At 72.7% G+C, this 56,900-nt stretch carries 55 protein-coding genes (2 of these 55 only partly in view); 30 read left to right on the plus strand and 25 right to left on the minus strand.

The genetic code is table 11. The features are described 5' to 3' along the window. A protein-coding gene (locus F4692_RS04410) for an acyltransferase family protein (RefSeq protein ID WP_179618385.1) crosses the window boundary here: on the minus strand, positions 1-601 show its 5' portion. 446 nt of this gene lie to the left of the window's left edge; 601 of the gene's 1,047 nt are visible here — the first part of the coding sequence; the start codon lies at positions 599-601; its stop codon lies beyond the left edge, outside the window. Positions 602-641: 40 nt separating this feature from the next. Here F4692_RS04410 and F4692_RS04415 point away from each other — a divergent pair, with 40 nt between their 5' ends. The 3 genes from F4692_RS04415 to F4692_RS04425 are packed head-to-tail and all read left to right on the plus strand — an operon-like array spanning position 642 to position 4,571. After that, positions 642-1,625, plus strand: a complete 984-nt coding sequence (locus F4692_RS04415; RefSeq protein ID WP_179618386.1) for a TlpA family protein disulfide reductase — start codon at positions 642-644, stop codon at positions 1,623-1,625. A gap of 37 nt (positions 1,626-1,662) precedes the next feature. Beyond that, positions 1,663-3,507, plus strand: coding sequence for a glycosyltransferase family 2 protein (locus tag F4692_RS21720; RefSeq protein ID WP_218858147.1), 1,845 nt, complete (start codon positions 1,663-1,665; stop codon positions 3,505-3,507). Further along, positions 3,504-4,571 (plus strand): glycosyltransferase, encoded by a 1,068-nt coding sequence (locus tag F4692_RS04425; RefSeq protein ID WP_179618387.1) that lies wholly within the window; start codon positions 3,504-3,506, stop codon positions 4,569-4,571. Before F4692_RS21720 ends, F4692_RS04425 begins: the two co-directional genes overlap by 4 nt. Positions 4,572-4,585: 14 nt before the next feature. Here the strand turns inward: F4692_RS04425 and F4692_RS04430 are convergent, their stop codons facing one another. Together F4692_RS04430 and F4692_RS21530 are read right to left on the minus strand one after the other, a co-directional pair. Next, the gene (locus F4692_RS04430) at positions 4,586-6,505 is read right to left on the minus strand and encodes a DUF6541 family protein (protein WP_179618388.1); all 1,920 of its coding nucleotides are present in this window, start codon (positions 6,503-6,505) and stop codon (positions 4,586-4,588) included. Between the two features lie 75 nt (positions 6,506-6,580). Continuing rightward, the gene (locus F4692_RS21530; RefSeq protein WP_179618389.1) at positions 6,581-7,789 is read right to left on the minus strand and encodes a glycosyltransferase; all 1,209 of its coding nucleotides are present in this window, start codon (positions 7,787-7,789) and stop codon (positions 6,581-6,583) included. Positions 7,790-7,852: 63 nt separating this feature from the next. Between F4692_RS21530 and F4692_RS04440 the strand changes: the two genes are divergently transcribed. The 3 genes from F4692_RS04440 to F4692_RS04450 are packed head-to-tail and all read left to right on the plus strand — an operon-like array spanning position 7,853 to position 10,025. Then, complete coding sequence (locus tag F4692_RS04440) at positions 7,853-8,473, plus strand: PIG-L deacetylase family protein (protein ID WP_179618390.1); 621 nt, start codon at positions 7,853-7,855, stop codon at positions 8,471-8,473. Then, entirely contained in the window at positions 8,470-9,120 is a 651-nt protein-coding gene (locus F4692_RS04445) for a WbqC family protein (protein WP_179618391.1), read from the plus strand. Before F4692_RS04440 ends, F4692_RS04445 begins: the two co-directional genes overlap by 4 nt. Beyond that, positions 9,117-10,025, plus strand: a complete 909-nt coding sequence (locus F4692_RS04450; RefSeq protein WP_179618392.1) for a rhamnan synthesis F family protein — start codon at positions 9,117-9,119, stop codon at positions 10,023-10,025. The genes F4692_RS04445 and F4692_RS04450 overlap by 4 nt, the downstream gene beginning before the upstream one ends. 4 nt (positions 10,026-10,029) lie before the next feature. Here the strand turns inward: F4692_RS04450 and F4692_RS04455 are convergent, their stop codons facing one another. Genes F4692_RS04455 through F4692_RS04465 form a run of 3 tightly spaced genes read right to left on the minus strand, consistent with a single transcriptional unit; the run spans position 10,030 to position 12,955 of the window. Beyond that, positions 10,030-10,962, minus strand: a complete 933-nt coding sequence (locus F4692_RS04455; protein WP_179618393.1) for a glycosyltransferase family 2 protein — start codon at positions 10,960-10,962, stop codon at positions 10,030-10,032. Further along, entirely contained in the window at positions 10,962-11,873 is a 912-nt protein-coding gene (locus F4692_RS04460; RefSeq protein WP_179618394.1) for an alpha-1,2-fucosyltransferase, read from the minus strand. The genes F4692_RS04455 and F4692_RS04460 overlap by 1 nt, the downstream gene beginning before the upstream one ends. Further along, entirely contained in the window at positions 11,870-12,955 is a 1,086-nt protein-coding gene (locus F4692_RS04465) for a glycosyltransferase (protein WP_179618395.1), read from the minus strand. The genes F4692_RS04460 and F4692_RS04465 overlap by 4 nt, the downstream gene beginning before the upstream one ends. 66 nt (positions 12,956-13,021) lie before the next feature. Between F4692_RS04465 and F4692_RS04470 the strand changes: the two genes are divergently transcribed. Continuing rightward, complete coding sequence (locus F4692_RS04470; protein WP_257029648.1) at positions 13,022-14,857, plus strand: ABC transporter ATP-binding protein; 1,836 nt, start codon at positions 13,022-13,024, stop codon at positions 14,855-14,857. Positions 14,858-14,861: 4 nt separating this feature from the next. On the opposite strand, the gene F4692_RS04475 is transcribed toward F4692_RS04470, so the two are convergent. Next, positions 14,862-15,725, minus strand: coding sequence for a glycosyltransferase family 32 protein (locus F4692_RS04475; protein WP_179618397.1), 864 nt, complete (start codon positions 15,723-15,725; stop codon positions 14,862-14,864). 36 nt (positions 15,726-15,761) lie between these two features. Between F4692_RS04475 and F4692_RS04480 the strand changes: the two genes are divergently transcribed. From F4692_RS04480 to F4692_RS04530, 11 genes are all read left to right on the plus strand, one after another. Beyond that, positions 15,762-16,637, plus strand: a complete 876-nt coding sequence (locus F4692_RS04480) for a glycosyltransferase family 2 protein (protein ID WP_179618398.1) — start codon at positions 15,762-15,764, stop codon at positions 16,635-16,637. 180 nt (positions 16,638-16,817) lie between these two features. Further along, positions 16,818-17,207 (plus strand): acyltransferase, encoded by a 390-nt coding sequence (locus tag F4692_RS21535; RefSeq protein ID WP_306457332.1) that lies wholly within the window; start codon positions 16,818-16,820, stop codon positions 17,205-17,207. A 4-nt stretch (positions 17,208-17,211) separates the two neighbouring features. Beyond that, positions 17,212-18,216: a CgeB family protein gene (locus F4692_RS04490; protein ID WP_218858148.1), complete on the plus strand. Its 1,005-nt coding sequence runs from the start codon at positions 17,212-17,214 to the stop codon at positions 18,214-18,216. Beyond that, on the plus strand, positions 18,201-19,304 hold the full coding sequence (locus F4692_RS04495) for an RNA-binding protein (protein ID WP_179618400.1): 1,104 nt from the start codon (positions 18,201-18,203) through the stop codon (positions 19,302-19,304). The genes F4692_RS04490 and F4692_RS04495 overlap by 16 nt, the downstream gene beginning before the upstream one ends. Next, complete coding sequence (locus tag F4692_RS04500) at positions 19,301-19,972, plus strand: acylneuraminate cytidylyltransferase family protein (protein WP_179618401.1); 672 nt, start codon at positions 19,301-19,303, stop codon at positions 19,970-19,972. Before F4692_RS04495 ends, F4692_RS04500 begins: the two co-directional genes overlap by 4 nt. Before the next feature lie 72 nt (positions 19,973-20,044). Continuing rightward, positions 20,045-22,318, plus strand: coding sequence for an N-acetylneuraminate synthase family protein (locus F4692_RS04505; protein WP_179618402.1), 2,274 nt, complete (start codon positions 20,045-20,047; stop codon positions 22,316-22,318). Positions 22,319-22,347: 29 nt separating this feature from the next. Beyond that, positions 22,348-23,364 (plus strand): glycosyltransferase family 4 protein, encoded by a 1,017-nt coding sequence (locus F4692_RS04510; RefSeq protein WP_308645154.1) that lies wholly within the window; start codon positions 22,348-22,350, stop codon positions 23,362-23,364. After that, on the plus strand, positions 23,364-24,515 hold the full coding sequence (locus tag F4692_RS04515) for an O-antigen ligase family protein (protein WP_179618404.1): 1,152 nt from the start codon (positions 23,364-23,366) through the stop codon (positions 24,513-24,515). Before F4692_RS04510 ends, F4692_RS04515 begins: the two co-directional genes overlap by 1 nt. Further along, a complete protein-coding gene (locus F4692_RS04520) occupies positions 24,508-25,524 on the plus strand; it encodes a glycosyltransferase family 4 protein (protein WP_179618405.1) in 1,017 nt (338 codons plus the stop codon). Before F4692_RS04515 ends, F4692_RS04520 begins: the two co-directional genes overlap by 8 nt. Beyond that, entirely contained in the window at positions 25,521-26,636 is a 1,116-nt protein-coding gene (locus F4692_RS04525; protein WP_179618406.1) for a glycosyltransferase, read from the plus strand. The genes F4692_RS04520 and F4692_RS04525 overlap by 4 nt, the downstream gene beginning before the upstream one ends. 1 nt (position 26,637) lies before the next feature. Next, a complete protein-coding gene (locus F4692_RS04530; protein ID WP_179618407.1) occupies positions 26,638-28,050 on the plus strand; it encodes a sugar transferase in 1,413 nt (470 codons plus the stop codon). A gap of 15 nt (positions 28,051-28,065) precedes the next feature. Here the strand turns inward: F4692_RS04530 and F4692_RS04535 are convergent, their stop codons facing one another. Next, a complete protein-coding gene (locus tag F4692_RS04535) occupies positions 28,066-29,514 on the minus strand; it encodes a tyrosine-protein kinase domain-containing protein (RefSeq protein ID WP_179618408.1) in 1,449 nt (482 codons plus the stop codon). Between the two features lie 72 nt (positions 29,515-29,586). On the opposite strand from F4692_RS04535, the gene F4692_RS04540 reads away from it, so the two are divergent. Together F4692_RS04540 and F4692_RS04545 are read left to right on the plus strand one after the other, a co-directional pair. Beyond that, positions 29,587-30,444, plus strand: a complete 858-nt coding sequence (locus F4692_RS04540) for a nucleotidyltransferase family protein (RefSeq protein WP_179618409.1) — start codon at positions 29,587-29,589, stop codon at positions 30,442-30,444. Next, positions 30,444-30,725, plus strand: a complete 282-nt coding sequence (locus F4692_RS04545; RefSeq protein WP_179618410.1) for a PqqD family peptide modification chaperone — start codon at positions 30,444-30,446, stop codon at positions 30,723-30,725. Before F4692_RS04540 ends, F4692_RS04545 begins: the two co-directional genes overlap by 1 nt. On the opposite strand, the gene F4692_RS04550 is transcribed toward F4692_RS04545, so the two are convergent. Further along, positions 30,661-31,110: a VanZ family protein gene (locus F4692_RS04550; RefSeq protein ID WP_179618411.1), complete on the minus strand. Its 450-nt coding sequence runs from the start codon at positions 31,108-31,110 to the stop codon at positions 30,661-30,663. The two genes, F4692_RS04545 and F4692_RS04550, sit on opposite strands and share 65 nt — an antisense overlap. Positions 31,111-31,240: 130 nt before the next feature. On the opposite strand from F4692_RS04550, the gene F4692_RS04555 reads away from it, so the two are divergent. Genes F4692_RS04555 through F4692_RS04565 form a run of 3 tightly spaced genes read left to right on the plus strand, consistent with a single transcriptional unit; the run spans position 31,241 to position 34,095 of the window. After that, entirely contained in the window at positions 31,241-32,311 is a 1,071-nt protein-coding gene (locus F4692_RS04555; RefSeq protein ID WP_179618412.1) for a hypothetical protein, read from the plus strand. A 10-nt stretch (positions 32,312-32,321) separates the two neighbouring features. Next, positions 32,322-33,497 (plus strand): acyl-CoA dehydrogenase family protein, encoded by a 1,176-nt coding sequence (locus tag F4692_RS04560; protein WP_179618413.1) that lies wholly within the window; start codon positions 32,322-32,324, stop codon positions 33,495-33,497. A gap of 19 nt (positions 33,498-33,516) precedes the next feature. After that, positions 33,517-34,095 carry a gamma carbonic anhydrase family protein gene (locus F4692_RS04565; protein ID WP_308645155.1) on the plus strand — a complete coding sequence of 193 codons (579 nt, stop codon included), beginning with the start codon at positions 33,517-33,519 and terminating at the stop codon, positions 34,093-34,095. Here F4692_RS04565 and F4692_RS04570 read toward each other — a convergent pair. The 5 genes from F4692_RS04570 to F4692_RS04590 are packed head-to-tail and all read right to left on the minus strand — an operon-like array spanning position 33,982 to position 41,181. After that, a complete protein-coding gene (locus F4692_RS04570) occupies positions 33,982-35,448 on the minus strand; it encodes an MFS transporter (RefSeq protein ID WP_179618414.1) in 1,467 nt (488 codons plus the stop codon). The genes F4692_RS04565 and F4692_RS04570 overlap by 114 nt on opposite strands. Then, positions 35,426-36,889 carry a Na+/H+ antiporter NhaA gene (gene nhaA, locus F4692_RS04575; protein WP_179618415.1) on the minus strand — a complete coding sequence of 488 codons (1,464 nt, stop codon included), beginning with the start codon at positions 36,887-36,889 and terminating at the stop codon, positions 35,426-35,428. The genes F4692_RS04570 and nhaA overlap by 23 nt, the downstream gene beginning before the upstream one ends. Beyond that, positions 36,882-38,252, minus strand: a complete 1,371-nt coding sequence (locus F4692_RS04580) for an MFS transporter (protein ID WP_179618416.1) — start codon at positions 38,250-38,252, stop codon at positions 36,882-36,884. The genes nhaA and F4692_RS04580 overlap by 8 nt, the downstream gene beginning before the upstream one ends. After that, positions 38,249-39,031, minus strand: a complete 783-nt coding sequence (locus tag F4692_RS04585; protein WP_179618417.1) for an SDR family NAD(P)-dependent oxidoreductase — start codon at positions 39,029-39,031, stop codon at positions 38,249-38,251. The genes F4692_RS04580 and F4692_RS04585 overlap by 4 nt, the downstream gene beginning before the upstream one ends. Further along, positions 39,028-41,181, minus strand: coding sequence for an AMP-binding protein (locus tag F4692_RS04590; RefSeq protein WP_179618418.1), 2,154 nt, complete (start codon positions 41,179-41,181; stop codon positions 39,028-39,030). The genes F4692_RS04585 and F4692_RS04590 overlap by 4 nt, the downstream gene beginning before the upstream one ends. Before the next feature lie 88 nt (positions 41,182-41,269). Between F4692_RS04590 and dctP the strand changes: the two genes are divergently transcribed. Genes dctP through F4692_RS04610 form a run of 4 tightly spaced genes read left to right on the plus strand, consistent with a single transcriptional unit; the run spans position 41,270 to position 44,499 of the window. Further along, a complete protein-coding gene (gene dctP, locus F4692_RS04595; protein ID WP_179618419.1) occupies positions 41,270-42,364 on the plus strand; it encodes a TRAP transporter substrate-binding protein DctP in 1,095 nt (364 codons plus the stop codon). After that, on the plus strand, positions 42,349-43,086 hold the full coding sequence (locus F4692_RS04600; protein WP_179618420.1) for an SDR family NAD(P)-dependent oxidoreductase: 738 nt from the start codon (positions 42,349-42,351) through the stop codon (positions 43,084-43,086). Before dctP ends, F4692_RS04600 begins: the two co-directional genes overlap by 16 nt. Positions 43,087-43,130: 44 nt before the next feature. Beyond that, positions 43,131-43,721, plus strand: coding sequence for a carboxymuconolactone decarboxylase family protein (locus F4692_RS04605; RefSeq protein WP_218858149.1), 591 nt, complete (start codon positions 43,131-43,133; stop codon positions 43,719-43,721). A gap of 1 nt (position 43,722) precedes the next feature. Next, entirely contained in the window at positions 43,723-44,499 is a 777-nt protein-coding gene (locus F4692_RS04610) for an SDR family NAD(P)-dependent oxidoreductase (protein ID WP_179618421.1), read from the plus strand. Here the strand turns inward: F4692_RS04610 and F4692_RS04615 are convergent. Genes F4692_RS04615 through F4692_RS04650 form a run of 8 tightly spaced genes read right to left on the minus strand, consistent with a single transcriptional unit; the run spans position 44,489 to position 51,957 of the window. Next, the gene (locus F4692_RS04615) at positions 44,489-45,361 is read right to left on the minus strand and encodes a sugar phosphate isomerase/epimerase family protein (RefSeq protein WP_179618422.1); all 873 of its coding nucleotides are present in this window, start codon (positions 45,359-45,361) and stop codon (positions 44,489-44,491) included. The genes F4692_RS04610 and F4692_RS04615 overlap by 11 nt on opposite strands. Positions 45,362-45,369: 8 nt before the next feature. Beyond that, positions 45,370-46,782 (minus strand): FAD-dependent oxidoreductase, encoded by a 1,413-nt coding sequence (locus F4692_RS04620; protein WP_179618423.1) that lies wholly within the window; start codon positions 46,780-46,782, stop codon positions 45,370-45,372. Then, positions 46,782-47,300, minus strand: a complete 519-nt coding sequence (locus F4692_RS04625; protein WP_179618424.1) for a VOC family protein — start codon at positions 47,298-47,300, stop codon at positions 46,782-46,784. Before F4692_RS04625 ends, F4692_RS04620 begins: the two co-directional genes overlap by 1 nt. Before the next feature lie 26 nt (positions 47,301-47,326). Then, positions 47,327-48,253 carry an aldo/keto reductase gene (locus tag F4692_RS04630; RefSeq protein WP_179618425.1) on the minus strand — a complete coding sequence of 309 codons (927 nt, stop codon included), beginning with the start codon at positions 48,251-48,253 and terminating at the stop codon, positions 47,327-47,329. Beyond that, positions 48,246-48,575: an EthD family reductase gene (locus tag F4692_RS04635; protein ID WP_179618426.1), complete on the minus strand. Its 330-nt coding sequence runs from the start codon at positions 48,573-48,575 to the stop codon at positions 48,246-48,248. The genes F4692_RS04630 and F4692_RS04635 overlap by 8 nt, the downstream gene beginning before the upstream one ends. Continuing rightward, positions 48,575-49,114 (minus strand): VOC family protein, encoded by a 540-nt coding sequence (locus F4692_RS04640; protein WP_179618427.1) that lies wholly within the window; start codon positions 49,112-49,114, stop codon positions 48,575-48,577. Before F4692_RS04640 ends, F4692_RS04635 begins: the two co-directional genes overlap by 1 nt. Further along, positions 49,111-50,748: a class I adenylate-forming enzyme family protein gene (locus F4692_RS04645; RefSeq protein ID WP_179618428.1), complete on the minus strand. Its 1,638-nt coding sequence runs from the start codon at positions 50,746-50,748 to the stop codon at positions 49,111-49,113. Before F4692_RS04645 ends, F4692_RS04640 begins: the two co-directional genes overlap by 4 nt. Positions 50,749-50,793: 45 nt before the next feature. After that, the gene (locus F4692_RS04650; RefSeq protein ID WP_179618429.1) at positions 50,794-51,957 is read right to left on the minus strand and encodes an acyl-CoA dehydrogenase family protein; all 1,164 of its coding nucleotides are present in this window, start codon (positions 51,955-51,957) and stop codon (positions 50,794-50,796) included. 138 nt (positions 51,958-52,095) lie between these two features. Here F4692_RS04650 and F4692_RS04655 point away from each other — a divergent pair, with 138 nt between their 5' ends. Genes F4692_RS04655 through F4692_RS04665 form a run of 3 tightly spaced genes read left to right on the plus strand, consistent with a single transcriptional unit; the run spans position 52,096 to position 54,085 of the window. Continuing rightward, a complete protein-coding gene (locus F4692_RS04655) occupies positions 52,096-52,641 on the plus strand; it encodes a VOC family protein (protein ID WP_179618430.1) in 546 nt (181 codons plus the stop codon). Then, positions 52,638-52,826 (plus strand): ferredoxin, encoded by a 189-nt coding sequence (locus tag F4692_RS04660; RefSeq protein ID WP_179618431.1) that lies wholly within the window; start codon positions 52,638-52,640, stop codon positions 52,824-52,826. Before F4692_RS04655 ends, F4692_RS04660 begins: the two co-directional genes overlap by 4 nt. Before the next feature lie 29 nt (positions 52,827-52,855). Continuing rightward, the gene (locus F4692_RS04665; protein ID WP_179618432.1) at positions 52,856-54,085 is read left to right on the plus strand and encodes an NAD(P)/FAD-dependent oxidoreductase; all 1,230 of its coding nucleotides are present in this window, start codon (positions 52,856-52,858) and stop codon (positions 54,083-54,085) included. Between the two features lie 11 nt (positions 54,086-54,096). Here F4692_RS04665 and F4692_RS04670 read toward each other — a convergent pair whose 3' ends face one another. From F4692_RS04670 to F4692_RS21725, 3 genes are all read right to left on the minus strand, one after another. Next, positions 54,097-54,873, minus strand: a complete 777-nt coding sequence (locus F4692_RS04670; RefSeq protein ID WP_179618433.1) for an SDR family NAD(P)-dependent oxidoreductase — start codon at positions 54,871-54,873, stop codon at positions 54,097-54,099. Beyond that, positions 54,870-56,105 (minus strand): cytochrome P450, encoded by a 1,236-nt coding sequence (locus F4692_RS04675; protein ID WP_179618434.1) that lies wholly within the window; start codon positions 56,103-56,105, stop codon positions 54,870-54,872. The genes F4692_RS04670 and F4692_RS04675 overlap by 4 nt, the downstream gene beginning before the upstream one ends. Before the next feature lie 72 nt (positions 56,106-56,177). After that, positions 56,178-56,900, minus strand: the 3' portion of a protein-coding gene (locus F4692_RS21725; protein ID WP_179618435.1) for a thiolase family protein. It continues 399 nt past the right edge of the window; 723 of the gene's 1,122 nt are visible here — the last part of the coding sequence; its start codon lies beyond the right edge, outside the window; its stop codon occupies positions 56,178-56,180.

Raw genomic sequence — 56,900 nt, forward strand, 5'->3', positions numbered from 1 at the left:
CTACCGCGTGCCCGGATTGCGTGACGACGCAGCCGATGAGGAACGGCAGGAGCAGGGCCCAGCCCCGGGTGAAGGCGTACAGCGGGTCGTAGCCCCAGACGGCGAGTGCGAGCACCGCCGCCAGGGCGAGGAGGACCGCTCCGCGGGCGCGGCTGCGCCACGGCTGCGTCAGGGCCGCGACGACCGAGACGCCGATCAGCCAGGGCAGGAACCACAGCTGGCCCTCCGGGACCCAGATCCTCGCGACGTCGGCCACGGTCACCGGGGTGTTCGCGACGGACGAGGCCGCGACCCGAACGGTGCCCTGGACGACGGTCCAGAGCAGGTAGAGCCAGACGAACAGGGTGATGCGCCGCGACAGCATCGCGCGAGGACCGTCACGCTCGACGGCTCGTCGCACGAACAGGCCGGACAGGTAGGCGAAGGTCGCGAGGTGGAACAGGTAGAGCAGCCGGTCGAGCGTCAGCGCGGTGTCGTAGGGCAGCAAGGAGGAAGACGCCAGGCCACGCTCGACATGACCGAGCACGATCGCGACGATCGCGATCCCGCGGGCGACGTCGACCGACCGGTCGCGCGCGCTCGTCCCGGGACTGGCCTCCACGGGGCACCACTATGCGGCACGGACGCCTACGATGCGGGCCATGTCGTCGGCACCGGTCGCACTGCTCGTCGTCGTGCTGACCCTCGCCGTGGTGCTGCTGACCAGCGGCCTCGCCAAGCTGCGTGACCGGCAGGCGACCCGGGACGCCTTCGACGCCCTGCGCGTGCCGGACGTCGTGCCGGCCGGCCCGGCCGCCACGGCCCTGCCGTGGGTCGAGGTCGCGCTCGCCGCCCTCCTCCTGGTGGCTCCGGCACCGTGGCTGGTGCCGGTCGCGGTCGTGGTCCTGCTGCTCATGCTGGCGTACGCCGCCCTCGTGGTCCGTGCCCTCGGGTTCGACGAGCCGGTCGCCTGCGCGTGCTTCGGCAGCCTCGGCCGCCACGAGGTGGGCCGCACCACCGTCGCCCGCAACGTGCTGCTGTCGCTCCTGTCGGCCGTGACGCTGTGGTGGGCCGCCACCGGGGGCTCCGCGCCCGGCGCGGCGGGCGGACTCGACGTCCGGGGCTGGGCGACCCTGCTCGCCTGCGCCGCCGCGGTGACGGTGGCGGTGCTGGTCGCCGGCCGCGGGGCGGACAGCGCGGACGACGCCGAGCCGCTCGACTACGAACGCCAGCCCACGCCGTACGGCGTCGTGGAGCGGGCGGACGGCCGCACCGTGACGCTCGCCGAGCTGACCGCCACCCAGGCCCGCCTGCTGGTCGTCCTCAAGCCCGGCTGCGGCCCGTGCGTCCGTACCGCCGAGAAGCTCGACGGCTGGGCCGCCCGGCTGGGGCCGGCCGTCGGGGTCGTCGCGGTCTACCCCGACCAGCCGTCGGCCGTGGGACAGACCCAGCACGACGCCGACCTGGCCGTCGTCGAGCCGGAGCTCAACATCCGGCGGGTCTTCTCGGTCGGACAGCCGGCGGCGGTGCTGCTCGGGGCGGACGGATACCTCGCCGGCGGGCCGGTCGCAGGCGAGGGCTCGGTCGCCCGCTTCGTCGACGACGTGCTCGAGGCCGTGTCGGAGCAGCCGAGTCCGTCCGATTGACGTCCGCGTGACCGGGGCCGGCTCCTAGGATCGTCGCGTGCCCGCTCCCCTCGTCTCGGTCGTCGTGCCCACGCGCGGCGGTGCCGGCCGGCTGCCCGTGCTGCTCGGCGCACTGGCGGCGCAGACCCTCGCCGAGCCGTGGGAGGTCGTGCTGGTGCTCGACGGCGACGTCGACGGGAGCCGGGCCGTCGCCGAGGCGTACGCCGACCGGGTCCCACTGCGCATCGTCGAGCGCCGCGGTGGCGACGGCGTGGGTGCGGCGCTCGCGGAAGGGTACGCCGCGGCCACCGGCGACATCGTGCTCCGGTGTGACGACGACCTGACGCCGGCCCCCGGCTTCCTCGCCGGCCACCTGGCCCGGCACCGGGATCGGCCGGTCGGCGCCCCGCCGCTGGGGGTCGTCTCGATGACCCGCGACGTCTTCGCGGACACGCCGTACGCCAGTGCGTACGGCCGGCCCGCCAACGAGCGGCTGCTCGCCGAGGCCTACGCCCGACCCGCCGGCGAGCGCTGGCGGCACTGGGCGGCGTGCAACTCCGTGCCCCGCGCCGCCTACGAGGCGGTCGGCGGGTTCGACCCCACGATGGGCTACCGCGAGGACTCCGAGCTCGGCCTGCGGCTCGCGCAGGCGGGGGTCGAGATCGTCATCGACCCCGCCCTCGAGATCGAGCACCGGGGGCCGGCACCCGACACGTCCACCCGTGCTGCACGCGCCTTCACCTCGGGGGCCTCCACGGTGGCGTTCGACGAGCGCCACCCGGGCCGGCACGGTGACGCGCCGCGGGCGACGGACCCGTGGGGGCGCGCGGTCGCGTCAGCCGCCCGGCGGATCCGTTCCCGCCCGGACGCCGCCGCGCTCGGTCGTCGGATCGACACCCTCCTCCCACACCTGCCCGCGCGGGCCCGGGCCAAGGCGGTCGCTCTGGCGGTCGAGGCCGCAGCCGTCGCCGGGCGACGTGCCGGGGACGACGCGTGGGTCCGCGACGTGCCGGACGGAGAGGTGACCACCGTCAGCGTCGTCATCCCCCACCACGGCGATCCCGCCCCGACGCTGGCCCTGCTCGAGCAGCTCGCCGCGCAGACCCACCGCGTCGAGGTGGTCGTCGCGGACGACGCCTCGCCCACGCCGTTCCCCGACGTCGACGGCGTGACGGTGGTCCGTCGCCCGCGCAACGGCGGCTTCGGCGCCAACGTGAACTCCGGCGCCGCGGCGGCGACCGGCGAGGCACTCCTCGTCCTCAACAGCGACCTGGACGTCGAGCCGACGTTCGTCGCCGACATGGTCGCGGCCGCCCGGGCGCACCCCCGCGCGGTGCTCGCCCCGCGGATGGTCGACGAGCACGGCACCGAGGCGTGGGTGGGGCGTGACTTCCCGCGCGTGCGGCACGCGGCGGCGGCCTGGCTGACGCCGCTCGCGCGCTTCCGGGGCTCCGATGCCTGGCACCGCGCGGTCGGCCACGACGTGCGCGCCCACCGGGCCGAGGCCGAGGTGGACTGGGTCGTCGGGGCTGCGATGTGGATCCCTCTCGCCGACTTCCGCGCGGTCGGCGGATTCGACGAGCGGTTCTTCATGAACTCCGAGGAGGTCGACCTCCAGCGCCGTCTCCGCGAGCGCGGGCTGTCGGTGGTCTCGCTGCGCTCCCCGACCGTCGTCCACGAGGGCGGGGGCTCCTCGCCGTCGGACTCCCGGCGTCGCTGGCTGGTCGAGGGACAGCTGCTGTACGCCGACAAGTGGGGGTCGAAGCGGGGCCTGCAGGCCGCGCTGACCACGGCGACCGGCGTGAACCTCTTCGTGAACGCGACCCGTCGCGCGGCCGGTCGCGACATCCGGCCGCTCGAGGTCGCCCGCACCGAGCTGTCGATGATCCGAGGCCCCCGATGACCCGCGCGCTGATCCTGTCCGAGCACGACCTCGACGGGTGGGGCGAGCGCTACCGCCGCGGGGAGGTGCCGGCTCCGCTGCCCTACGGCGTCGACGCGCTGGCCGACGACCTCGGCTGGGCCCTCTCCGGTTCGCGTCGTGCGGTCGACCCGCGGTGGAGCCGGCTGCGCGACGTCGTCGAGCACCGCGCGGGCTTCCCGGTCGAGCAGACGATCCGCGGGGCCGGTGAGGTCCGGCGCAGCGATGTCGTCCTCGCCCTGCTCGAGCGGCAGGGGGCGGCGGCCGCGACGCTGCGGCGGCGCCGGGTGCCGCCGTACGGCTCGACACCACTCGTCGTCTGGTCGTGCTGGCTCGCCGACGACCTCCGCTCGGCGGCCCCGGCGGAGCGGGCGCGGCTCAAGCACCGCTTCGACGGGGCCGACCTGATCACGCACCTGTCGCGGCACGAGACCGAGATCTTCACCGACCTCGGCATCAGCGAGGACCGGCTCTTCCCGGTGACCTACGGGGTGAGCCACGACTACTACGTCCCGGGTGACGGACCACGCGACATCGAGCTGCTCGCGGTCGGCCAGGACCGCGGACGTGACTACCGGACGCTGTTCGACGCCGTGCGGGGCACCGACCTCGTGCTCGACGTCGTCTGCAAGCCGGAGAACCTCGCCGACCTCGACGTGCCCGACAACGTGCGGCTCCACGGCGTCGTCCCCCTCACGGAGTACCGCCGGATGCTCCAGCGCGCCCAGGTGGTCGTCGTGCCGACCCGTGACCTCGCCTACCCCACCGGCTCGAGCGTCGCGCTGGAGTCGGCGTCGTCCGGCGCCTGCGTCGCGGTCACCGGCACGCGCGCGATGCGCGACTACTTCACCGACGGCGTGGACTCGCGGCTCGTCGACGAGGGTGATGCCGAGGGCTGGCGCGCGGTGCTCGCCGAGCTGCGCGACGACGCCGCCCAGCGCGTACGGCTCGGCGCGGCCGCGCGGGCGAGCGTGGAGGCGCGCTTCAACGCGCGCCACATGTGGACCGAGCTCGCCGGCGTGATGCGGGAGCGCGGGCTGGTCTGAGAGCAGCCCGACCGTCAGGACGTCGGCGCGCAGGCGGGCGGCACCGCCCAGAGCTCGTAGTCACCCGCCTCGGCGACCATGCTGAAGCCGGCGCTGCCCGGCACCGCCTCGATCCCCTCGTAGGTCGGCTCGAGCCAGGAGTAGTACATGACCTCGTCGCCGCCGGTCAGCACGTGCGTGATGCCGAGGTCCGCGACGGCGGCGCAGACGTCGTCGTCCGACGCCGCCTCGTCGAGCCGTGCATCCACCAGGTCCGTCTCCGGGGTGCCCTCGTAGAACGGACCGATGGGGACGGTCCGGGGTCCCATGAGGTTGAGGAAGCCACCACCACCGAACGGGTCCATGGCGACGATGCTGCCCGGCTCGAGCTCGTCGGCGAGCGTGCGCAGGTCGACCAGCTCGTCCGCGGTCGCGTAGTAGAAACGCGTGTCGCGCGGGAAGTAGCTGTCGCGGATGCTGTCCTGCACCGAGGTGGTGGCCGGGACCGCGACGACGGCCACGATCGCGAGGCCCAGGACGCCGCCCCCGACGCTCGCCCACCGAGGGACGCGCTCGAGCTGGCGGACGATCGTGGCCACCGTGACGCACCCCGCGAGCACGACGGCGACCCCAAGCATGTTGGCGATCCGGGCGTAGCCCGACCACCAGGGCCACGTCAGGTACGTGACCGGCAGCCGGTCCCCGAACTGAAGGAGCAGGGCGAAGGCGAAGGTGACGGCCCAGGCCACGGCGACCCCCCGCCACGCCCGGGAGACGAGTGCGATGCCGACGCCCGCGAGCGTGAGGAGAGCGAGGACCCCGCCCGCCCAGAGCGGGACGTCCCCGTTCTTGAGCAGCAGGAGCACCGCACGGCGCGTGGACAGGTCGGGCACCACGGGGACGTCGAACATCGCAGGCTGGCGCGGCACGATCCAGGCGGCGACGACGACCACCAGGACGCCGACGAAGCCGAGCACCCACCACCGACCCCACGTCAGCACGGTGGGCGCGGTCAGCCCGAGCGCGAGCACTGCGATCGTGTACGCCGCGTTCGGCTGTGCCAGCGCGGCTGCGAGCGCCGCGGCACCGAAGGCCAGCGCAGCGGCCACGACGACGCGAGCCGGTGGCCGTGTCGGACGCATCGTCGCGAGCGCGAGGGGGATCAGGGCACCCGGGACGAGCGAGGCCGCCACGAGGTTGGCCCACGCCCCGCCGAGGGAGAGCAGGGCGACCGGCGCGTAGAACAGCGACAGCGAGATCAGGCCAGCCGCGGCGAGCACCCAGCCGTTCGGCGAGACGACGCGGCGGACGAGCGCCACCATGCCGAGCGGCCACACCAACGCGGCGCAGACCAGGAGCACCGTCTGCGACGCGACGACGACCTCGGCCCCGGTCCACGACGCGACCGTGGCAGCCAGGCTGTGGAGTCCCCCGGGATAGCTGATCGGGTCGTAGAACCACACGTCGCCGGACTTCAGCGGGCTGGCGGAGTCCTGCTGCACGAGCTGGTCGACTGCTTGGAGGTGGAACTGGATGTCCGGCATCTGGGAGACCGCGTCGGCGCGCGTGGTGCCGTGCACCACCTTCCATCCGGTGGCGACGGTCGCCGCCGCGACGCCGCCGGCGAAGCCCCAGGCCGTCCAGTGACTGCTTCCCGCGGGAGCGGGCTCGGGATCGCGGCGCGTCAGCAGGCGCGCGAGGACGGCTCCCACGGCGGTGACGACGAGAAGGACGAGCACCCCGCCGACCATGGACCAGCCCAGGCCCACGAGGTCGGCAGCGGTACCGCCGACGAGCAGGACGGCGAGGCCCAGCGGTGCGGCCACGCCCAGGGCGTCGAACAGGTCGAGTCCGAGTGCCTTGGCGACGACCAGTCCAGGGGCGAGCAGCACGACAGCGGCGACGAGCACCGGAACGAGCGCCCCGGACCAGTCCACGGTGGTCGAGGGATCCATGCGCCACAGGGTGTCAGGTCAAAGCATCGCTTGCCGCACGAACGGTCACGGAGCGACCACTGCGACATGGTGCCTTCAGGCCCAGGTCGACCGGATCGTCTCCTCGAAGCGCGCCCGACCGTAGGTCTCCTGCGCCCAGCCCTGCACCCGGTCCGACCGCTCCTGGGCGGCCTGCGTGTCGGTCAGGACCGCCACCAGCGCGTCCGCCACGCCGGTCGGGTCGTCGGCCAGACCGGCGTAGAGGTCGTCGCCGTCGATGCCCTCGGCACCGACGGTCGTGGTCACGACGGGCACACCGTGGCAGAGCGCCTCGACGGTCTTGAACTTCACGCCCGCGCCCTGGAGCACCGGCACCAGCGCGACCGCCGCCGCCTCGTACTCCGCCCCGAGGTCGTCGACGAAGCCGGCCAGCTCCACGCCGCTGCTGGCCGGCAGGCATCCAACTCGGTCCCGCAGCTCCTCGCTCGCACCGCCGCCGACGAACCGCAGGCGCGCGCCCGGGTGCTGCGCGACCACGGCGGGCCAGACGTGCTCGATCGCCCAGAGGGCGGCCTTGTTGTTCTCGTCGCGAGCCAGGTAGGAGACCACCACGACGACCGGTTCCGTGGCCGGAGGGTGCCGTGGCTCCGTCCCGTCCGAGAGCGGAGGGTGTACGACGGTGTGGGGCGGGTTCCCGAGCAGCTCGGCGTCCTTGTCGCTGAAGACCAGCACCTCGTCGAGCCTGGCGACCATCGCCTTCTCGTGCCCTCGCGAGCGCCTCGCGACGCCCTGCCAGTAGCGCTCCTCCTCCGGGGAGTCCTGCGGCTCGCGGGAGAAGGACTGGCTCATCACGTCGTGGAAGGTGCCGGTGATCCGCGCGGTGGGGTTGAGCCGCCGCAGGAGCCGGACGAGGCGGATCGACTCGGAGTACTGCAGGTCGATCACGTCGGCCTCACGGACGGCGGCGCGGGCCTCGCGCGACCTGAGCAGGCCCACGATGAACGGGACGAACGGCATGCCGGGATCCCTGCGGTGCCGCCAGGCTCCCTCGACCGTCATCGCCAACCGGTTCTGCACCTTGCCCGCCAGGCCGAGACCCTGCTCGTGGCCCAGCAGCAGGAGGCGTCCCGGCACACCCGGCTTGTTGGCCGACTCGTGATTGAGGCGGTTCCCCACGGTGAGCATGGTCAGCTCGGTCTCGCGCTCGAGGAGGCGTTGGAGCTCCAGCAGGTAGCGGCCACCCGCGTGGGGCACGCCCTCGTGGCCGACGTACATGCTGATCAGCACCACGCGCGGTCGGGTCACGTTCGGCATCCTCCCAGACCTCGCGGCACCTAGACTCTCGATTCGTCCCGACCTAGGAGTGCGATGAAGCGGCTGATCCTGGCCCCCCACATGGACGACGAGGCCATGGGATGCGGCGGCCTCATGGCGAAGCACCCCGACGAGTGCACGGTCGTCGTGATGACCGACAGCGGCGAGGTCCGCGCGCAGGAGCACGCCGAGGCGATGAGGATCCTCGGGGTCACCGAGTCACGGGTCCTCGGCTTCCCCGACGGCCAGACGCCACAGCACATGACCGAGATGGTCGGCGCGATCGACGCGATCATGGCCGAGCTCAGGCCCGAGGAGCTCTACCTCCCCTACCCGTCGCTGCACCAGGACCACATCGCGGTCTACGAGGCGGGCATGCGCTCGTGCCGCGTGTCGATGTCGCTCGACCACTGGTACCCCCCGAGCGTCTACGTCTACGACATCGCCGTCTACGACGTGAACCTCTATCCGACCGACCTCCGCTGGAACGTCTTCGAGGCGCTGACCGAGGAGCAGATCACCGCCAAGGAGGCGGCCTGCCAGGCCTACCAGTCGGAGATCCCCACCGACGTCCACCCGATCAACAGCGTGCGCCAGATCGCGGGCGCCCTCGGACAGGTACGGCTCGTGCCGTACGCCGAGCAGTACGCCCTGGTGCGGACGGTCCGCCGGTGAAGGTCGCCATCCACCAGCCGGACCTCCTGCCCTGGCCGGGGTTCTGGTTCAAGATGCTCAACTGCGACCGCTTCGTGCTGGCGGTGCACGACCAGCTGCAGAAGCACTGGGTCCAGCGCCGGGTGATGATGCGCGAGACGTGGGTGACCCTCCCGCTGGAGACCAAGCCGCACCTGATCCCCATCAACGAGACCATCGTCAAGCCCGGGTGGCAGGACCACCTCGAGAGCTCCATCACGGGTCGCTACCGCGGCGCGCGGCACTGGAGGGAGCGGAGCGGTGACGTCCTCTCGATGATCCACGCGGTCGACTCCCACAACCTCGCGGACATCAACCACCAGCTGATCCTGGCGATGCGCGACTACCTCGGGATCACCACCGAGGTCGTCGTGACTGACCCGCCGCAGGAGAAGGCAGCCGACCGGGTGCTCGAGCAGCTGCAGATGGTCGGCGCGACGTCCTACCTCTCCGGCACCGGCGCGAAGGACTACCTCGGTGAGGAGGAGCAGGCGAAGTTCGCCGCGCTGGGCATCGGCCTCGAGTTCTCCGACCACCAGAAGACGACCGGCGACTCGATCGTCACGGTGCTCATGGACCACGACGACCCGATGGAGATCGTGGCGAAGGCTGCTGTGGGCCACGCATGACCAGGCCCCGGCGGCTCACGCCGCTCTCGCTCGCACGCTCTGCAGCAGGCCGGATCCGCGACGGCGTACGGCTCACGCGGGCGGACGTGCGCCTGCGCGGCGTCGTGAGGGCAGTGGCCGGCGCCACCCGATCGTCCGACACCGCTGCGGTCGTGCACCTGCACTACCCCGAGGTGTGGGCGGCCGTCGCGGACCGCCTGGACCTGCTCCCCGACGACGTCGATGTCTACGTCACGATGACCGACGCGGCCTGGTCGGAGCGTGGAGCCGTCCTCGCACGGTGCCCGCGCGCCCGCGTGATCCGTACGCCCAACGTCGGTCGTGACGTGCTGCCCTTCATCCGCGTGGCCGCCGGCCTCCGTCGAGCGGGCTACTCGGCGGTGCTCAAGCTGCACGGCAAGCGGAGCGTGCACGCCGATGACGGCGCCGAGTTCCTGGACGCCTGCCTGACCGAGCTGCTGCCGTCGCGCGACGGTGCGGCCGAGTGCCGCCGGCTGGTCACCTCGGGCGAGCTGGCGCTGGTCGGACCCGAGTCGCGGCTCTACCCGCTCGCGATCCACGTGTGGTGGAACATCGACGACCTGCGGTGGTTCTTCCGGAGGTGGCGCCCGGACCACGTCGGCAGGCTGGACAAGCCCACGGAGCTGAGCTTCTTCGCCGGAACCATGTTCTGGGCGCGGCTCGACGCGATCGCGGACTGCCTGGACGTCCCCACCCACCGCTTCGCTGTCGAGAACGCACAGATCGACGGCACCATGGCCCATGCCCTGGAGCGGCTCTTCGGGATCGTTCCCGAGGTCGACGGCGAGGCCATCGGCGTCTCCGGACCGGTCGGCCAGCGCCGTGTGGCCCACGACGAGTTCCAGTGGCCGGAGTGGGCGCTGCGCAAGCCCGAGTGGGAGTGAGGGGTCAGCGGAGCTCGCCCGAGGGGTCCCACGTGGGCCACCGGCCCGGCGCGTCGACCCGTACGCGCGCGCGGCGCTCGCGCTCACCGAAGTCCTCTCGACTTCCCGACACCAGCTCGGACCAGCGCTGCTGCTGCTGGTCCTCGTCCATCGCCGCCTGCTCCACCCAGTGGCTCCCCACGTCGGCCGACAGCCCGGTGGTGCGGCTCAGGCCCTCCACGCCGCGGCGGTTCTTCGCGCGGAACTGGGCGATCGACCGATACTGGTAGTGCAGGATCCGCAGGTCGGCCACCCGGTCACCGCTCCAGCCCCTGATCGTGTGGTTGCCCTCCCCGACCCAGACCCACGGCCGTGCCCGGAACGCCACCTTCGCGACCGCGCCGTGTTCGGTCTCGACCTGGACCGCGGCGTCCGGGCGGGCGGTCCCGTCCGCGGTCGCGGGGAACACCTCGTGCATGTCGGCCCACACCACGTCAGCGGTCTGGGCACCGAAGTACGTCGCCAGGTCGTCGTCCACCGCGTACCAGTGCTCGTCGGCGTCGACGGGAACCACCCAGTCAGCCCCTGCCAGGAAGGCCCTCCTCGCGAGGTAGGACGTCTTGGCACCCTGGTAGAAGCCGGGCTCCGCGTCCCTCAGGACGTGGACCCGACCGTCCCGCGTCGCGGCCTGACGCAGGACCCGCCACGTGTCGTCGGTGGAGCCGTGGTCGGCGACGATGATCCCGGCCACGCCCTGGGCCAGCAGGTGGTCGAGCGTGGAGCCGACGATGTCCTCCTCGTCCCGCACGAGCATCACCGCCCACACCGACCCGGGGACCGTCGCGGAGCGGGGCAGGTCGAGGTCGCCGAACCCCCGGCGGGCGAGGCTGACCTCCCTGGACCTGAGGGCACGGGCGAGCTGCACGCGGGCGCGCAGCGCGCCGACGAGGTCCACCATCAGGCGTCCCTCTCCGCGCCAGCCAGCACCCATTCCGGTTGCCAGCCGCCGGGCAGCTCGTCCACGAAGCTCCAGTGCTGGTCGTACTCGTAGCACCGGCCCGGGCCGTAGCGGCGCTGGAAGAACGCCGGCGCCCAGACCCGGGTGTCGCCGAGCGCGACGCGAGCCACGGCGGCGCCCCAGATCGAGAACGTCGAGTTCGAGATGACCAGTCGGCGTGCTGAGCAGATGTCGCGGAAGTTGTCGATCGGCCCGTCGTCCGGGCCTGGGTAGGTCACCTCCGGCGCCACGTCGTGGAGCCACGGCAGCTCGCGCCGGCACCAGTCGGTGTCGTCGGACACGACGTGGACCCGCCGCACGGCACCGTCGGCCGACACGGCCGACTCGACAGCGGTCCTCAGGTAGGTCGCGAGGTCGATCGCGAACTCCGGGCGGTGGACCGGGTTGCTGTAGTAGTCGCCGCGCCGGACGTTGAGGGTGAGCACGTCGTCCGCCGCGAGGTCGGAGGCGTCGAGCCCGGCCAGCGCAGGTGAGGTCAGCAGCCAGTCCCGCACGAACGCGGCCCGGGACTCGTCGGTGTAGCCGCGGGGGTCGCCGGAGTGGGCCTCGGGGTCGGCCCAGAAGTGCGCGCGCTGGTAGAGCACGCCGACGTCGGCCACCTCGACGAGCCACGGCTGCACCGCAGGGAAGTACGGGATCCAGTAGCGCATCTTGTCGATGACGAGCACGCGCGGCTCCGGCTTGTCCTCCCGGTGCGCGTGGGCCCAGGCCCAGAGGTAGAGCTGGTTGCCGAACCCCATGAACTCCGGGGTCCAGTTGACCACCCGACGCCCCAGTCCGCGGCGTACGGCGGTGAGCCCGGGCGTGAGGGCCCTGCGGGCCGCGTCCTTGACGCCGTCGACGGCGCTCATCCGCGTCGCTCCTCGATGCGGTCGAGCACACGCCGACCCGCGCTGCGCACGGCCACCCGGGCACGGTTGTAGGCGTCCGTCGCCGGCGCATGGGCCTGGTAGTGGGCCAGTGTCACGGCCTCGGGGAGCAGGGAGGGCGAGCCGGGAGCCGTGATCGCCGCGAAGGCTGCGTCGAGGCGCTCGCGCACCAGGTCCGCGCTGTGCCGCGAGCGGACCCAGTCGCGTCCGCGCGAGGCGCGCGCGTCGAAGCGGTCGCGGTCGTGGTCGAACCAGTGCATCGCCTCGAGCGTCCGGTCGCACATGTCCACCACGTCGGAGTCGGCGATGACCGAGGCGTGCTCGGGGAGCATGTACTCCTTGGCGCCGTCGCCGGTGAAGCCGACGACGTAGCAGCCCGACGCCATCGCCTCCGCCCCCGGGAGGCCCACCCCTTCGCGCTCGGCGCCGAAGAGGAAGATCGCCGCCCGGCCCAGCTCCTCGGCCACCTGCTGCTGCGTCATGCCGTCGATGAGCACGATCTCCCAGCCGTCGAGCCGTCCCGAGCGGCGTACGAGCTGAACAGCGCCGAGCAGGTCCTCGCGTCGACGCCGCGGCATCAGCGCGATACGCCTCTCCTTCGCCGCGGGCTGGAACCAGTCCTCGATCTGCACGGGCACGTCGTGCAGCGGGAAGCCGTCGTGGCAGGCACGGTCGAGGAAGGTGTGGATCGCGTCGGACACGGCGATGGCCGCGGTGGCCTGCGGCCAGCCCGGGTAGGCGCCCGGCTCGTCGGTGAAGAAGTCGGAGCTCGAGAAGACGAAGTCCATGCCCTGGCACAGCATCACGACCGGCCGACCCTGCGACAGGAAGCTCCACCTGGAGCCACCCGTCTCGGGCATCACCAGGACGTCACCGGCGTCGAAGGGCAGCTCCACGCCTGTGTCCACGGGCGCGGTGGAGCCCCAGGAGTCGTAGGCGAAACCCGGGGTCCCGTGCCACACACGAGCGTCGTGTCCGAGGGCGCACAGGTGCTCCACGTAGCGGTAGATCACCTTGATGCCACCACTCGGCGTCGGCAGGTCGGGCGCCATGAAGCGGATCACTCGTCCATCCTCGCATCGCGCCTCCGCCCCCGCGGACGATGAGGCAGACTGGACCGCGTGCCGCGCATGACTGGGTCTGTCTTCCGTCGCGCCGCGGGCCTCGTCGGCTTCCCGCCCGGCACCGGCGAGCTGCTCGACCAACCCACCCGGGCCCGTCTCGTCGCGTCGCTGGGCCTCTCCGCGCTGCTCGCCCTGATCGACATGGCCGGTGTGGTGGCGATGCTGCCGATGATGCAGTACGTCACCGGGCAGCCGGTCGACGCCGGCGCCCTCGGCATCGTCAACCGGGCACTCGGCGAGCCGCCGCTGCGGGCGCTCGTCGCGACGCTCGGCCTGCTCATCTTCGGTGCCTTCATCCTGAAGGACGTCGCAGCGCTCCTGGTGCGTCGGTGGCAGCTCAGCTTCATGGCGAAGCAGCAGGTCGAGCTGTCGACCGACCTCCTCGACGGCTACCTCACGAGCCCGTACTCCTGGCACCTGCGCCAGAACACCGCGGACAAGCTCTGGACGGTCCACGGGGCGGTGGGGATGGGCTACTCCGGGGGACTGGCCTCCGCCCTCTCTGCCTTCACCGAGGTGCTGACGATCCTGTTCATCTTCGGGTCCCTCCTCGTCCTGGCGCCGTTGGTGGCCGTCGCAGCCGCCGTCTACTTCGGTCTTGCGGCACTCGTGGTGCAACGCTTCATCCGTCCCCGCGTGCAGGCCGCCGGGCAGAAGGCACGGGCCGCCTCGGAAGAGGTGTCGAGGGCTTCGCTCCAGCCGCTCACCGCGGTCAAGGAGATCAAGCTGCGGCGCGCGCACCCTCCGTTCGTGCAGTCGTTCCGGGAGGCGAGCATGCGCGGCGCGGAGGCTGAGGTGACCACCAGCCTGCTGGCCGACGTCCCGAAGTACTTCCTGGAGATCGTCTTCGTCCTCGGGGTCGGCATCCTGGCGGTCGTCGCCACCACCGGTGCCTCGGCCGTGGAGGGGCTCGTCCTGCTCGGTCTCTTCGTTGCCGCCGGCACCCGGATCCTGCCGAGCTCGGTCCGCCTCATCAACGCGCTGTCGGGTGTGCGCTTCGCCCGTGCCCCCCTCGAGCACATCGTCATGGTCCACCGGCTGATGCGGCAGAACAGGTCGGAGGAGCTGTCCCGCGTCGTCACCGACGAGGTGCCTGCCGGTGACGTGTCGATCCGCGGGCTCCGCTTCGCCTACGGCGACCAGTCCGACATCGAGGTGCTGCGCGGCGTCGACGTCGAGATCCCGATGGGGTCGTCGCTGGCGATCGTCGGCTCGAGCGGTGCGGGCAAGAGCACCCTGGTCGACATCCTGCTGGGCCTGCAGCTCCCGACCGGCGGCAGCGTGAGCGCCGGCGGCACGTCGATCTTCGACAACCTGCCGGGCTGGCAGCGCCGCATCGCGGTGGTGCCGCAGGAGGTCACGCTCCTCGACGCGTCGATCGGGGAGAACATCGCCTTCGACGAGGCCGTCGACGAGACCCGACTCGCCGAGGCGGTCCAGCGGGCCCAGCTCGCCGATCTCGTCCGCGGCCTGCCGGAAGGGCTCGACACCATGGCGGGCGAGCGCGGGTCACGACTCTCCGGCGGCCAACGGCAGCGCATCGGCATCGCTCGTGCGCTCTACCGCGACCCCGCGCTACTCGTGCTGGACGAGGCGACGTCCGCGCTGGACAACGAGACGGAGCGCCGTCTCACCGACACGATCGAGGGACTCCACGGCTCGGTGACCGTCGTCGTCGTCGCGCACCGGCTCTCGACGGTGCGCCACTGCGACCAGCTCATCTTCATGGAGGAGGGGCGGGTGACGGCGTCCGGCACGTTCGACGAGGTGCGCGGCGCCAACGCGACCTTCGCGCGGCTCGTGGCGCTGGGCTCGCTGGATCCGCAGCAACCGGCGATGTGACCGCTCAGCGGTAGTCCTCGAACCTCAGCAGCATGCGGTCGTCGTACCTCACGTGCTCGTGGTGCTTCAGCGTCAGCGGGTCGAGCACCCGGCCCAGCAGGTCGGTCCAGGAGACCGGGTAACGGTGGTCGTCGCCGAAGACTCCGCCCGGGTGGCGCGCCAGCTCGTCCTCCCGCTCGCTGAGCAGCTGATCCATCCGCGCCATCCAGGCGGCCGTGAGCGGAGTGTGGGAGCGCATCATGAAACCGCTCTTGCCGAACATCAGCCGGTAGCGCACCAGGATGTCGCGGCCCAGGGGTCCCCGCAGCTTGCCGATCCAGTTCGCGTCACTCGTGCGGTAGCTCGTCACCCACGCGTCGGGGTCGACCGCCATCTGCTCGTGGCTGGGGCGCCACGAGCCGAGCGGCTCCTTCACGTCGACGTACGCGCCACCGTGATGGTGCATCAGGTAGCCACGCAGGTAGTCGGAGCGGTGGATGAGCGAGAGGTGCTCGTACGCCGGTGGCAGCGGGTGGCCGGGCACGAGCCACCGGTCGAGGTCGGCCGGCGTCACCAGCTCGACGGGGAGCCCGATCCGGCGCTCGACGGCCTCGAGGTTGCGCCGCCGGTTGGGCGACATCTCGTTGTCGCCCGTCCAGACGACGAACACGCGCTCCGGGAAGGCGCTCTGGCCGATCGGGGTCACGTCGTCGGCGAGGAACGTGCCGGCATGACGCGCCGGCCGGTAGACGTAGGGCCGCACCTTCTCCGCGTCGCGGAACACCCGCGTGGCCAGCGCGAACTTCGTCGTCTTGAGCCGGCGGCGTGACCGCTTCCCCGCGACGAACACGAGGTGCTTCGCCCTGCGGACCGGATCGAGCAGCGCCATGCCCCCATCCTCTCCGAGATCAATACAGTGGGCGACATGCCACCCGACGACGCGGTCTGCTCCGTGGTGATCCCGGCCTACAACGCCGCCCACGTCATCGGCGACCAGCTGCTCGCGCTGAGCGAGCAGGAGGAGGCGCCGGCGTTCGAGGTCGTCGTCGCCGACAACGGCTCGACGGACGACCTGGCGTCGGTGGTCGGGTCGTGGACCGACCGGCTGCCGAGGCTCCGCGTGGTCGACGCGTCGCGCGGTCGCGGCGTGTCGGTGGCCCGCAACGTCGGCATCGATCACGCCTCCACCGATCGCATCCTGATCTGTGACGCCGACGACGTGGTGGCGCCCACCTGGGTGCGGGCGTTCGCCGACGCGCTGGTGGAGCACCCCCTCGCAAGCGGTCCGGCCGAGACGCGGCGCCTCTCCGGACCCTCGGCGGGCTGGGTGCCCATCGAGGAGAGGAGCACCGGCCTCTACGAGACCTGGGGCGGCCGGACGTACGGCCTGGGCGGCAACACCGCGATGCGCCGCGAGGTGTGGGAGACCGTCGGCGGCTACGACGAGGACTTCCCGGCCGGCGCCGAGGAGATCGACTTCGCCTGGCGCGCGTGGGACCTCGGCTACCGCTTCACCTACGTCGAGGACGCGTTGCTGCACTACCGCATCCGCACCGACCTGCGTGGCGTGCTCCGTCAGCAGTACAACTCGGGACGGGGCACGGCGACGCTCTACGACAAGTTCCGCCCTGCCGAGGTGGTGCCCAAGTCGCTGGCCCGCAGGGTCCACCACGAGCTCCTGCTGCTCAGGCGGTTCCCGTGGCGACTCGACGGCGGTGCGCGTCGGCGCTGGCTGACGCTCGTCGCCTTCGAGGCCGGCAAGCTCGTCGAGGCGCGGCGTCTCGGGAGTCCGGCTCCCTGAGCCTGCCGACCTCACTAGGGTGGTTGCGTGACATTCATGCGACGTCTGGTGGAAGCACCTCCGGCCCTTCGATGGCACCGGAGCGCACTGACGTCGCGACTCCTCTACACACGCACGTTCGGTGCGTTCGGAGACGGCACCGTCATCGTTCGCCCGCACATCATCCGTCGCCCGGGACAAATGTTCATTGGCGCCGGAGGCGCCATCTTCGAGGACGTCTGGCTGCAGTGCGAGAACGAGGACAGCAGGATCACGATCGGCGACCGGGCCAACTTCGGCAGATGCGTGGCCATCAGCTCCACGGATCCGGTGACCCTGGGGGACGACGTCCTCGTCGGGTTCGGCAGCCTCATCACGTCTGGCGACCACGACCGCGTCGACCGCCACCTGACCAAGGCGACCGGGCCGATCACCATCGGAAACTCCGTGTTCATCGGGCAAGGCGCCATCGTGCTCGGCGGTGTCACGATCGGCGATGGGGCGTCCGTCGGCGCCAATGCGGTCGTCACCCGCGACGTCGCGCCCGGTCAGACGGTCGTCGGCATCCCCGCCCGCCCCGTCGGGGAGTGACGACGTGAGGGTGTTGCTGGTCAGTCCGCGGTTCCACGGCTACCACGTCGCGATCGCCGCGGCCCTGTCCGCGCGCGGGCACGACGTCTCCACCCACGCGTACGACGACCACGGCACCGTCGCCGGCCGCGCCTGGCACCAGCTGCGCCACCAGCTCCCCCACAAGATCGGTGCCGGGTCGCACCGGCGCCTGGCCCGCGAGCAGACCGCCCGCGCCGCCGAGGTGGTCGCGCAGGCACGCCCGCAGGCCGTCGTGGTGGTGAAGGGCGACACCCTCGGACGCCAGTTCTGGGAGGGGCTCGACGGGCTGCCGCGCGTGACCTGGCTCTACGACGAGGTGCGGCGCACCCGCTGGACGCACGAGCGACTGGCCGGGCTGGGCCCGCTCGCGACGTACTCGGCGCTGGACGACGTCGACCTCGAGGCCGCGGGGCTCGACACCCGTCACCTGCCGCTGGCGTACGACCACCGTCTCGTCCCGGAGCCGCGCCGCCCGCGCACGCCCGACGTCAGCTTCGTCGGGGCCCGCTACCCGACGCGCGAGCAGGTGCTCACCGTGCTCCACGAGGACGGCGTGCCGGTCCGCGCCTACGGCCGCGACTGGTCCTCGCACCCGGTCGACCGGCTCCGCACGTGGCGCCTCGGCACGCCGACGCTCCCGGCGGCACGCGACGTGACCCGCTCCGAGGCGTACGAGGTGATGGCGGCGTCCGCGGCGACGCTCAACCTGCACGGAGACCAGGACGGCTTCACGATGCGCACCTTCGAGGCGGCGGGCGTCGGTGCCGTCGAGCTCGTCGACCGGACCGACGTCGGGGCGCTCTACGAGTCCGGTGCGGAGGTGCTCACCTTCGCAGACCTCGACGAGCTCACCGCCCTGTGCGAACGCATCGTCGCCGACCCCGCGTGGACGGAGCCGATCAGGCAGGCCGCCCGGGCCCGCACCCTCGCCGAGCACACCTTCGACCACCGCGCCGCCGTCCTGGAGGACGCATGGGACACGGCCTGAACCACCCCGCCGACCTCGTCGCGTGGCGCCGCTGGCACGAGTCGCGCCATCCCGTGCGCGCGACGGCACGAGCCCTGCGGGCACGGCTGCGACCAGCCGCACCCGGCCTCGCCGACCTCCTCAGTGCCGGCCCGGACGCCGACCTCCTGGTCGCCGTCGAGGCGACCCACGCCAGCGTCTCCCACGCCGTGGTCGCACCGCTCGCGCACCTGGACCCCGCCCGCACCACGATCCTCGTGCCGGTCGGCTGGCAGCCGCCGGAGCCGTACGCCGCCCACGGGAGGATGACGGTGGCGCTCGGCGAGCTGCCCGCCGTGACCGGCGTGGCCGGACTCCGCGCCGTGCTCGCCGCGGGCCACTACACCGAGATCGGTGCGGCCGCCTTCGCCCTGGCCGAGGCGCACGACCTCACCTACTTCGTCTCCCAGCACGGAGCGCTCACGCCCTACGCGCCGCCGCTCCCCCGCGCCGCGCACCTGCTGGCGTGGAGCGAGGCCGACGGCGCCTTCTGGACCGCCGGACGCCACGACGTCGAGGTCTCGGTCGCGGGGAGCCAGCTCCTGTGGAGCGCGGGTCGGGGTCTCGACACGGGCGCGGGGCGCCCTGCTCGACCAGCGACCTCAGCGGACAGCCCTGCTCGACCAGCGGCACCCCAGCCCCTGCCCCTGACCTACCTCGGGCAGGGCCATGCCGCGGAGATCTCCCGGGCCCGCCTCGTCCACGCCGCCCTCACGACCTGCCGCGGGCACGGGGCCGTCTACCGGCCGCACCCGTCCGAGCGCGACGTCACCTCCCGGGCGGTGCTCGCCGCCTTTGAGCGTTCCGGTGTCACGATCGAGCGGTCCGGAGCACCGCTGGTCGACCTGCAGGCTCCGATCGTCAGCGTGTTCTCGACCGGTGTGCTCGAGGCGGCGGCCCGCGGGCGCGACGCGTGGGTCGACTTCCCCCGACCTCCCGCCTGGCTGGGGGAGTTCTGGGAGCGTTACGGCATGCACCGTCTCGGAAGCTCCCCCACCCCGGCTCCTGCCCGCGACGACCTCGAGCCCGCGCGTCGCGTCGCGGAGCTCGTCGCGGGGGCCGCGTCATGACCCTCTGCGTGATCCCCGCGCGCGGCGGGTCCAAGGGCGTACCCCGCAAGAACCTCCTCGACGTCGACGGCAAGCCGCTGATCGTGTGGACGATCGAGCAGGCGCTGGCCGTCCCCGACCTCGACGTGCTCGTGTCCACCGACGACGAGGAGATCGCCGAGGTCGCGCGTGCCGCCGGCGCCCGGGTGCCGTGGCTGCGGCCCGCCGATCTGGCGCAGGACACCACCCCCACCGAGCCCGTCGTCCGGCACGCCATCGAGCAGGTGAGCGCCGAGCGGGGCCGGCCCGACGCCGTGATGCTGCTCCAGGCGACCTCGCCGGTGCGGCACGACGACACGCTCGCGCGTGCGCTGGCGGAGTTCTCCGATTCGGGGGTGGACTCGATGGTCGGCGTCGTCGAGCAACCACCCTTCATCTGGCAGGCGGGCGACCCGCCCACCGCGGCGTACGACGTCACCGCCCGCCCGCGGCGCCAGGACCTCACGCCCGAGGGCCGGCGCTACCGCGAGACCGGTTCGCTCTACGTCACCCGCACCGAGGTCTACGAGCAGCACGACAACCGGCTCGGGGGGCGCATCGGCCTGTTCGTCATGCACGAGGACGAGGGGATCGACATCGACACCGAGCTCGACGTCGCCCTGGCGGTGCGCCTGCTGACGGCTCGTTGAGCCGACTACGCCCGCCGCGCCGCTCCGCTGGATACGGTGGTGCGGTACGCACTCCGACGGAAGGCCTCCGCCTTGATCATCGAGCGTGATCTCACGCCGTACGTCGTCTACTCGGGCGACCCGGTCCTGCGCGCCCTGGAGAAGATCACCGCCAACAAGGCGCGCGTGATCTTCCTCGTCGACTCGCACGGCCACCTCGACGGCGTGCTGTCCGACGGCGACTTCCGGCGCTGGGTCAGCAGCGCCGCGAGCCTGAGCACGGACGTGCCGGCGCTCGACGCCGCGAACACGTCGCCGCGCAGCCTGCCGATCGGCAGCAGCCCGGCCGAGATCGCGCACGCCTTCGGGTCCGGGATCGACCACGTGGCGCTCGTCGACGACCGGGGCCACCTCGTCGCGATCGCGATCAACCGCGCCGACGAGCTCCGCATCGGTCGGCACGTCATCGCCCCGGACGCACCGGCGCTGATGATCAGCGAGATCGGCATCAACCACCAGGGCGAGGTGGGGCTCGCCAAGCAGCTCGTCGACCTGTCGGTCGAGGCCGGGGCCGACGTCGTGAAGTTCCAGCTCCGCGACATGGAGTCGCTCTACCGCCAGGGGTCCTCGGGCTCCGGGGGCGAGGACCTCGGCCCGCAGTACACCCTCGACCTGCTCGCCAAGTACAACCTCGGCGCCGACGGCCTCTTCGAGGTCTTCGACCACTGCAGGGACGTCGGCATCGACGTCATGTGCACCGCGTGGGACCCCGTCAGCGTGGACCGCCTCGTCGACTACGGCATCACCTCGCTCAAGGTCGCGTCGGCCGACATGACCAACCACGCCCTGCTGCGCCACATGGCCGCCAGCGGCACCCCGATGGTGATCTCGACGGGCATGTCGACCGAGGGCGAGATCCGCGAGACCGTCGACCTGGTCCGCGGCACCGGGGTCGCGCACGCCTTTCTGCACTGCCAGTCGACCTACCCGGCGCCGTTCAAGGACGTCAACCTCGCCTACCTCACCCGGCTCGCCGAGCTGACCCAGGCTCCCGTCGGCTACTCCGGCCACGAGCGCGGCTTCCACGTCGTGCTGGCCGCGGTCGCGCTGGGGGCGCGCATCATCGAGAAGCACTTCACCGTCGACCGCGACCTCGAGGGCAACGACCACAAGGTGAGCCTGCTGCCCGGCGAGTTCGCCGAGATGGTGCAGCGGGTCCGCGAGGTCGAGGAGGCGCTCGGCACCTCCGCGCCCCGCGCGGTGTCCACCGGCGAGATGATGAACCGGGTCAACCTCGCCAAGTCGCTCGTCGCGGCCCGGCGCATCGAGGTCGGCGAGGTGCTCACCGACGCCGACATCGACATCAAGAGCCCCGGCCGGGGCCTGCAGCCCAACCGCTTCGACCGGCTCGTCGGGCGTACGACCACCCGCGCCCTCGACGCCGGCGACTTCTTCTACGCCACCGACCTCGGCGACGCCGCGCCGAAGGGGCGGGCGTACGACTTCGACCGGCCGTGGGGCCTGGCCGTCCGCTACCACGACATCGACGCGATGACGAAGGACACGACGCCCGACTTCCTCGAGTTCCACTTCTCCTACAAGGACCTCGACCTGCCGGTGGCGGAGGTCTTCGCGAAGTACCCCGACGGCCTGCCGATGGGCTTCACCACGCACTCCCCCGACCTCTTCGCCGGCGACTTCCTGCTCAACCTCGCCTCGGAGGACGACGCCCACTGGGAGCGGTCGATCCGCGAGCTCCAGCGCGTCGTCGACACCACCCGCGAGATGCAGCAGCACTTCACCCGCGGAGCGGACGCGAAGGCGGATGCCGAGGGACCGGTCATCGTCGCCAGCCTCGGCGGCTTCACCACCGACGCCTTCGTCGCACCGGCCGACCGCGAGCGGATGTACGCCCGCGTCGCCGAGGGCCTGGCCCGGGTCGACGACTCCGGGGTCCGGCTGTGCGCGCAGACGCTCCCGCCCTACCCGTGGTACATGGGCGGCCAGCTCTACTGCAACCTCTTCGTCGACCCGCGCGACACCGCGGAGTTCGCGGCCCGATACGACCGCCGGCTCTGCTTCGACGTGTCCCACTCCAAGCTCTCGGCCAACTACCTCGGCATGTCGTTCGCCGAGGCCACGGACCTCCTCGCCCCGCACACCGAGCACCTGCACCTCGTCGACGCGACCGGCGTCGACGGCGAGGGCGTGCAGGTCGGCGACGGCGAGATCGACTGGCCCGTGCTCGCGCAGCAGCTCGAGGCGATGGCCCCGGGCGTGAGCTTCATCCCGGAAATCTGGCAGGGCCACGTCAACGACGGGGAAGGCTTCTGGATCGCTCTCGAGCGGCTGGAGCAATGGTTCTGAACCCTCCCACCACGCTCTGGGTGGTCCCGGTGAGCGACCTCGCCGGGGTGGCGCGGCACGTCCTCGACGTCGCCCGGGCCGGCATCCCGGGCTGGCGGCTCGTCGTCGTCGCTCCGCCCGGCGCGCTGCCGACCCGGCTGCGCGAGGTCGGCGCGGAGGTGCGCGAGGCCCCGCTCGGCCCCGACCACGGCCTGCGGTCGTCGGTCGCGGCGCTCCGCGAGGCCGTACGCGACGTGCGGCCCGCCGTCGTGCACAGCCACCTCGCCCACGCCGACATCGTCGCCGCCCTCGCCGTCGGCCGCGGACCCCGGCTCGTGACGACCGAGCACGGCATCGCGCGCGACGACCTCGTCTACCACCGGTCCTCCACCAGGACGCGCGTGATGGCGGCCGCCCACACCGCCCGGTTGCGGCGCTTCCACGCCGCCATCGCGGTCAGCCGTGCGACGGCGGAGGCCATGGCCGACAAGTGGCGCACGCGACGTGAGGTCGTCGTCGTCCCCAACGGCGTCGACCCCGTCACCGCGCCCCCGCGGGCGCCCGGGCTGCGCATCCTCTCGCTCGCCCGGCTGTCGCCCGAGAAGCGGCTGCCGGCCCTCCTCGACGGCTTCGCCGCACTGCACGCCACGCACCCGGACGCGCGGCTGACGCTCGCGGGCGTCGGCCCCGAGGAGCCCGTGCTGCGCGCCCGGGTCGAGCGGCTCGGACTAGGTGCCGCTGTCTCCCTCCCCGGCTTCGTCGACCCCGAGCCGGCGATGGCCGAGCACGACGTGCTGGCGATGCTGTCGGTGTGGGAGAACTGCTCCTACGCCCTGCTGGACGCCGCCACCCGCGGGATGGGCGTCGTCGCCAGCGCCGTCGGCGGCAACCCGGAGATCCTGCCCCCGACGTCGCTCGTCGACGCCGAGGAGCCCGACGCCGTCGCGGCCGCGCTGGCCGGCCAGGGTCTAGACCTCACCACCCGCCCGGCGCTGGAGGGCTGGCCGAGCGTGGCCGACATGTGCGAGCGGATCGCGGCGACGTACGCCTCCACGGGGGTGCGCTGATGGCACGCATCGAGTCGCCGTGGAACCTCCCCGACAAGACCGTGATCCGCGCCGACGAGGTCGACCGGGAGATCCGGATCACCGACTTCGCGCTGATCGCGACGCTGCTGCTGCGCACCGAGACGGCCGGCCCCGTCCCCCTCAACGAGCTGACCATGGCCCTCCTCGTCGGCCTCGCGGCGATGCGGCCGGCCCGCGGCGGCGCACGGCTGCCGGCGGTCCCCGTGCTCCTCGTCGGTGCGCTCCTCGCCCTGCTGACCTACTCGGGCATCGCCAACGACGTCGAGTGGACCCGGCGCATCGGGCACGTCGTGATCATGGCCGGACTGGTCTGGGCGTTCGGCACCGGTCGCATCTCCCTGCGCTCGGCCGGGCTCGGGCTGGCGACCGGGCTCGTCGTGGTCATGGGTCTCGCCGTGGTGAAGGTCGGCGGCGACTACTACCCCGGCCGGATCACCGGCTTCCTCGGCGACCCCAACGCCGGCGCCTACTTCATCGCGGTCCTCGGCATCCTCGCCGTCTTCTTCTGCGACGAGCGGTGGAAGGTGCGGCTCGCCGTCGCCGTCCCGATCGTCGCCGGGCTCGTGCTCACCTACTCCCGCACCGGGCTCCTCGCCGGCGCGTTCGCCGTCGTCTGGGTGCTGCTCGGCCGCCGGCTGGGGGTCGTCGGCGGCGCGGCGATGGCGTTCGGCCTGGTCTGGATCGTCGACAACATCCCCAAGAGCCTGACGACCTTCGGCCCGTTCTCCGACCGGTCCGGCAGCGACGCGCTGCGCGAGCGGATCATCGCCCAGGAGCAGGTCGAGATCGCCGCCGCGCCCTGGTACGGCAACGGCCCCGGCACCGCGACGGTCAACATCCGCGACCTGGAGTTCTTCTTCCACAACAGCTATCTCGCGACCCGGCAGGAGGGTGGCTGGGGCGCCCTGCTCCTGGTGCTCGGGCTCCTCGTCTACACCTTCGTGAGGCTGTCGCCCCGGTCCCGCAGGGGAGACCTCGCCGCTGCGGGGGTGCAGGCCTCCGTCATCGCCGTCGCCGTCATGGCGACCACCCTCGGCGAGGTCCTGCTCGACACCCCGGTGGCCCTGGTCGTCGGCTTCGGCCTCGGCCAGGCGCTGCGGCCCGCACCCGAGGATCCGCCCGATGGCTGAGCGGGTCCACCTCGCGGCCAACAACGCCGACCTCGGCGGCGGGGAGCAGGTCCTGGTGCGTACGGCGGCTGCGCTCCTGGCGCTCGGCCGCCCGGTGACGGTCGTCGCGCCCGACCGGCCCACCGACGTCCTCGACGCCGCGAGCGCCGTCGGCGCCGAGGTCGTCGCCATCCGCGCGGACGGCCGGAGGGACCACCTCCGCCGCCTCCGGGCGTGGGACCGTGCCCGCCGCGACGGGCTGCTGTGGTGCCACGGGCTGGTCCCGTCGCTCGCGACGGCCGGCCACCGCCGGCGGGTGGTCCACCTCCACCAGCTCCCCCGCAGCCGTGCCCAGTGGGCCGCCCTCGCCGTCGCGCGCCGCGGGAGCGAGCGCGTCCTCACGCCGTCGGCGTACCTCGCCGGGAAGGTCCGCGGCGCGCAGGTCCTCGCCAACTGGACCGACGACGTGGCCCCCGTGGCCCGACCGGCCGCGCGGGGACGGGTCGGCTTCATGGGCCGGTTCGCCACCGACAAGGGGCTCGACCTCGTCGCCACCGCCGTCGCGGGGAGCCCGACCACCTCGCTCGTCGTCGCCGGCGACGACCGCTGGGTGCCGGCCGAGCAGCTCGCACCGGTGGACAGCGCGCTGGCCGTCCTGGGCGACCGCGTGCGCCGCCTCGGCCGGGTCGACCCGCGCGCTTTCTTCGACGAGGTCGACCTCGCGGTCTTCCCGAGCCGGGTCGCGGAGTCGTTCGGCCTCGTCGTGGCCGAGGCCATGGCCGCGGAGGTCCCGTTCGTCGTCTCCGACGCCGGCGCCCTCCCCGAGGTCGCCGGCCCCGGACACCCGTGGGTCGCCCGGTCCGGCGACGCGGACGACCTCGCGCGCGTGGTCCGGGAGGCGCTCGCCGCCACCCCGGAGGAGGTGCGCGACGTGACCGATCGCGCCCGCGCCCGTTGGCAGGAGCACTACTCCCCGCAGGCCGGACGCCTGCGGGTGGACCGGCTGCTGAGCGACCTGGGGGTGACGTGAAGAGGGCCCCGGTCGCGATCGCGCACGACTACCTCACCCAGCGCGGCGGCGCCGAGCGCGTCGTCCTCACCCTCACCCGGGCGTTCCCCGGCGCGACGCTGCACACCACGCTCTACGACCCCGAGGGCACCTACCCCGACTTCGCGTCGATCGACGTCCGGACGTCGCCGATCAACCGGATCGGACCGCTGCGGCGCGACCACCGCCTCGCGCTCCCCCTGCTGGCCCCCGCGTCGTCGCGGCTGCGCATCGACGCGGACGTCGTGGTGGCCTCCAGCAGCGGCTGGGCCCACGGCTTCGACACCGCTGCCGGAACCCGCACGATCGTCTACTGCCACAACCCGGCGCGCTGGCTCTACCAGACCGACGAGTACCTCGGTGGCACGGCGTGGCGCTCCCCCATCGGTCCGCCGCTCATGGCGATGCGGCCCTTCCTGAAGAGGTGGGACCGCTCCCGCGCCGACCGCGTCGACGTCTACCTCGCCAACAGTCGCGTCGTGCAGCAACGGATCCGCCGGACGTACGGTCGCGACGCCGAGCTGCTCCCGCCGCCGCACGGCATGGACGCCTCCGCCCCGCGCGAGCCGGCGCCCGAGCTCGCGGACTGGGACCCCGGCTACGCGCTGGTCGTCTCGAGGCTGCTGCCCTACAAGAACGTCGACGCCGTCATCGAGGCCGTACGCGGCACCGGGCGCCGGCTCGTGGTCGTGGGCCGCGGCCCCGAGGAGGCGCGGCTGCGGGCCACGCTGCCGGACAACGTGCGACTCCTCGGCGGGCTGAGCGACGCCCAGCTGCGGGGGGTGTACGCCGGTGCCGGCGTCCTCGTCGCGGCCAGCCACGAGGACTTCGGCCTCGCTCCCCTGGAGGCCGCGGCCTTCGGCGTGCCGGCGGTCGCGCTGCGCGGGGGCGGCTTCCTCGAGACGGTGCTGGAGGGCGAGACGGGCCTGTTCTTCGACGAGCCCGAGCCCGACCAGATCGCCACGGCGCTGGCCGGGTCCGATGGCCGGGACTGGGACCCTGCCAGACTGCGAGCGCGGGCCGAGGAGTTCGGCGAGGCCCGGTTCATCAGCAGGATCCGTGCGATCGCGGCAGACGAGGGGAGGTCGGACTGAGGTGCGTCCCGAAGGCATCCGGCTGCTCCCGTGGCTGATCGGCGCCGTCGACCTCGTCATGATCGCCGTGGCGACCGCGCTCGCGCTGCGCTTCCGCGTCACGCTCCCGATCTTCGACACCGCGGTCGACGTGCTGGAGAACACCGGGGTCGCGAGCGTCTTCTTCGGCGCCACGTGGGTCGTCCTGCTCGCGTTCTTCGGGACCTACGAGCGGCACGTCTTCGGCGCCGGCACCGAGGAGTTCAAGCTCGTCGTCAACGCGTCCTTCTTCACCGGTGCGCTCGTCGCGACCATGGCCTACCTCATGCAGTACCCGCTGTCCCGGGGCTTCTTCGTCCTCTACTTCCCCATCGGCGTGCTGCTGCTGCTCGTCGGCCGGCTGCTGTCGCGGCGCACCATCCAGCGCCTGCGCGCCGCGGGCCACTTCACCGAGAAGGTGCTGCTCGTCGGCACGCCGGGCTACATCGGCGAGATCCACACCGTCCTCAACCGGGAGAAGTGGCTCGGCTACGAGGTCATGGGGTGCCTCGTGCCCAGTGACTACGCCGGCCTCCAGGTCACCTCCGCGGGGGTCCCGGTCCTCGGCCTCAGCGAGGACGTGCGCTCGGTCGTGGACGAGGTGTCCCCCGACATCGTCTTCTTCACCGCCGGTGCCGTGAGCTCCTCCACCGCGCTCCGGCGCCTGGCCTGGGACCTCGAGGACCACGCCCACGTCCAGATCATCGTGGCCCCCAACGTCACCGACGTGTCGAGCGAACGCGTCCGCATCCGGCCCGTGGCCGGCCTCCCGCTGATGCATCTGGGACGGTCACGCTCCCAGCTGGCCACCAACGACGCCAAGCGCGCGTTCGACCTGGTCGGGTCGCTCCTGATCCTCGCCCTCACGTGGCCGCTGCTGGCGTTCCTGATGATCTGGATCAAGCGCCACGACGGCGGACCCGCGCTGTTCCGACAGGTCCGGGTGGGGCGCGAGGGCAAGGAGTTCACCTGCCTCAAGCTGCGGTCTATGTCGGTCGACGCGGAGTCGCGCCTGGCCGAGCTCAAGGCCCGCGACCACGTGCTGTTCAAGAGCGCCGAGGACCCCCGGATCACCAAGCCCGGGAAGCTGATCCGCCGCTTCTCCCTCGACGAGCTCCCCCAGCTCTGGAACGTCGTGCGCGGCGAGATGAGCCTCGTCGGCCCGCGGCCCCCGCTGCCGACCGAGGTCGCTCAGTACGAGGACGACATGCTGCGCCGGCTCAACGTGATGCCGGGCATGACCGGCCTGTGGCAGGTCTCCGGCCGGTCGGACCTGTCCTGGGAGGACACGGTCCGCCTCGACCTCTACTACGTCGACAACTGGTCGATGGTGCAGGACCTGCTGATCCTGGCGCGCACCGTCACCGCCGTGCTCGCCAGCCGCGGGGCGTACTGACGCACGCCCGGTCGGTCAGGACTTGTTGGACTTGAGCAGCTTGCGCCGGCCCTTGCCCGCGGTGCTGTACGCCTCGCGCGAGGCGTACTCGGCCTTGTAGGCGCCGTAGCCGCCGTAGCCCTCGTAGCCGCCGCCGTAGGCGATCGCCGCGGCCCCCTTGATGGGCGCCTTGTTGAGCACCACGCCCAGCAGGCGGCTGCCGACCTGGTCGAGGATCCGGCGGCAGTGCTGGCTCTGCTCGATCTGCGTCTTGCCGGCGGCCTGCACCAGCAGCGCGCCGTCGCAGAACGCCGACAGCAGCCCGGCGTCGGTGACCGGGAGCAGCGGCGGGGCGTCGAGGATGACGAAGTAGTCGTGGGACAGGTCGTCGATGAACTGCTTCATCCGCAGGGAGCCGAGGAGCTCGCTGGGGTTGGGCGGGATGCGGCCCGCGGGCAGCAGGCTGAGGTTGGCCATCGTGCTCTCGATGATGACCTCGCGGACGTTGACGTCGCCGGCCAGCGCCTGGGTGAGGCCGACGGCGCCGTCGACCTCGAAGGTGGCGGCGATCTGCGGGCGCCGGAGGTCGGCGTCGATCAGCAGGACCGGCGTGCCCGCCTGCGCCATGAGGCGGGCGATGTTGGCCGAGACCGTCGACTTGCCCTCGCCGGCGAGCGCCGAGGTGACGACGATGCGGCGTGGCTCGTTGTCGACGTCGACGAAGCGCAGGTTGGTGCGCAGCTGGCGGAACGCCTCCGCTGCCCGGCCGAGGTCGCCCTGGACGCCGCGGTGGGCGCGGTCGAGGGCGTCCTCCTTGGGGATGATCCCCAGGACGGCGGCACCGGTGGCCTCCTCGACCGCCTTGGCCGAGCGGATCCGGCGGTCGATCAGGCGCCGTGCGACGAGGACGGCGTAGGCCAGCCCGAGGCCGCCGATCGCGCCCTTCATCGCCGCACTCCGGTAGTTCGGCGTGAACGGCGCCCCCGGCAGCTCCGCGGGCTCGAGGGGGATGATCCGCGTCAGCGGCGCTTCCTTGGGGTTCTCCTCGCCCGTCTCGATCTGCTGCGCGACCACCACGACCGCGCCGACGACGGCGTTCGCGAGGTCGCGGGCCTCCTCGGGGGTGGTGCCGGTGGCGGACACCGTCAGCGCGTTGACGCTGGCGTCGACCGAGCCGCTGAAGCGACCCGCGATCGCGCTCGGGGGCACGTCGAGGCCGAGGTCCTCCACGACCTGCTCGGCCACGGGCGTGGTCGAGACCAGGAACGCGTAGAGCGTGGCCTTGTCCTCGGCGAGCTGGGAGTTGCCCTGCTCCTCGCCCGCGGTCGTGGCCTGGCCGACGCGCACGAGCCCCGACGAGGTGGCCGAGTAGAGCACCGGCTCACGCGTCGTCTTGGCGACCATGAGGAGGGCGCCGAGGATCGTGCAGCCGATCAGCACCCAGACGTAGGCCCGAGTGAGGCGTACGAAGTCCCCGAACGTCATGACCGCCACTCTAGAGCGTCGACGCGGGCCGACCGGGCGAAAGCGGAACACCGCGGCTGGCACGATGGACTCGTGAGCGAGCACGAGGAGGGGCGTACGGCGCCGATCGCCGCGCGTGTCCACCTCGCGCACGCCGTGGTGCAGAAGCTCGCCGACGACCGCTCGATCGACGTCCTCCACCTGAAGGGGCCCGCGGTCCTGCCGGGCCTGCGCGCCGAGGGGCGGCAGTCCAGCGACGTCGACGTCCTGGTCCGGCCCAGCCACCTCGAACGCCTCGTGGAGGCGCTGGAGTCGATCGGCTTCGAGCAGCGCACCGACTTCTCGACCGGCTCGGTCTTCGCGCACGCGGCCAACTGGTGGCACGACGACTGGGGCTGGGTGGACGTGCACACCCACTGGCCGGGTGTCTCGATCGACGCCGAGCAGGCCTTCGACGTCCTCGCCCGCACGAGCGCCCCGCGCCAGATCGCCCACTGGGACTGCCCGGTGCCCGACCGCACGGCGCAGCGGCTCATCCTCGTCCTGCACTCGGCGCGGTCCGGCGGCACGACGGACCTCGACCACGCCTGGCTCGGTGCGGACCCCGAGGAGCAGGCCGAGGTGCGCGCGCTCGCCAAGGAACTCGACGCCGAGGTCGCCCTCGCCGCCGGGATCGGCGAGCTGGAGCTCCACCGCGGCGCGCCGACCTACCTCCTGTGGCGCTACTTCGCCGAGGGCGGCAGCCGCCTCGACGAGTGGCGCGCGCGACTGGCCGCGGCGCCGACCGTACGCGCGAAGGCCGAGCTGCTGACGGCGGCGATGCGCGTCAACCAGGACCACCTGCGCATGGAGCTGGGCCGGCCGCCGACGCGCGAGGACCTCCGCGAGCGCCAGAAGGTGCGCGTCCGCAAGGCCCTGTCCGAGCTGTCGAGCCGGGTGAGGCGCTCGTGATGCGCTACCGGATCGCCGACGACGTCGCGTGGGTCAGCCAGGAGGACCTCGACGGCGGTGACGTGCCGACCGCCTACCTCACCCGCGTGCCGCGCGGCATGCCGATCCTGCTCGAGGGGTCGGGGTGCGTGGTCTGGCTGGCGCTCGCCGACGGCGGCACCCTCGAGGAGGTCACCGAGTCCGCGGCGGCCATGACCGGCGCGAACGTCGAGGAGATCAGGGACGACGTGGCCGACCTCGTGGACCAGCTCGTCGTGATCGGCGTCGTGCGAGAGGAGTGACGGCCAGGGCGCCGATCGTGGCGCCGAGCGTGTTGGCCGCGACGTCGACCCACGTGCCCTCGCGGGCGAGCCAGAGCGCCTGCACGACCTCGATCGCGGTCGACCCCAGCGCGGCGGCGAGCGCCGCCCACCACCACGGCCGTACGACCAGGAGCACGACCAGCGCGCCCAGCGGGACGAACAGCACGACGTTGAGCAGGGTGCCGTAGTCGTCCGGGGACACCCAGTCCGGCGCGATCGGCCAGGTGAAGCGGAACCGCACGTAGAGGGCGACCGTCAGGCGGTTGAGCGCCCACCCCCACGGCCCGGCCACGAGGATCGCGAGACCCACGAGGTAGGCGGCCGCGACCCCGACCAGCACCCGACGCTCGCGCAGCCAGCCCACGGCGCTCACTCTAGGTGGCGCGCGTGGCGCCGAAGCCGCACACGTGTCCGAGAACCTGCCCTCAGTCCGTCGGACGAAGGGCGAGAACTCGGACACGTGTGCGGGGCGCGATCCATCTAGGGTGGTGGCCGTGAGCCCCGAGGCAGCGGATGCAGTGGTGGCGGACGCAGTGGTGGTGGAGGCGATGGGGGTCCCGGTGGGGATCCCGGTCACCGGCAGCACCGCCGAGCGCCTGCGCCGCCAGTGGAGCCGTGCGCTCACCGAGCGCGACGCAGCGACCGTGGTCGACCTCGACGGCCTCGACCCGGGCGACGCGGTCGCCCACGACTACGCCGTCACCTCGCGCGTGACCCTGGCCGCCCTCGACGCGACCGCCGGGCAGCGCATCAACCTGCACGCCGGGGCGGTCGCCGACGACGAGGGTCGCGCGCTGGCGCTGGTCGGGGCCTCCGGGTCGGGCAAGACCACCGCGGTGCACCGCCTCGCCCGTCGCCTCGGCTACCTCTCCGACGAGACCACGTCGATCGACGAGCGCCTCGTCGTGCACCCCCACGCCAAGCCGCTGTCGGTCATCGACGACCCCGACGTGCCACTCGTCAAGCAGTCCCTCTCGCCGGACGACCTCGACCTCGTGCGGCCCCCGGCGACGTCGTACCTCCACCGACTCGTCCTCCTGCACCGCGGCGACGGCGAGACCGGGCTCGTGCCGCTCGCCCCGGCGCACGCGATCGCCGAGATGGTGGCGCAGACGTCGTCGCTCGTCCAGCTCCAGCACCCGATGCTGCGCCTCGCCGACACGATCGACGCCTGCGGCGGCGTGTGGGGGCTGCACTACGACGAGTTCGAGCACTGGATCGACGCGCTCGTCGACCTGCTCGACACCGAGGGGCAGCCGCCGCTCCCCCGGCTGCACCACCCCGGCACCGACACCGTCGAGGCGGCGGCCGGTGCCTGGTCCAGGGCGCCGTGGCGCGACGCGGTGGAGTACGACGACGAGCTGGTGCTCATGGTCGGCTCCCGCGTCCACGTCCTCGCGGGCCTCGGCATCGTCCTGTGGCTCGCGCTCGAGACCCCCTGCACGCTCGACGAGCTCGTCGAGGAGGTGCGTGAGCTGTGGGGCGAGCACCCCGACGCCGTCACGCTCGTCACCGGGGCGCTGGAGCTCATGGCCGACGAGGGGATGCTCCGCCCGCCGGGGTAGCGTCCGTTCCATGACCGCTCGCCGCCAGCTCCCCACCGACGAGGCCCGCGACCTCCTCGCGCTGACCCGTGAGATCTGCACCAAGGAGCTCGCGCCGCGCTCGGCCGAGGCGGAGGCCACCGAGACCTTCCCGCGCGACGTCTTCCGGATGCTCGGCCAGGCAGGGCTCATGTCCCTGCCCTACCCCGAGGAGCACGGCGGCGGCGACCAGCCCTACGAGGTCTACCTCCAGGTGCTCGAGGAGATCGCCTCCGTCTGGTCGTCCGTGGGCGTCGGCGTCTCCGTGCACGCCCTGTCGTGCTTCGGGCTGGCCTACTACGGCACCGACGAGCAGCGGGCCGAGTGGCTGCCCGACATGCTCTCCGGCGACCTGCTCGGGGCCTACTGCCTCTCCGAGCCGCACGCGGGCTCCGACCCCGCGGCCATGCGTACGACCGCGAGGCGCGACGGCGACTCCTACGTCCTGACCGGGGCGAAGGCGTGGACCACCCACGGCGGTCACGCCGACTTCTACAAGGTGATGGCTCGCACCTCCGAGGACGCTGGTGCATCTCGGGGGGCGGGCATCTCCTGCTTCCTCGTGCCCGCCGACGCCGACGGCCTCTCCGCCGACCCGCCGGAGCGGAAGATGGGCCTCACCGGCTCGGCGACCGCGACGATGCGCTTCGACGGCGTGCGCGTGCCGGTGGAGCGGCGCCTCGGCGAGGAGGGCGAGGGGCTCAAGATCGCCCTCGCCGGGCTCGACTCCGGCCGTCTCGGGATCGCCGCTGTTGCCGTCGGCCTCGCCCAGGGCGCCCTCGACGCGGCCGTGGCGTACGCCCGCGAGCGGGAGACCTTCGGCACCAAGATCATCGACCACCAGGGCCTGGCGTTCGTGCTGGCCGACATGGAGGCCGCGATCGTCTCGGCCCGCGCGACGATGCTCCACGCCGCCCGTCTCCGCGACGCCGGGCTGCCGTTCTCCCGCGAGGCCTCCGTGGCCAAGCTGGTCGCCACCGACAACGCCATGAAGGTCACGACCGACGCCGTCCAGGTGCTCGGCGGCTACGGCTACACCCGCGACTTCCCGGTCGAGCGCTACATGCGCGAGGCGAAGGTGATGCAGATCTTCGAGGGCACCAACCAGATCCAGCGCATGGTCATCTCCCGCTCGCTGGCCAGGGACAACAACGGCGTGATCGGCTGACGACCGGGATGACCGCCGCGTGAGCCCGCCCACCGACCGGCGCCTGGTCGCTCTCGACGACGAGGTCCCCGAAGTGGACCCGTCGGCCTGGATCGCACCGGGCGCCCACGTCGTCGGAGGCGTACGGCTGGGCCGCGAGGTCGGGATCTACTACGGCGCCGTGCTGCGGGCCGAGGTCGCGACGATCACGGTGGGCGACGAGAGCAACATCCAGGACAACTGCGTCGTCCACGCCGGGCTCGAGCACTCGGTGGTGATCGGCTCGCGGGTCACCGTGGGTCACGCCGCAGTCATCCACGGGTGCACCGTCGAGGACGAGGTGCTGGTCGGGATGGGCGCCACGCTGCTCAACGGCTGCGTCATCGGCACCGGCAGCGTGATCGGGGCGGGCGCGCTCGTGCCCCAGGGCGCTGTCGTTCCACCGGGGTCGTTGGTCGTCGGAACGCCCGCACGCGTCGTGCGTCCGCTGACCGAGGACGAGCGGTCAGCGATCCGCGCCGGGGCCGAGCACTACGTCGACCTCCTGCCCCGGCACCGCCGGGCGACCGCGGGTACGGGCGAGGGCGAGACCGGCGACCAGCAGGACCCACACGCCTGACATCACGAGCAGCGCGTTGCGAAATCCTGCCTCCCCCTGCGCGGGCCCATCGCCGAGCGCCGCCATGAGCACCACGCACACGGCACTGCCGACGGCCATGCCGGTGAAGCGCAGCAGCTGGTTGACCGCGAGCGCGCTGCTGGTCTCGGACTCCGGCACGTGCGGGATGAGCAGCAGTGGCAACGAGGAGAAGGTGAAGCCGCTGCCGAGGCCACCCACCGCCATGGACGCCGCGAGGTGCCACAGCTCGTGGTGAGCGGCAGCCATCGCGAGGGTCGACCCGAGGAACATCACGCACCCCGTCGGGAGCAGGACGTGCGGTCGGCGACGGCCGAGCAGGAGGGCGACCCGGCTGCCGAGCACGCTCGACACCGAGTAGGGCACGAGCAGGAGCGACGCGACCGCCACGCTGCGACCCAGCCCCCACCCGTCGGTGTCGTCGGCCTGCGCCACGACCATGGCGAGGCTGAGCAGGAAGTACATCCCCACCCCCGCGACGAGGGCCGTCACGTGGGGCGCGAGCACACCCCGGCGGGCGGCGAGGCGCAGGTCGACCAGCGGCCGATCGCGTCGCAGGGTCCACGGCACCCAGCCGCAGAGGCACGCCGTCCCGGCGGCCGCGAGGACGAGGACGGGCGCCGAGGACCAGCCCCACGATCCTCCCCGGGTGACGGCCAGCAGCACCGCCAGCAGGCCGACGGACAGCAGGCCCGCACCGCTCCAGTCGAGGCGGCCGGCTCCCGGCCCCACCCGCGAGGGCAGCACGGTGAGGCACAGCAGCAGGGTGGCGCCGGTCAGCGCCGCACCGATGGCGTACGCGGTGGGCAGCCCGCCGTGGTCGACGACGAGCCCGGTCAGCGGGTAGCCGAGGCCCACTCCTGCGACCGTGGTCACCGACAGCAGCGCCACGGTCGACGGCATCCGCGGCCCGGGAACCTCGTCGCGGGCGACGGCGATCGCCACGGGTGTCAGCGCCATGCCGATGCCCTGCAGGGCGCGCCCGGCGCCCATCCAGCCAAAGGACGCGTCCACGGCAGCGGACCACGCCGACACGGCACACCCGAGGGTCACGAGCGCGAGCGTGACCAGCACGGTCGGGCGCCGCCCGAGCCCACCGCCGAGTCGACCGACCAGCGGCGTGGCCACCGCCCCGGCCAGCATGGCGGCGGTGACGACCCACTGGGCCGTCGCGAGCCCGGTGCCGTACGCCGCGGCGGCCGCGGGCACGAGCGGCGCACCCAGGCTGCTGACCACGGCGGTCACGCAGGTGAGCAGCGCCAGCGTGGCGACCAGCGCCCGCTCCCGGCCGTCACGGCGGGAACGGCGGGGGTCAGCCTGCCGCGAGCCGCTCATCGTCCGGCGCCCCGGCGGCGGCTGCCACGGATGGTGGCTCCGCGCCCGGCTCGGGAGCAGGCGCACGACCCGCCAGTCGCAGGATGGTAAAACCGAGCAGTCCGGCCACTACGCTCCCGGAGAAGACGCCCAGGCGCGCGGCCTCGGTGAGGGCCGGGTCGGTGAACGACAGGCCGCTGACGAAGAGGGCCACGGTGAAGCCGACTCCCGCGGCCGTCGAGACGCCGAGCATCTGCCCCCAGGTGGTGCCGGCGGGCATGTGCGCCACTCCGAGCCGGACGGCGACGAAGCAGCTGCCGAGAACGCCGACCGTCTTGCCGACGACGAGTCCTGCGGCGATGCCGAGCGACACGCTGTTGGTCATCCACGCGGTCGCGACGTCCGCGGACAGCACCAGCCCCGAGCTGGCCAGCGCGAAGAGGGGCACGATGACGAACGTTCCCCAGCCCGTGAGTGCCGCTGAGAGCCGGTCGAGGGGCGACCTGCTCTCGAGCGCCAGGCGTCGCATGTCATCCATCGCCTGATGCACCTCGGCATGCTCCCGGTCGGTCAGGACCGCGTCGTCCCAGGCCGAGTCGGCCGAGTCGGCGAGGCGGCGCGCGCGTCGCCCGAAGCTCCTCGGGTCGTAGTAGGACCATGCCGGTGTCACGAAGCCGAAGGCCACGCCTGCGATCGTCGGGTGCACCCCCGACTCGTGCAGCGCGAACCAGCACACCAAGGCGAGCGCTGCGTACGGCGACAGTGCGCGCACCGTCCGTGCGCGCGCGAGCGCCCACGCGATCCCGACGGCGGCCGCGGCCAGCGCCAGCCAGGCCACCTCGACGCCCTCGGTGTAGAAGACCGCGATCACGAGGATCGCGCCGAGGTCGTCGACGACGGCGAGGCTCAGCAGGAACACCCGCGCAGCGACCGGCACCCGCGGACCGGCGGCCGTCACGACCGCCACCGCGAAGGCGATGTCGGTAGCCATCGGGATGCCCCACCCGTGGGCGCCCGGACCGCCGGCGTTGAGGGTGGCGTAGATCCCCGCAGGGACGACCATCCCACCGAGCGCGGCGATGACGGGCAGCGCCGCGACCCGCGGGTTGCGAAGCTCGCCGGCCACCAGCTCGCGCTTGATCTCGAGCGCGACCACGAAGAAGAAGATCGCCATCAGGCCCTCGGAAACGACGTCGCGGAGCGTCATGCCGGACAGCTGGTCGAACGGTCCGACGGCGAGCACGACCGGCGTCTCCCACACCCTCTCGTAGGTGTCGCCGAACGGTGCGTTGACCCACACGATGGCCAGGACGGCCGCAGCCAGCATGAGGAGCGCACCGGCTGCGCTCGACGACAGCAGCCGCTGGACCGGTGCAGCGACGCGCGGCCAGAAAGCGCTCTGCTCGCGCCAGGTGTGCTCGACGACGTCGTGGGTGTGGGTGTGGGTGTGGGTGTCAGCCATGCACGGCGCCCCCCTCGGCGGCTGGTCGACCCCGCACGGTGCGGGGCAGGACGGTGGACAGGACGGCACCGGCCGCGCACAGCCCGCCGAGCACCAGGAGCCCGCCGATGCCGTCGGCGACGTCGGAGAGGCCACCGACGACGGCGGACCCCGAGCTGCCGCAGACGAGGAAGACCAAGGTGGCGAATCCCATCGCCACGCCGCGGACCTCGACGGCGGCCAGGTCGCCCACGACGGCGAAGAGGGCGGGCTGACCGAGGCTGAACGCGACGCTGACGAGGGCGACGCTGGCGACCATGAAGGGGACCGAGCCGGCGTGCGTCGCCCACGCCGCCAGCAGCAGGGAGGAGCACGACATCACAGCAGCGAGCCCCATGCTGACGGGTGCGCCGAAGCGGGCGGAGACCTGCGGGGTGACGCGCGGCGCCAGGGCCGCGACCACCGCGCACGGGAGCATCACGAGGCCGACCACCAGTGGGGTCCACCCCCGATCCCCGAGCCGGGTCGGCACGACGACCAGCAGGGCGAACCAGGCCGCCGGGACCGTGCCGGCCACCAGGCAGGTCAGCAGGATCCGCCTGTCGAGGAGGACGGACGCCGGCAAGAAGACGTCGGGCCCGCGGCGGCTCCGGTGCAGGGTCAGCGGCGCGCCGACCAGGACCAGAGCGGCGCCGGCGAGCGCCACCAGGGCTCCCGAGGACGGCGACTGGAGCAGCATGATCACGCCGCCGGCCGCTGTTGCCACCACCACCGCACCCGCGACGTCGAAGGTGCTGCCGACGCCCGGCCCACCGACGCGCCGCCACAGGAGCACGAGGATCACCATGGCGAGGGCGGGCAGTGCGGCCGTGCCGCGCCAGCCGGCGACGGACTCGACGAGACCGCCCAGCAGTGGACCGGCTGCGCCGATCGCTGCGGCGACTCCGGCGACGACGGCGAGCCCGCGGACTCGCTCCTCGGCGTCGAACCGGGTACCGATGACGGCCACGGCGAGCGTCGGCCCGACGCCCGTGCCGAGCCCTTGGAGCAACCGGGCGAGCACCATCACCGCGAAGTCGGTCGCCGTCGCCGCCAGCACCGCACCGACCGTCATCAGCAGGACGCCGCCGAGCAGCGGAGCGCGCACGCCGGTGATGTCGACGAGGCGCCCGTAGACCGGGGTGCTCACCGCCATGGTGAGGACGTAGAGGCTGATCACCCAGGTCGCCTGCGCGGTGGTGATGCCGAGCGAGTCCGACATCTGCGGCAGCACGACGGCGAGTGCGGTGCTGCCGAGGCCGCCCAGCCCGAAGAGCCCCCCGAGCAGGACGGCGAGCGGGATCACCGACGCCGTCGGTGCGGGGGTACCCCCGGAGGCCGTCACGTGGTGAGCGGGAGAGCGGGCAGCTGCGGCGTGCGCCCGGTCATGCCGCCGTCGACGGGCAGGACGGCCGCGGTGACGAACGACGATGCGGGCCCGGCGAGGAACGCGATCGCCTCCGCGACCTCGTCCTGCTCGCCCCACCGCTGCATCGGCATGTTCACCCGGAGCTGGTGGTACTTGTCCGGGTCCGTCTCCCTGATCGGCCTGGTGAGCTCGGTGTGGGTCGGCCCGGGGGCGACCACGTTGACCCGGATCCCGTCCGGGGCGAGGTCCATCGCGGCCGACCGGGCCAGGTTGGTCACCGCCGCCTTCGAGGTGCAGTAGGCCCAGTGGTCCGGCTCGCCGGCGCTGGCCGAGGTGGAGGAGAGGACCACGACGGCTCCCCCGCCCGCGCGCCGCAGGGCCGGCGCCGCCGCGCGGATGCCGTGGACGACACCGCGGACGTTGACGTCCATGACGCGGTCGTAGACGTCCAGGCCGAGCTCCTCGACGCGCCCCCAGGCCGAGATCCCGGCAGCCAGGACCGCGGCGTCGACCCGCCCGAAGCGCTCCTCCGCCGTACGGACCATCACGGCGTTGGCCTCGGGGTCGGTGACGTCCCCCGGCACGCCGGCAGCGTCCGGGCGTTCGTCGAGCCACGCGATCCGGTCGGGCTCCAGGTCGAGGCCGACCACGGGCCCGTGGCGCTCCAGCCACAGCTCCGCGAAAGCCCGACCCAGGCCGGAGCCCGCCCCCGTCACGACGGCGACGGCTCCGGTCCGGTCACCATCTCGGCTCACGGCGTCGCTCCGCCGTGCACATAGGACTCCGCGAGCTCGCGCAGCTGGAACTTCTGGATCTTGGTCGTGGACATCGGCCACTCGTCCACGAACCAGACGCGGCGGGGCAGCTTGAAGGTGGCGAGCTCGCCGCGGCAGTGGGTGATCAGCTCCTCCTCCGCGACCGGGGTGCCGGGCGCCCGCTCGACGAACGCGACGGGGACCTCCACCAGGTGGGCGTCGGCGACGCCGACGACGGCGGCGATCTTGACCCCGGGGTGCCGCCCGAGGTGCGCCTCGATCTCGGCGGCCGCGACGTTCTCGCCACCCACCTTGAGCATGTCCTTGAGCCGACCGGTGTAGCTGATCCGCCCCTCCGCGTCGAGGGTGCCGAGGTCACCGGTGTGCAGGAAGCCGCGCTCGTCGGTGCGACTCGCGGTGTACGCCGGGTCGTTGAGGTAGCCGTCGAACATCGACGGACCCGCCAGTCGGATCTCGCCGACCGCACCGGGCGGGCAGTCCTCGCCGGTCTCCGGGTCGACGATGCGGACCTCGACGCCGGGAAACGGGCGGCCGGAGGTGGTGAAGCGCAGGTCGTCCGGGTCGTCGAGGTGGCTGAAGGTGATGACCCCGCTGGCCTCCGTGAGGCCGTACGACGTCACCACCTTGGCCGCCGGGAAGGCCTCCTGCACGTGGCGCAGGGTCTCCGGCGGCGCGCTCTCGAGCAGGCCGCGCACCCGCGACAGGTCGGCGTCGGCGAAGCCGGGGTGGTGGATGATCGACTGGGTGATCGTCGGGAACGCGGGGTAGGCGAAGGTCGCCCGTTCGTCGACGAGCTGGCGCAACGCGGTCCCCGCGTCGAAGTGGAGCATGCTCAGGGTCGCGCCGCCGCGCAGCAGGTTGGCCAGCGTGGGCAGCAGGCCCGCCATGTGGAACAGCGGCAGCGGGTCCCAGAACCGCTCCTCGCTGTCGAGGTCGAACCGCTGGCCGACCTGGTCGGCGGTGCGCATCAGGGCGCGGTGGCTGAGCGGGCAGCCCCGGGGGTCGCTGGTCGTGCCGGAGGTGTACATGACGACCGCCGTGCCGTCCGGGGCGACCGTGCGACCCGCGGCGTCGAGGGCGTCGTCGGTGACCTCGGTGCCGGCGTGCTCCCACGCAGCCTGGTCGACGTACCCCTCGGGGCTCGAGCGGCCGAGCAGCACGAGCGTGCGCAGGCGTGGGGGCCGCCCCTCGGCGAAAGCCCGCCCGAGCAGGTCGACGAACGGCACGAATTCCGCGACCACGTCGGTCGTCACGAGGGCGACCAGCTCGGCGTCCTCGACGACGTGGCGCAGCTCGCGGGCCTTGTAGCGGGCGTTGACGGTCACCGGGACTGCGCCGGCGAGATGGGCGCCGAGGAACAGCTCCATGAACTCGATGCAGTTCGGCATCAGGATGCCGACACGCTCGCCGGGCCGCACCCCCTGCGCGAGGAACGACCGGCCCGCGCGGCGGGCGCCCTCGAGGAGCTGGGCGTAGGAGACCCGTCGGTCGGGGTAGACCAGCGCGTCGGCCTCGGGCCAACGCTCCGCGGACCGGACGAGCATCTGCCCCACCGTGGGCGGCTCGGAGAAGTGCTCGTCGGGCGGCTCCTCGGCATGGGGGTCGAGGTCGATGCTGTCGCACACCAGGCCGACCACCGGGGTGGACCGGGTGAGGGCGAGCGCCGCATCGACGTCGTCGACGGCGGCCACGTGGAGGGTCGTGCCGTTGCCGGGCAGTGGGACCGGACGGTCGAGCCGGACGGGGCGCCAGTCCGGTCCGGGCGGCGGGGACTCGTCGAACCACAGGATGCGCGGGCCCCCGCCCGGGCCGAGACCGTCCCCGTCGAGGACCACGGCGGACCACGCCCCCTCCCGGTCGAGGAACGACGCCTCGTCGGCGGCGACCGTCTCGCGGTAGTGGTCGGTGTCGTACGCCGCGCGTTCGGCGGCGCGGTCGGCGTACCAGGTCTCGGAGCAGAACCTGGCGCGGCCGGCGTCCCACTCCGCGTCGACTGGTCGGTTCTGTCGGTAGCGCAGCAGGCCCGGGGTGGCGCCGAAGACCCGGCCGTGGCGCTGCTCCCAGTGCCGCCGGGCCTCGGCCGGAGCGAGGTGCGTGGCGAGCGGGACGACGAAGATGCGGTGCTGCACGGATACCCCTTGTCATTCAAACGAACGTTTGTCAGTATTCGGAACGCCAGCGCCTGTGTCAACGATCACGTTCTGCGAGGAGCTCCCCGTGCCGAAGCGAGTCATCACCACCATTACCGCGGGGAGCGCCCTGCTCCTCCTGAGCGCCTGCGGAGGCGTGGCCGCGCAGGGAGGCGGCAGCGACGCCGTCGAGATGCGGATCACCACGATGCTCCCGCCCGACGGCGCGTCCTCCGACCTGATCGAGTGGTTCGCCGACGAGATCGAGACCCGTACCGACGGGAAGGTGCAGCCGTCGGTCACCTACTCAGGCGCCCTGCTGTCCGGCGCGGACACGCTGACGGGCCTGGCGCAGGGCCGCGCCGAGGCGGGCCTCATCGCCCCGGCGTACTTCCCCGCCGACCTCCCGCTCAACAACGTGATGATGGTGCCGGTGACCGTGTCGGACCGCGAGGCCCACGCACGCGCCCTCGACGACCTCGCCCAGGACGTCCCCGAGGTCTCGGCCGAGTTCGAGGACAGCGGCGTGGTCCCGATCGGCTACTTCCCGACGGCGACGATGACGATCACCTACGACAAGAAGCTGTCCTCCCTCGCCGACCTGCAGGGAGCCAAGCTGCGCATCCCGTCGCAGCCCCAGGCCGCGGTGTGGGAGGAGCTCGGCGTCGAGCCCGTCTTCCTGGCCTCCGAGGAGGTCTACGAGGCGGTCGAGCGCGGCATCATCAACGGCGTCGCCTACCCCCTCGACACGCAGGTCGCGAACGGCATCACCGAAGTCGCCAAGACGATCGTGCCCGACGTCGGGGCGAGCGGCGGCTCGGTGTTCACGATGAGCAAGACGACCTTCGACGCGCTGCCGGACGACGTCGCCAGCGTCGTCGAGGAGCTGCAGGGCGAGTGGTACGACAAGGGCATCGAGATCCTCGTCGACTACGAGCGCCAGGCGTGCGAGGACTTCAAGGCCGAGGACGGCACCGTCCTGATGTGGGACGACCGCGACCAGGCCACCATCGAGGACGCCATCGCCTCGTCCTCGCCCGAGGACGTCTGGAAGAAGGACGCCGCCGGTGCGGGCGCCGACCAGGGTGCGATCGACCAGGTCTGGGAGCAGTTCAACGAGTCGCTGGCCACCTACGCCGCCGAGTCGACCTACCCCGGCCTCGCCGAGTGCGCGTCGTCGTGACCCCTCCCGGCCGCACGGTCCTGCTGACCGGTGCCGCGGGTGGCCTCGGCCGGGTGCTGGCCGCCCGCTTCACCGACGGCGGTGACCGCGTGGTCGCCGTGGACCGCGACGCCGCCGCCCTCGCCGACCTGGCCTCGCAGGTCGACGTGGTGCCGGTCGTGGCCGACGTCAGCTCGCGCGACGACGTCGAGCGTGCCGTCGCCGAGGCCGGTCGGGTCGACGTGATGGTCAACAACGCGGCCGTCGTCGACCGGCTCGGCGCGGCCCACGAGGTGGACCCCGACGAATGGGACCTGCTCGTCGCCGTCAACCTCACCGCGCCGTACCTGTTCTGCCACGCCGTCCTGCCCGCCATGATCAAGCGCGGGGCCGGCACCATCGTCAACGTCGCCTCGATCACCGGCCTGCGGGGCGGCCGCGCGGGCGCCGCCTACACCGCCTCCAAGCACGGGCTCGTGGGGCTGACAATCAACATCGCGGCGACCACCGGCCACCTCGGCATCCGCAGCAACGCGGTGTGTCCGGGGTCGATCGACACCGGCATGCAGGCCCTGGGCGAGGTCTTCGACTCCGGCCGCGAGACCCTCGCCCGCGACCGCCGCAAACCGCCTCCGGTCGCGCCGGGACTGATCGCCGACGTGGTCACCTTCCTCGCCTCCGACGCCGCCGCCGGCATCAACGGCGTCGCGCTGCCCGCGGACAGCGGGACGCTCGCCTTCTGACCACCACCGGACGCCCACCCCTCACCGAAGGATCGGAGAACACCGTGGCACGAATCCAGCAGGCACCCCAGGAGAAGTACGAGCCGATGTTCGGCGCGCACGCGTCGTTCCGCACCACCATCTACGCCAACCGACCCGAGATCGCCGAGAAGTTCATCGAGCTCGGGCAGCGCCTGCGCGACGCGTGCACCCTCTCGCCGCGCCTGGTGGAGCTCGTACGGCTGCGCATCGCGTTCCACAACCAGTGCCGCAGCTGCATGGCGGTGCGCTACAGCTATGCCGCGGACGACGGCGTCACCGAGGACCTGGTGTGCTCGCTCGAGAAGCCGCAGGAGGCGCCCGACCTCACCGATGCCGAGCGCTCCGCCATCGCCTACGCCGACCTCATGGCGACCGATCACCTGCGCGTCTCCGACGAGACGTTCGACGACCTGCGGCAGCACTTCACCGACCCGGAGATCATGGAGCTCTGCTTCAACGTCGCCTACTTCGTCGGCTTCGGGCGGATGGCGATGTCGCTCGACATGGTCGACGACCTCGACGAGGGCTACCGGGCCGAGGGCCGGGTGACGCCGTGGGGCCAGGACTCGGTCATGGAGGTCGCCGGATGGGCGGCCCCGCCCGCGAACGGCTGACGTGGGTACGCCCGAGACGGGGGCTGCGCCGCGACCCCGCGCGCTCGTCAGCGGAGGGACGGGCGCCGTCGGTGCAGCCACGATCGACCTCCTGGTCGACGACGGCTACGACGTCGCCTTCACCTGCCGGCGCAACCGCGCCCGGGCCGAGGAGCTCGCCCAGGGCTGGGAGGACCGCGGTGCACGCGTCCTGCTGGACGCCGTCGACCTGTCCGAGGACGAGGCGGCCGAGCAGGTCGAGGCGCTCGTCACCGGCCTCGGCGGGCTCGACCTGCTCGTCCACGCGAGCGGGCCGCTGATCCCGCAGCGGTGGATCTCCACCATCGAGCCGGCCCTCTACGCCAGGCACGTCAACGAGGAGTCCGTCGCCTTCTTCCGGCTCCTCGCGGCAGCCCTCCCCCACCTCCGGGAGTCCCGCGGGGCACTCGTGGCCGTCACGACGATGGCCGTGCGGAAGTACCCCCTGCGCGACGTCCTGAGCGCGAGCCCCAAGGCGAGCGTCGAGGCGATGGTCAAGGCGGTCGCCGCCGAGGAGGGGAAGTACGGCGTGCGCGCCAACTGCGTGGGGCCGGGCATCCTGTCCGACGGCATCGGCGGGGCCATCGTGGCCAACGGGGAGTTCCCCCAGGAGGCCCAGGACTTCGCGATGAAACAGGTTCCCCTGCGCCGGTTCGGCGGCGGCGCCGAGGTCGCCGAGGCGGTGCGCTTCCTCGGCTCGCCGCGGGCGTCGTACATCACCGGGCAGTGCCTCGACGTCGACGGCGGCTTCAGCCTCTGAGACCGCCGTCGCCGGACGCTGCCGGCGCACTCGCCAGCACGTCCCGAAGCGCGCGCATCGCGGCCTCGGCCCGCACCCGCGCCGGGCTCCCGGCGAGCGCGCGCGTCGGCGCCTCGACGACGAGCGGGCTCCTCGCGGGAAGCGCGGCGAGCAGGGCACGCAGCGGGAGCGCGCCCTCTCCCGGCAGCACCCGCCCGTGCACGGCCTCGTCCAGCAGGTCGAGGGTGGTGTCGGCGGCTGCGTCGCACAGCTGGGCGTAGGGGAACAGGTCCGGTCCGTGCACCCGCACCGCGTCCGCGACCGCCCGCGGCGGGTCGCCCATCCGTGCGAGGTGCAGGGCGTCGACGAGCACGCCGGCCCCGGCCGGCTCGGCGGTGGCGATCGCCTCGGCCAGGCTGCGGCAGCGCGTGAAGCGCATGGGCTCCAGGCACGGCCGTACGCCGCTCCCGGCGGCCCGGGCCACCACCCGGTCCAGCAGGTCGGTCGCCGCGTCGCGGTCGAGCGCACGGTTGACCGCGAGCAGGTGGCGGGCGCCGAGGACGTGCGCGGCCTCAACCACCGACGCGACGTGGTCGTCGTCGAGCCCCGGCTCGAGGCGCAGCACTTCCACGTCGACGACACCGGTGCCGGAGTCGTCGAGGACGCGGCGCAGCCGGGCGCACCGCCGGAGGTCGAGCGCGAGGTCGGCCCGCACGGGGGACGTGCTGCCCGTGACGCGGAGCGAGACGGCACCGAACCCGGCTGCGGACGCCTCGGCGACGTGCGTCTCCGGGTCCTCGTCGAGGAAGGCGAGGCAGGCGAGGGCGAGGAGGCGGCCCCCGGTGCCCTCGCCCGCCGCGCCGTACGCCCCCGGCTCCGTCACCGGGTCCGTCACCGGGGGCGGGCGCGTGCGGCCTCGCGGCCGGCGATCCGCCCGAAGATCGCCCCGTTGGCGATGCTGCCGCCGCTGCCGACGTAGACCTCGCCCATGGGGCCTCCGCTGGACTCGCCCGCGGCCCAGAGGCCGGGCACGACGTCGCCGCGTCCGTCGAGGACCCGGGCGCGGTCGTCGATGCGCAGGCCGGTCCCGGTCCAGCAGAGGGTGGCGAGCCGGACCTCCGCGCCGTGGAACGGCGGGTGGAGAAGGGGCCGCAGGTAGGCCGGGCCCTTGCCCCACCTGTCGACGCCGCGGTCGGCACCCTCGTTGTAGTGCCGCACGGTGTCGGAGAGTGCGACGGGATCGATGCCGAGCGCCGTGGCCACCTCCTCCACCGTGTCGCCGCGGGCGATGCGACCGGCCTCGACCTGCTCGGCGATCATCGCCGGGTTCCAGTTGGGGCTGCGCCGGTCGGGGTCCTCGGGATAGGTCTGCCGGTAGGCGGACGTCCCGGTCAGCTCCTCGTCGACCGCCTGCCGGTCGAACACGAAGAAGGCGCGGCCTCCGTGCGCGCCCAGGGCACGGTCGAGGATGCCGTAGGGGGCGGACTCGTCGACGAAGCGTCGACCCTCGCGGTCCACGAGGACCTGCCAGCCGGGGATGTAGGACTCCAGGGTCTGCGCGAAGCCGGGGTGCAGCAGGCGCAAGCCCACCACGCCGGTGATGTCAGCGCCGACCTGCTCGGCGAACGCGAGGTGGTCCCCGCGGGCGCCGTCGCTGCCGATGTACCAGTGCCAGGACCCCGCCTCCGCCATCTGCTCGGGGAAGCACTGCTCCAGTCGTTCGCGGCTGGCGCCGATCCCGCCGGACGCGACGACGACGGCGTCCGCGGTGATGACCTGGTCGCCGACGGCCACGCCGCACACCCGCTCGTCCCGCACGAGCAGGCGGGTCACGCGCTGGTCGAGGACGATGTCGACGCCGGCGTCGCGAGCCGCGCGGTGCAGCGCGGCGACCAGGCCCTCGCCGCCGCCGACGACCGCCACGCACCGCGGCGTGTTCTCGCTGCCGCCGCGGACGAGCCCCGGGTGGTAGCGGACCCCGTGGTCCTCGATCCAGTCGAGGGTCTCGCCCGACGCGGCGGTCATCGCCCGCACGACTCCCCCGGGCAGCCGCCACTCGTTGGCGTTCATGTAGTCGTTGTAGTAGGCGTCCGCGTCGTCCTCCACGCCGGCGCGGGACTGGGCGCGCGACCCGGCCCCCATGACAATCCCCGTGGACAGCCGGGTGGACCCGCCCACGACGCGCTCGGCCTCCAGGACCACGACCCGCTCGGCGCCCGCCTCGCGCGCGCTGAGGGCGGCCGAGAGTCCGGCGACGCCGGAGCCGATGACCAGGACGTCGACGTCCACGGTGCTGTCGTCCATCAGCGGCGCTCCCGGATGACGTCGCTCCCGTCCCAGCCCACCGCGGCGTCGCGGACCTTGCCGTAGAGCCGCGACATGTAGGGCGTCTCCTCGTAGATCTCGACGAGGTGGCCGTGGTCCGGGCCCGGGTCGAGGAAGATGAAGCGCACCTCTTGGGACTGTGCGTCCATCACCACGCGCGCGCCGGCGGCGACCAGCTGGTCGCGCGCCTGCTCGAGGTCGTCGACGAAGCACGCGACGTGGTGGATCCCCGTGCCGTTGCGGCGCATGTCCTCCTCGAGCGCCGGAGGGGCGAGGTCGTGGTGGTGCACGAGCTCGACCATGACGTTGCCCCACTGGCCCAGCGCGCAGGAGTGGTCGAAGACCGCCTCCTCCCCGTCGACGGTCACGTGCGACATCGGGACGTGGTCGCGGACGAAAAAGGGCCCGGCGCCGTAGCGCTCGTGCCACTCCCGCGCGGCTGCCCGCACGTCGGTGGTCGCGTAGGCGACCTGCACCACCCTGAGCTGTTGCAGCACGTCGTCTCGTCCTCTCAGTCGCGTCGTCAGCCGGACGCGGCGTCCAGCGCGGCCAGGTCGTCGGCACCCAGGGTCAGGTCGCGCGTGGCCACCAGGTCCCGGAGCTGCTCGGAGGTCCGGGCGCTCGCGACGGGGGCAGCCACGGACGGCTGCTCGCGCAGCCAGGCGAGCGAGACGGCGGCGACAGACACTCCGTGCGCGGCCGCCAGGTCGTCGAGCACGGCGAGCACCCGGCGGCCGCGGTCGTCGAGGTGTCGCTCGGCCGCGCGCGAGCGCACGCTCGCCGCCGTGCCGGTCTCGCGGTACTTGCCCGTGAGGAAGCCCTGGGCCAGGGAGAAGAACGGCAGGGCCACCAGCCCTCGCTCGGTCAGCAGCGGGCGCACCTCCGACTCGAACGGCTCCCGGTGCACCAGGTTGTAGTGCTCCTGGAAGACCTCGAACCGTGCCCACCCGCCGGCGGCGCTGGTGTCGAGCGCCTCGCGCAGGCGGGCCGGGCTGTAGCCGGAGGCGGCCAGCCGGCGGACCTTGCCCTCACGCACCAGGGCGTCGAAGGTCTCCATCGTGTCCGCCAGCGGGGTGTCCGGGTCGTCGACGTGCGCGTAGTAGAGGTCGACGTGGTCGGTGCCGAGCCGACGCAGGGACGCCTCGAGGGCGGCGCGGATCGTCGCGGGCCGGAGGTCGTCGTGGCCGGGGAGGCGGCCCACCTTGGTGGCGAGGTGGATCTCGTCGCGGTTGCGGCGCTGCGCCATCCAGCGACCGACGATCTCCTCGGACTCTCCCCCGCTCAGGCCGGGGACGCTCGCCATGTAGGAGTCGGCCGTGTCGACGTGGCGGCCTCCGGCCTCGACGTAGCCGTCCAGGACGGCGAAGGACTCGGCCTCGCCCGCGGTCCAGCCGAAGACGTTGCCGCCGAGGACGAACGGGTCGCTCGCGAGGTCGTGGGCCTCAGCCACGGTCGGCCTCCGGCTCCCAGACCTGCTCCTCGGCCAGGAGCCAGGACACGTCGCCCGCGAAGACCGTCTGGTGCTCGTTGGCGGTGACGCCGGCCGGCGAGGCGAAGGCGGCGTGGAGCGCGGGCTTGTCGTCGAACCAGACCTCGGCGACGCCGTCGTACGGCCAGGCGCGCGTGGCGCCCTGATGGGCGAGGTTCTGCTCGTACCGGCGCACGCCCGGCATCGCCAGCACGAGCGGCGCGTGCTCCTCTCGCCACAGCCGGGCGAACTCCGCGAAGTCCAGGCCCTCCTTGCGCCGCACCATCGCGACGAACTTCACCATCAGGTCGTCTCCTTCCACTGGGGCCGGTTGCCGACCCAGACCAGGCGCCCGGCCACGACGTCGTCCGCCGTCGCGCCGTCAGGCAGCATCGGCCGGGTCCAGTCGAGGGTCGAGGCGGCCAGCTGGACCAGCGCGCCGAACCCGCTGGACGGGCGGACGTAGGTCTCCGACCAGGTCTCGCGGTCGGTGCGGGTCCCGGTCGTCCCGATCCCCGCCGCCTCGAGGCAACGAGCGGCGTCCTCGACGTCGTCGACGAAGCACGTCACGTGGTGCAGGCCCTCACCGTGCTTGTCGAGGTAGGCGTGCAGGTAGGACTGCTCGTCGAGCGGGGTGAGCAGCTCGATCTTCACGCCGGGCGGGAAGCGCACCTGCATGGTCCGGATGCCCACGTCGGGCTCGTCGCCGCCGGCCACCAGCTCACCGCCGAGCAGGTCGAGGTAGAGCCTGCTGGCCGCACCGAGGTCGCGCACCGCGACGGCCACGTGGTCGAAGCGTCGCACCAGCCCGTCGGCCGGGGCCTCGGGTCGCTCCGCGGTCACAGCAGCTCGATGCCGAGCTCGCCGCAGAGCTCCTCGCGGAGCCGGAACTTCTGGATCTTGGTCGCCGCCATCGGCCACTCCTCGACCACACGGACGTGGTGGGGCAGCTTGAAGTTGGCGATCTCGCCGCGCAGGAAGCCCACCAGCTCGTCAGCCTCGAGGGACGCGCCGGGCTTGAGCTCGACGAAGGCGGCCGGCACCTCGACCAGTCGCGCGTCGGGGATGCCGACCACCTGGGCGATGTTGACGGCCGGGTGGCTCTGCAGCACACCCTCGATCTCGACGGCGGCGACGTTCTCGCCCCCGACCTTGAGCATGTCCTTGAGGCGCCCGAGGTAGGAGATCCGGCCCTCGTCGTCCAGCGCACCGATGTCGCCGCTGTGGAACCAGCCGTCGGCGTCGACCGCCTCGGCGGTCAGCTCGGGGGCGTTGTGGTAGCCCTCGAACAGCGAGTAGCCGCGTACGCAGAGCTCACCGCGCTCGCCCGTCGGGACCGGCAGGTTGGTCGCGGGGTCGACCACGCGCACCTCGATGCCGGGGAACGGAGGTCCGCAGGTGTCGGTCCGGTCGGCGAGGCTGTCGGACGGGACGCTGAAGGAGACGCACCCGCCGGCCTCCGTGGAGCCGTACGCCGTCACCAGCGCGGCGTCCGGCCAGAGGTCCTGGAGCTGCCGGAGCGTCGCGGGCGGCGCCACGTTGTTGACCACGCGCACGCGGCTCCAGTCGACGTCGCCGAAGGTCGGGTGGTTCGCGAGCGCCTGCGTGATCGTCGGGAAGGTCGGATAGACGTGGGTGACCACCTCCGCGCCCATGAGGGCGAGGGCGGCGCCGGCCTCGAAGTGCTCCATCGAGATGAAGGTCGCGCCCACGGCCGTGCAGGCGACGAGCGGGAGCACAGACGACATGTGGAACATCGGCAGCGGGTCCCAGAACTTGTCGTCGACCTGCACGTCGAGGCGTTGGCCGACGGCGATGCCGTTGCGCACGACCATCTCGTGGGAGAGGGCGCAGCCCTTGGGACGCGCGGTCGTGCCGGAGGTGTACATCATCATCCCGACGGCCCGGATCGGCACCTGGCGGCGCAGCCGGTGCACCTCCTCGGGCGTCACGTCCTCCGCTCGGGCGTGGAAGGCGTCCCTGCTGGTGTACGCCGGCGCGTCGCCGTGCGAGAGGACGACGACCGCCTCGAGGGCGGGCGCCGAGGCCAGCGGGAAGGCGTCGGGCTGCTGGGGGTCGAGGTCGCCGAACGCCGCCTCGAGCCGTTCGGTCATCCCGAACGGCTGGCCCTCCTGGTCGCCCGTCACCAGCACCTTGAGTCCGGCGTCGATGACGACGTGGCGCAGGTCGCCGCCCTGGTAGCGGGCGTTGATGAGCACGGCGACGGCACCGAGCATGGTGATCCCGAAGGTGATCCGCGCGTAGTCGGCGCAGTTCGCCATCAGCACGCCGACGTGGTCGCCGGGACCGACGCCCATGCCGCGCAGGGCACGGGCCGCCAGCTCGGCGTCGTCGGCCAGCTCGGCGTAGGTCAGGCGCTCGTGCGGGAAGACGACGGCCTCGGTCTCGGGCCACAGCGCGGCACCCCGAACGGGCAGGTCGCCGAACGGGATGGCCTCGCCCCAGGTCCTCGTCATCGCCTCGTCCTCCTCGTCAGGTCTCAGTCTCCGCCAGGGCCCCCGTCAGAAGGACCGCGGCAGGCCGGCCATCTCCGCGATGGAGTTGCGCGCCATCTCGTTGGCGATGGGTCCGATCTTGTAGAGCCGGGCGTCGCGCCAGTAGCGCTGCATCTGCGTCTCGAGGGCGTAGCCCATGCCGCCGAACATCTGGATCCCGTGGTCGGCCGCGGAGACGGCGCCCTCGGAGGCCACGACCTTGGCCATGTTGGCCTCCATGCCGCACTCGAGGCCCTGCGACTGGCGCCAGGCCGCGTTGTAGACGAGCAGCTCGGCGTTCTTCTGCGCGATGAGCATGTCGGCGACGTAGTGCTGCAGCACCTGCATCTGGCCGAGCTTCTTGCCGAAGACCTCACGCTCGTCGAGGTAGCGCAGCGCCTCCTCGATGACGCCGTCGAGGATGCCGAGGGCCAGCGCTGCCATGATGATCCGCTCGTTGTTGAGCGTCTTGAGCAGCATGTACCAGGCCTGGCCGGGCTCGCCGAGCACGAGCTCGTCGGGGACGAACACGTCGTCGAGGAAGACCTCGCACGACCCGACGTTCTTCATGCCGAGCTTGGGGATCTGCCGCGTCTCCAGCCCCGCGGACTCGCGCGGCACGAGAAAGAGGGTGGTGCCCTGTGTCTTCTTGGCCACGTCCTTCTCGGAGCGGGCCAGGAGCAGCAGGTAGTCGGCCACGTGGGCCTGGGTGGACCAGATCTTCTGGCCGTTGATGCGCCACCCGCCGTCGACCTGCGTGGCGGTGGTCTTGAGGACGCCGAGCAGGTCGGTGCCGCCAGCGGGCTCGGTCACGGCGATGGCGAACTTCGCCTTGCCGTCAGCGATCTCGGGCAGGAAGCGCTTCTTCTGCTCCTCGGTGCCGTAGTAGCCGACCGACTTGGCGCCGGCGAAGGCGTTGATGCCCCAGATCCAGGCCTGGCCGCCGAGCGAGCGGGAGAGCTCGCGGATGAGGATGACCTGGTCGAGCTCGGTGCCGCCGGAGCCGCCGTACGCCTCGTCGATGGCGATGCCGTGGAACCCGGCCTCGGCCATCTTGTCGAAGAGCTCGTGCGGGTACTGGAACTCCTGCTTCTCCATCTCCAGCGCGACGTCCTTGGGGCACTCCTTCTCCACCCAGGCGCGCACCATCTTCCGGAACGACTCTTGCTCTTCGGTCAGTGAGAAGTCCACCGGTTCCTCCGCATCACAATTCCACCAAACGATTGATTGAAGCCAACACGTCGTGCCGGGGTCGTGTCAAGCGCCCTGGGACTTCCATCTACCAAACGTTCGGTGTAATACTTCCGGCATGACCCAAGGAGGCCCGCGATGACCCGTGTGCACATCGACCACTTCTCGCTCTGCGTCCGTGACCTGGACCGGGCGATCGACGACTGGAAGGACATCCTCGGCGTGCTGATGCCGGAGATGACCGAGACCATCACCCGCAGCCACGGCTCCTCCGACGGGACGGCCATGGTCTGGGCGACCTTCCAGAACCCCGACCCGACCGGCGTCTCGGTCCAGATGTGGGCGCCGGGCGACGCGGACAGCTGGGTGCACAAGGTGCTCGACAAGCGCGGAGAGTTCGTCCACCACATCGCGTTCCTCAGCGACGACTTCGGCCACACGATGGCCGACTGCCGCGCAGCCGGTCTGCCGGTCCTGCTCGAGGAGGACAGCAACCCCGACACCATGCCGTGGCTGAAGTGGAACTTCCTGCCCGAGGAGAAGGCGCACGGCGTCCTCATCGAGCTGGCGACCCGCTACCAGGTCGGGGGCGACAAGTGGCTCCCCCACCCGGGCAACGCGGAGAACGCCGACCTTCAACGCGAGCTCGCCGGCCGCTACTACGTCGAGGGGGAGCAGTCATGAGGGTCGACGTCGACATGGACGTCTGCCAGAACTACGGGCAGTGCGTCTTCGCCGCACCCGAGGTCTTCGACCTCGACGACGCCGGCGACCTCGTCTACCAGGGCGAGGTCGACGACGCGTCCCGCACGGACGTCGAGGCGGCCGTGATGGCCTGCCCCGTCCAGGCCATCGCCATCCCCGACTGACCCCGACTGAACCACCACAGGAGCACGCCATGGCCAGGATCGTCGTCGTCGGCGGGTCGCTCGGTGGCCTGCGGGTCACGGAGGGGCTGTACGCCGCGGGCTGGGACGGCGAGGTCGTCGTCCTGAGCGCCGAGGAGCACGCGCCCTACACGCGCCCGCCCCTGTCGAAGGCGGCCCTCACCGCCGCGCCCGACCTCGCCACGCTCGCGTTCAAGCAGCGTCCCGAGGCGGGCCGCGCCGAGTGGCGCTACGGGGTGAGCGCCGTCTCGTGCGACCTCGACGCTCGCACCCTCCGGCTCTCCGACGGCACCGACCTGTCCTGGGACGGCCTGGTGGCCGCCACCGGCGTCGAGGCTCGTCGCCTCCCCGAGGTGGTCGGCACCGGCGGTCACGTCGTGCGCACGTACGACGACTGCCGTGCGCTGCAGGAGCGGCTCACGACCGGTACCCGGCTCGTGGTGCTCGGCGCGGGCTTCATCGGCAGCGAGATCGCCGCGACCGCCGTACGGCTCGGCTGCGAGGTCGACGTGGTCGCGCTCGACGACGTCCCGATGCAGGCCCCCCTCGGTCGAGAGGTGGGGGCAGCGATCCAGCGGCGCCACGAACGCGAGGGCGTACGTTTCCACCTCGGCCGCGGCATCGCGTCGTTCACCTGCGGTACCGACGCCACGCGCGTGACGCTGGAGGACGGGACGAAGGTCGAGGGCGACGTGCTGGTCCAGGCGATCGGCTCCGCGCCCGCCACCTCATGGCTCGCGGGCAACGACCTCGACCTCACCGACGGCCTCGTCTGCGACAACGACCTGCGGATCGAAGGTCGCCGTGGCGTGGTCGCGGTGGGCGACGTGGCGCGGTTCCCCAACCCCCTCATCGACGACGTCCCCCGCCGGGTGGAGCACTGGCAGATGCCGATGGACACCGCGCGACGTGCCGCTGCCACCCTGCTGAGCGACCTGACCGCCGCCGTGGTCGACACCGCGCCGTTCGCACCGCTGCCGTCCTTCTGGTCCGACCAGTACGACCTGCGGGTGCAGTCCTTCGGCTCGCTGGCCGTGGCCGACCGCGCCGAGGTGCTCGAGGGCGACCTCGACGACGAGGCGGTCGTCGGCTACTTCCGCGGCGACGACCTCGTCGGTGCCTTGCTGTTGGGGATGCCCCGGCAGATGGTGCGGGTGCGCAAGATGGTCGTGGCGGCGCTCGCCCAGCGGCAGGAATGCCCGCGCGACCGCGACGCCCCGGCCGCCGGGGGCGCGGCCTGAGCCCTCGTACGTCAGCTCAGCTGGCCGCCGTCGACGACGAGGGTGGCCCCGGTGACGAAGGCTGCCGCGTCCGAGGCGAGGAACACGACGGGGGCCGCGATCTCCTCGGGGGTCCCCCACCGGCCGAGGGGGATCTCGGCCTCGTAGAGCCGGCCCATGCTCGCGTCGTCCTCGTAGTGCTCGTGGGCGCCGGAGTCGATGAGGCCCGGGACGACCAGGTTGCTGCGCACGCCGAGGTGTCCCCACTCGCGCGCCATCGTGCGGTTGAGCATGGCGAGGCCGGCCTTGGCCGTGCCGTAGTGGGCCATGCCGTGCTGCGCGGCGTCGCCGACGATCGACCCGATGTTGACGATGGCGCCGCCCCCGCCGCGCACCATGCCGGGAAGTGCGGCGCGCGCGCACACCAGCGGGGCCTTGAGGTTGAGGTCGACCGTCTTCTCCCAGCCCGAGATCCTCATCTCGGAGAGCGGCGCCAGGAAGCGCGCACCTCCGGCGTTGTTCACGACCACCGTCGGGTCGCCGAGCTCGGCTGCGACGACGGCGAGCGCGGCGACGACCTGCTCCTCGTCGGTCACGTCGGCCGTCGCGACGGCCGTCCTGCGGCCGGTGGGGGCGATGAGCGCAGCGGTCTCCTCCAGCGCCTCGCGCCGGCGCGCGAGCAGCCCGACGTCGGCGCCGTGGGCCGCGAGGGCGAGCGCGATCGTACGCCCGATCCCCCCGCTCGCCCCGGTGACGACCGCGACCTTGCCGGCCAGTGCGGGTGCGGGCAGGACGGCAGCTGCGGTCACGAGACGCCGCCCGTGCGCCTGACGGGCATGGACTGCATCCCGCGGCTCATCATCGTCGGGTGCCAGGTCTCACGCCCGGCCAGCTCGAGGTCTGGCAGCCCCTCGATCACGGCCGAGAAGGCGACGTTGGCCTCCAGCCGTGCGAGGAAGTTGCCGAGGCAGTGGTGCACGCCGAAGCCGAACCCGACGTGGCTGTTCTTGGGCCGGGCGATGTCGAGCTCGTCCGGTCGCTCGAACACGTCGGGGTCGCGGTTGGCGGCGCTCTGCACGAGGAAGACACTGTCGCCGGCGCGCAGGGTCTTGCCCCGCAGCTCGACGTCCTCCACCAGGAGGCGTGCCTCGAGCCGGGACGGGCCGTCGAACCGGAGCAGCTCCTCGACGGCGGGCCCGACCAGCTCGGGACGGTCGCGCAGGAGGTTCCACTGCTCGCGGCGCAGGAGCAGCTGCCGAGTGCCGTTCGCGATGAGGTTGGTGGTGGTCTCGTGCCCACCGAAGACCAGCAGCGCGCACGTGGAGACGATCTCCTCGTCGGAGAGCGGCGGCTCCACCTCGTGCGCCTGGACGAGGCTCGAGATGATGTCGTCGCGGGGGTCCTTGCGGATCTGCGCGATGAGGTGTCGCAGGTAGTCGGTGAGCTCGATCAGGCCGGCCTGCGCGAGCTCACGACGGTCGCCCTGGCCCTGGGCGCCGAAGACGAGCGTGAGGATGTCGTCGGACCACTTCTTGAACAGGTCGCGGTCCTCGGCGGGCACACCGATGAGCTCGGCGACCACGATCGCGGGGATCGGGTATGCGAAGTCGGCGATGAAGTCGAACTCCCGGCGGTCACCGAGATCGGCCAGCGTGTCGCGCACGACCTGCTCCACGCGCGGGCGCATGACGGCGACGGCCTTGGGGCTGAACGCCGGCATCACCATCTTGCGCAGCCGGGTGTGCTCCGGCGGGTCGAGGAAGACCATCCAGTGGCGCAGCACGTCGAGGGTGGGCTGGCGCAGGGCGCGCTGCTCCGACGACAGGTGCTTCTCGAAGACAGGGACGATCCGGTCGGAGGAGAACGCCGGGTTGCGCAGCGCCCACAGCACGTCCTCGTGCTTGTGCAGGAACCACGCGCGGTACTTCTCGTTCCAGTGCACCGGGTCCTGGGCGAGCATCGCGGCGAAGTAGGGATAGGGGTCCGCCAGGCGCTCACCGCCCAGCATGTCGTCGTCGAGCTCGATCGTGGTGTCGCTCATCGGTCCGTCCCTTCTCCGTGCTCGTGCCGCTTCTCGTGCCGCTGCATGTGCCTGCCTGCGTGGGCCGTCGCGTCAGCCACCGAGGACCACCACCACGCACCCGTTCCCGTCGATCCCCGCGGTGCCGCCGCCCATCGTCTCCACGGCCGCGACCCGCGCGCCCTCGACCTGGCGTGCGCCGGCCTCGCCGCGGACGTGCCAGACGCCCTCCGCGACCTGGGCGAGCCCGGTGGCCCCCAGCGGGTGGCCCCGGCTCAGCAGCCCTCCCGACGGGTTCACCGGCTGTCGCCCGCCGAGCGTCGTGTGGCCCGACAGGACGAGGTCCTGGCCGCCTCCGGGCTCGGCCAGGCCGAGCGCCTCGGTGGCGGTGATCTCACCGATCGTGAAGGCGTCGTGCACCTCGAAGAGGTCGACGTCCTCGGGACCGATGCCGGCCTCGGCCCAGGCGTCGGCGGCGACCTGGCCCATCAGCTCGTAGCCCCACGGCTGGTCGCTGCGGTGGTCCCACAGACCACCGGAGCGCAGGGCGGAGGCGGCAATGCGCACGTCGCGCGTACGACCCCGGTCGACGCCGACGACCGCGGCGGTCGCGGCGTCGGAGATGTCGCAGCACTGCAGGAGCGTCAGCGGGTCGGCCACCATACGGGACGCGAGCACCTCCTCGGCCGTCACCTCCACGCCGTGCTGGGCCCGGTCGTTCAACGAGCCGTGCCGGCGGTTCTTCACCGCGACGGCGGCGAGCGCCTCGGGGCGCAGCCCGTGGAGGTGGTCATAGCGGCTGGCCACCATCGCGTA

It is taken from the genome of Nocardioides cavernae (assembly GCF_013410035.1).
Lineage (GTDB): Bacteria > Actinomycetota > Actinomycetes > Propionibacteriales > Nocardioidaceae > Nocardioides > Nocardioides cavernae_A.

What these genes read in the sequence shown, in the direction of transcription:
- F4692_RS04415 (WP_179618386.1), top strand. Translation starts at nt 642, where the DNA reads ATGTCGTCGGCACCGGTCGCACTGCTCGTCGTCGTGCTGACCCTCGCC.
- F4692_RS04425 (WP_179618387.1), top strand. Translation starts at nt 3,504, where the DNA reads ATGACCCGCGCGCTGATCCTGTCCGAGCACGACCTCGACGGGTGGGGC.
- F4692_RS04430 (WP_179618388.1), bottom strand. Translation starts at nt 6,505, where the DNA reads ATGGATCCCTCGACCACCGTGGACTGGTCCGGGGCGCTCGTTCCGGTG.
- F4692_RS04440 (WP_179618390.1), top strand. Translation starts at nt 7,853, where the DNA reads ATGAAGCGGCTGATCCTGGCCCCCCACATGGACGACGAGGCCATGGGA.
- F4692_RS04450 (WP_179618392.1), top strand. Translation starts at nt 9,117, where the DNA reads ATGACCAGGCCCCGGCGGCTCACGCCGCTCTCGCTCGCACGCTCTGCA.
- F4692_RS04455 (WP_179618393.1), bottom strand. Translation starts at nt 10,962, where the DNA reads ATGGTGGACCTCGTCGGCGCGCTGCGCGCCCGCGTGCAGCTCGCCCGT.
- F4692_RS04460 (WP_179618394.1), bottom strand. Translation starts at nt 11,873, where the DNA reads ATGAGCGCCGTCGACGGCGTCAAGGACGCGGCCCGCAGGGCCCTCACG.
- F4692_RS04470 (WP_257029648.1), top strand. Translation starts at nt 13,022, where the DNA reads ATGACTGGGTCTGTCTTCCGTCGCGCCGCGGGCCTCGTCGGCTTCCCG.
- F4692_RS04475 (WP_179618397.1), bottom strand. Translation starts at nt 15,725, where the DNA reads ATGGCGCTGCTCGATCCGGTCCGCAGGGCGAAGCACCTCGTGTTCGTC.
- F4692_RS04480 (WP_179618398.1), top strand. Translation starts at nt 15,762, where the DNA reads ATGCCACCCGACGACGCGGTCTGCTCCGTGGTGATCCCGGCCTACAAC.
- F4692_RS21535 (WP_306457332.1), top strand. Translation starts at nt 16,818, where the DNA reads ATGTTCATTGGCGCCGGAGGCGCCATCTTCGAGGACGTCTGGCTGCAG.
- F4692_RS04495 (WP_179618400.1), top strand. Translation starts at nt 18,201, where the DNA reads ATGGGACACGGCCTGAACCACCCCGCCGACCTCGTCGCGTGGCGCCGC.
- F4692_RS04500 (WP_179618401.1), top strand. Translation starts at nt 19,301, where the DNA reads ATGACCCTCTGCGTGATCCCCGCGCGCGGCGGGTCCAAGGGCGTACCC.
- F4692_RS04515 (WP_179618404.1), top strand. Translation starts at nt 23,364, where the DNA reads ATGGCACGCATCGAGTCGCCGTGGAACCTCCCCGACAAGACCGTGATC.
- F4692_RS04520 (WP_179618405.1), top strand. Translation starts at nt 24,508, where the DNA reads ATGGCTGAGCGGGTCCACCTCGCGGCCAACAACGCCGACCTCGGCGGC.
- F4692_RS04535 (WP_179618408.1), bottom strand. Translation starts at nt 29,514, where the DNA reads ATGACGTTCGGGGACTTCGTACGCCTCACTCGGGCCTACGTCTGGGTG.
- F4692_RS04545 (WP_179618410.1), top strand. Translation starts at nt 30,444, where the DNA reads ATGCGCTACCGGATCGCCGACGACGTCGCGTGGGTCAGCCAGGAGGAC.
- F4692_RS04560 (WP_179618413.1), top strand. Translation starts at nt 32,322, where the DNA reads ATGACCGCTCGCCGCCAGCTCCCCACCGACGAGGCCCGCGACCTCCTC.
- F4692_RS04570 (WP_179618414.1), bottom strand. Translation starts at nt 35,448, where the DNA reads ATGAGCGGCTCGCGGCAGGCTGACCCCCGCCGTTCCCGCCGTGACGGC.
- nhaA (WP_179618415.1), bottom strand. Translation starts at nt 36,889, where the DNA reads ATGGCTGACACCCACACCCACACCCACACCCACGACGTCGTCGAGCAC.
- F4692_RS04620 (WP_179618423.1), bottom strand. Translation starts at nt 46,782, where the DNA reads ATGGACGACAGCACCGTGGACGTCGACGTCCTGGTCATCGGCTCCGGC.
- F4692_RS04635 (WP_179618426.1), bottom strand. Translation starts at nt 48,575, where the DNA reads ATGGTGAAGTTCGTCGCGATGGTGCGGCGCAAGGAGGGCCTGGACTTC.
- F4692_RS04645 (WP_179618428.1), bottom strand. Translation starts at nt 50,748, where the DNA reads ATGACGAGGACCTGGGGCGAGGCCATCCCGTTCGGCGACCTGCCCGTT.
- F4692_RS04655 (WP_179618430.1), top strand. Translation starts at nt 52,096, where the DNA reads ATGACCCGTGTGCACATCGACCACTTCTCGCTCTGCGTCCGTGACCTG.
- F4692_RS04660 (WP_179618431.1), top strand. Translation starts at nt 52,638, where the DNA reads ATGAGGGTCGACGTCGACATGGACGTCTGCCAGAACTACGGGCAGTGC.
- F4692_RS04665 (WP_179618432.1), top strand. Translation starts at nt 52,856, where the DNA reads ATGGCCAGGATCGTCGTCGTCGGCGGGTCGCTCGGTGGCCTGCGGGTC.
- F4692_RS04675 (WP_179618434.1), bottom strand. Translation starts at nt 56,105, where the DNA reads ATGAGCGACACCACGATCGAGCTCGACGACGACATGCTGGGCGGTGAG.